Origin of the sequence: Pseudomonas sp. CYM-20-01, assembly GCF_023169845.1 — a bacterium.
In the GTDB taxonomy this organism is placed as follows: Bacteria; Pseudomonadota; Gammaproteobacteria; order Pseudomonadales; family Pseudomonadaceae; genus Aquipseudomonas; species Aquipseudomonas azotoformans.
This window is the reverse complement of record NZ_AP025169.1, coordinates 3,728,386-3,785,065: the sequence shown is the minus strand read 5'-3', so window position 1 is coordinate 3,785,065 and position 56,680 is coordinate 3,728,386. Positions and strand designations below refer to the sequence as shown.

At 61.1% G+C, this 56,680-nt stretch carries 51 protein-coding genes (2 of these 51 running past the window's edge); 21 read left to right on the top strand and 30 right to left on the bottom strand.

The features are described from left to right. The 4 genes from M2497_RS16840 to M2497_RS16825 all read left to right on the top strand — a co-directional run. Positions 1-928 carry the 3' portion of a 2,5-dihydroxypyridine 5,6-dioxygenase gene (locus M2497_RS16840; RefSeq protein WP_248481758.1) on the top strand. Its footprint begins 125 nt before the window's first position, so the window shows 928 of its 1,053 coding nt (coding positions 126-1,053); its start codon lies beyond the left edge, outside the window; its stop codon occupies positions 926-928. A gap of 188 nt (positions 929-1,116) precedes the next feature. Beyond that, entirely contained in the window at positions 1,117-1,551 is a 435-nt protein-coding gene (locus M2497_RS16835; protein WP_179040838.1) for a MarR family winged helix-turn-helix transcriptional regulator, read from the top strand. A gap of 142 nt (positions 1,552-1,693) precedes the next feature. Then, a complete protein-coding gene (locus M2497_RS16830; protein ID WP_248481756.1) occupies positions 1,694-2,176 on the top strand; it encodes a (2Fe-2S)-binding protein in 483 nt (160 codons plus the stop codon). Then, a complete protein-coding gene (locus tag M2497_RS16825) occupies positions 2,176-5,709 on the top strand; it encodes a molybdopterin cofactor-binding domain-containing protein (RefSeq protein ID WP_248481754.1) in 3,534 nt (1,177 codons plus the stop codon). The genes M2497_RS16830 and M2497_RS16825 overlap by 1 nt, the downstream gene beginning before the upstream one ends. Before the next feature lie 120 nt (positions 5,710-5,829). On the opposite strand, the gene M2497_RS16820 is transcribed toward M2497_RS16825, so the two are convergent. Then, positions 5,830-6,477 (bottom strand): TetR/AcrR family transcriptional regulator, encoded by a 648-nt coding sequence (locus M2497_RS16820; protein WP_248481752.1) that lies wholly within the window; start codon positions 6,475-6,477, stop codon positions 5,830-5,832. A 160-nt stretch (positions 6,478-6,637) separates the two neighbouring features. Between M2497_RS16820 and ggt the strand changes: the two genes are divergently transcribed. Beyond that, entirely contained in the window at positions 6,638-8,362 is a 1,725-nt protein-coding gene (ggt, locus tag M2497_RS16815) for a gamma-glutamyltransferase (protein ID WP_248481750.1), read from the top strand. On the opposite strand, the gene M2497_RS16810 is transcribed toward ggt, so the two are convergent. Further along, on the bottom strand, positions 8,356-9,477 hold the full coding sequence (locus tag M2497_RS16810) for an NAD(P)/FAD-dependent oxidoreductase (protein WP_248481748.1): 1,122 nt from the start codon (positions 9,475-9,477) through the stop codon (positions 8,356-8,358). The genes ggt and M2497_RS16810 overlap by 7 nt on opposite strands. A gap of 74 nt (positions 9,478-9,551) precedes the next feature. Here M2497_RS16810 and M2497_RS16805 point away from each other — a divergent pair, with 74 nt between their 5' ends. Then, positions 9,552-9,992 (top strand): MarR family transcriptional regulator, encoded by a 441-nt coding sequence (locus tag M2497_RS16805; protein WP_248481746.1) that lies wholly within the window; start codon positions 9,552-9,554, stop codon positions 9,990-9,992. Here the strand turns inward: M2497_RS16805 and M2497_RS16800 are convergent. The 3 genes from M2497_RS16800 to M2497_RS16790 form a co-directional block, all read right to left on the bottom strand. Next, positions 9,954-10,502 (bottom strand): AAA family ATPase, encoded by a 549-nt coding sequence (locus M2497_RS16800; RefSeq protein WP_248488220.1) that lies wholly within the window; start codon positions 10,500-10,502, stop codon positions 9,954-9,956. The two genes, M2497_RS16805 and M2497_RS16800, sit on opposite strands and share 39 nt — an antisense overlap. Beyond that, positions 10,499-11,062 (bottom strand): nicotinamide riboside transporter PnuC, encoded by a 564-nt coding sequence (pnuC, locus tag M2497_RS16795; RefSeq protein ID WP_248481744.1) that lies wholly within the window; start codon positions 11,060-11,062, stop codon positions 10,499-10,501. The genes M2497_RS16800 and pnuC overlap by 4 nt, the downstream gene beginning before the upstream one ends. Before the next feature lie 227 nt (positions 11,063-11,289). Continuing rightward, positions 11,290-12,924 carry a methyl-accepting chemotaxis protein gene (locus tag M2497_RS16790; RefSeq protein WP_058426145.1) on the bottom strand — a complete coding sequence of 545 codons (1,635 nt, stop codon included), beginning with the start codon at positions 12,922-12,924 and terminating at the stop codon, positions 11,290-11,292. A 219-nt stretch (positions 12,925-13,143) separates the two neighbouring features. Here M2497_RS16790 and M2497_RS16785 point away from each other — a divergent pair, with 219 nt between their 5' ends. Together M2497_RS16785 and M2497_RS16780 are read left to right on the top strand one after the other, a co-directional pair. Next, entirely contained in the window at positions 13,144-13,974 is an 831-nt protein-coding gene (locus M2497_RS16785) for an undecaprenyl-diphosphate phosphatase (RefSeq protein WP_071495794.1), read from the top strand. After that, on the top strand, positions 13,971-14,354 hold the full coding sequence (locus M2497_RS16780; RefSeq protein WP_248481742.1) for a DUF1294 domain-containing protein: 384 nt from the start codon (positions 13,971-13,973) through the stop codon (positions 14,352-14,354). The genes M2497_RS16785 and M2497_RS16780 overlap by 4 nt, the downstream gene beginning before the upstream one ends. On the opposite strand, the gene M2497_RS16775 is transcribed toward M2497_RS16780, so the two are convergent. The 3 genes from M2497_RS16775 to M2497_RS16765 are packed head-to-tail and all read right to left on the bottom strand — an operon-like array spanning position 14,343 to position 17,043. Continuing rightward, positions 14,343-14,699 (bottom strand): MmcQ/YjbR family DNA-binding protein, encoded by a 357-nt coding sequence (locus M2497_RS16775; RefSeq protein WP_058426148.1) that lies wholly within the window; start codon positions 14,697-14,699, stop codon positions 14,343-14,345. The two genes, M2497_RS16780 and M2497_RS16775, sit on opposite strands and share 12 nt — an antisense overlap. Further along, positions 14,696-15,604 carry a LysR substrate-binding domain-containing protein gene (locus tag M2497_RS16770; protein WP_248481740.1) on the bottom strand — a complete coding sequence of 303 codons (909 nt, stop codon included), beginning with the start codon at positions 15,602-15,604 and terminating at the stop codon, positions 14,696-14,698. Before M2497_RS16770 ends, M2497_RS16775 begins: the two co-directional genes overlap by 4 nt. Positions 15,605-15,663: 59 nt before the next feature. Further along, positions 15,664-17,043 carry an NAD-dependent succinate-semialdehyde dehydrogenase gene (locus M2497_RS16765; protein WP_248481738.1) on the bottom strand — a complete coding sequence of 460 codons (1,380 nt, stop codon included), beginning with the start codon at positions 17,041-17,043 and terminating at the stop codon, positions 15,664-15,666. 157 nt (positions 17,044-17,200) lie between these two features. Here M2497_RS16765 and M2497_RS16760 point away from each other — a divergent pair, with 157 nt between their 5' ends. Then, a complete protein-coding gene (locus tag M2497_RS16760) occupies positions 17,201-18,127 on the top strand; it encodes an AraC family transcriptional regulator (protein WP_248481736.1) in 927 nt (308 codons plus the stop codon). Here the strand turns inward: M2497_RS16760 and M2497_RS16755 are convergent. After that, the gene (locus M2497_RS16755; protein ID WP_248481734.1) at positions 18,093-19,283 is read right to left on the bottom strand and encodes an MFS transporter; all 1,191 of its coding nucleotides are present in this window, start codon (positions 19,281-19,283) and stop codon (positions 18,093-18,095) included. The two genes, M2497_RS16760 and M2497_RS16755, sit on opposite strands and share 35 nt — an antisense overlap. Before the next feature lie 231 nt (positions 19,284-19,514). On the opposite strand from M2497_RS16755, the gene M2497_RS16750 reads away from it, so the two are divergent. Continuing rightward, positions 19,515-20,126: an FMN-dependent NADH-azoreductase gene (locus tag M2497_RS16750; protein WP_248481731.1), complete on the top strand. Its 612-nt coding sequence runs from the start codon at positions 19,515-19,517 to the stop codon at positions 20,124-20,126. A 206-nt stretch (positions 20,127-20,332) separates the two neighbouring features. Further along, a complete protein-coding gene (locus M2497_RS16745) occupies positions 20,333-21,370 on the top strand; it encodes a dienelactone hydrolase (RefSeq protein WP_058426151.1) in 1,038 nt (345 codons plus the stop codon). On the opposite strand, the gene M2497_RS16740 is transcribed toward M2497_RS16745, so the two are convergent. From M2497_RS16740 to M2497_RS16730, 3 genes are all read right to left on the bottom strand, one after another. After that, a complete protein-coding gene (locus M2497_RS16740; RefSeq protein WP_248481729.1) occupies positions 21,364-22,539 on the bottom strand; it encodes an MFS transporter in 1,176 nt (391 codons plus the stop codon). The genes M2497_RS16745 and M2497_RS16740 overlap by 7 nt on opposite strands. A gap of 278 nt (positions 22,540-22,817) precedes the next feature. Further along, positions 22,818-24,404, bottom strand: coding sequence for an ABC-F family ATPase (locus M2497_RS16735; protein ID WP_248481728.1), 1,587 nt, complete (start codon positions 24,402-24,404; stop codon positions 22,818-22,820). A gap of 142 nt (positions 24,405-24,546) precedes the next feature. Continuing rightward, positions 24,547-25,785: an MFS transporter gene (locus M2497_RS16730; RefSeq protein ID WP_248488219.1), complete on the bottom strand. Its 1,239-nt coding sequence runs from the start codon at positions 25,783-25,785 to the stop codon at positions 24,547-24,549. A gap of 154 nt (positions 25,786-25,939) precedes the next feature. On the opposite strand from M2497_RS16730, the gene M2497_RS16725 reads away from it, so the two are divergent. Beyond that, positions 25,940-26,752: a class I SAM-dependent methyltransferase gene (locus M2497_RS16725; RefSeq protein ID WP_248481726.1), complete on the top strand. Its 813-nt coding sequence runs from the start codon at positions 25,940-25,942 to the stop codon at positions 26,750-26,752. Between the two features lie 8 nt (positions 26,753-26,760). Here M2497_RS16725 and M2497_RS16720 read toward each other — a convergent pair whose 3' ends face one another. Next, positions 26,761-27,147, bottom strand: a complete 387-nt coding sequence (locus tag M2497_RS16720) for a TIGR03067 domain-containing protein (protein ID WP_248481724.1) — start codon at positions 27,145-27,147, stop codon at positions 26,761-26,763. A 278-nt stretch (positions 27,148-27,425) separates the two neighbouring features. Between M2497_RS16720 and lpxO the strand changes: the two genes are divergently transcribed. Beyond that, on the top strand, positions 27,426-28,325 hold the full coding sequence (gene lpxO, locus M2497_RS16715) for a lipid A hydroxylase LpxO (protein ID WP_248481722.1): 900 nt from the start codon (positions 27,426-27,428) through the stop codon (positions 28,323-28,325). A 16-nt stretch (positions 28,326-28,341) separates the two neighbouring features. Here the strand turns inward: lpxO and ligD are convergent, their stop codons facing one another. Both ligD and M2497_RS16705 read right to left on the bottom strand, forming a co-directional pair. Beyond that, positions 28,342-30,807 carry a DNA ligase D gene (ligD, locus tag M2497_RS16710; protein ID WP_248481720.1) on the bottom strand — a complete coding sequence of 822 codons (2,466 nt, stop codon included), beginning with the start codon at positions 30,805-30,807 and terminating at the stop codon, positions 28,342-28,344. Between the two features lie 3 nt (positions 30,808-30,810). Further along, positions 30,811-31,644 (bottom strand): Ku protein, encoded by an 834-nt coding sequence (locus M2497_RS16705; RefSeq protein WP_248481718.1) that lies wholly within the window; start codon positions 31,642-31,644, stop codon positions 30,811-30,813. Between the two features lie 185 nt (positions 31,645-31,829). On the opposite strand from M2497_RS16705, the gene M2497_RS16700 reads away from it, so the two are divergent. Both M2497_RS16700 and M2497_RS16695 read left to right on the top strand, forming a co-directional pair. After that, a complete protein-coding gene (locus M2497_RS16700; protein ID WP_071495780.1) occupies positions 31,830-32,144 on the top strand; it encodes a hypothetical protein in 315 nt (104 codons plus the stop codon). Positions 32,145-32,156: 12 nt separating this feature from the next. Next, positions 32,157-33,314 carry a PQQ-dependent sugar dehydrogenase gene (locus M2497_RS16695; RefSeq protein ID WP_248481715.1) on the top strand — a complete coding sequence of 386 codons (1,158 nt, stop codon included), beginning with the start codon at positions 32,157-32,159 and terminating at the stop codon, positions 33,312-33,314. A 71-nt stretch (positions 33,315-33,385) separates the two neighbouring features. On the opposite strand, the gene M2497_RS16690 is transcribed toward M2497_RS16695, so the two are convergent. Further along, a complete protein-coding gene (locus M2497_RS16690) occupies positions 33,386-33,865 on the bottom strand; it encodes a nuclear transport factor 2 family protein (protein ID WP_071495778.1) in 480 nt (159 codons plus the stop codon). 52 nt (positions 33,866-33,917) lie between these two features. Further along, on the bottom strand, positions 33,918-34,481 hold the full coding sequence (locus M2497_RS16685; protein WP_248481713.1) for a TetR/AcrR family transcriptional regulator: 564 nt from the start codon (positions 34,479-34,481) through the stop codon (positions 33,918-33,920). 125 nt (positions 34,482-34,606) lie between these two features. Between M2497_RS16685 and pssA the strand changes: the two genes are divergently transcribed. After that, entirely contained in the window at positions 34,607-35,950 is a 1,344-nt protein-coding gene (gene pssA, locus M2497_RS16680) for a CDP-diacylglycerol--serine O-phosphatidyltransferase (RefSeq protein ID WP_248481711.1), read from the top strand. 60 nt (positions 35,951-36,010) lie between these two features. Here the strand turns inward: pssA and efeO (M2497_RS16675) are convergent, their stop codons facing one another. From efeO (M2497_RS16675) to efeU, 4 genes are read right to left on the bottom strand one after another with little or no spacing between them, the layout of a single operon-like run. After that, positions 36,011-36,829, bottom strand: a complete 819-nt coding sequence (efeO, locus tag M2497_RS16675; RefSeq protein ID WP_248481708.1) for an iron uptake system protein EfeO — start codon at positions 36,827-36,829, stop codon at positions 36,011-36,013. A 27-nt stretch (positions 36,830-36,856) separates the two neighbouring features. Further along, positions 36,857-38,161, bottom strand: a complete 1,305-nt coding sequence (gene efeB / locus M2497_RS16670; protein WP_248481706.1) for an iron uptake transporter deferrochelatase/peroxidase subunit — start codon at positions 38,159-38,161, stop codon at positions 36,857-36,859. A 14-nt stretch (positions 38,162-38,175) separates the two neighbouring features. Beyond that, the gene (efeO, locus tag M2497_RS16665; RefSeq protein ID WP_248481704.1) at positions 38,176-39,378 is read right to left on the bottom strand and encodes an iron uptake system protein EfeO; all 1,203 of its coding nucleotides are present in this window, start codon (positions 39,376-39,378) and stop codon (positions 38,176-38,178) included. Positions 39,379-39,388: 10 nt separating this feature from the next. Continuing rightward, on the bottom strand, positions 39,389-40,234 hold the full coding sequence (gene efeU, locus M2497_RS16660; RefSeq protein ID WP_248481702.1) for an iron uptake transporter permease EfeU: 846 nt from the start codon (positions 40,232-40,234) through the stop codon (positions 39,389-39,391). 167 nt (positions 40,235-40,401) lie between these two features. Between efeU and M2497_RS16655 the strand changes: the two genes are divergently transcribed. Both M2497_RS16655 and M2497_RS16650 read left to right on the top strand, forming a co-directional pair. Continuing rightward, the gene (locus M2497_RS16655; protein WP_248481700.1) at positions 40,402-41,424 is read left to right on the top strand and encodes an AraC family transcriptional regulator; all 1,023 of its coding nucleotides are present in this window, start codon (positions 40,402-40,404) and stop codon (positions 41,422-41,424) included. A 281-nt stretch (positions 41,425-41,705) separates the two neighbouring features. Beyond that, positions 41,706-42,089, top strand: coding sequence for a hypothetical protein (locus tag M2497_RS16650; RefSeq protein WP_071495772.1), 384 nt, complete (start codon positions 41,706-41,708; stop codon positions 42,087-42,089). 66 nt (positions 42,090-42,155) lie between these two features. Here M2497_RS16650 and M2497_RS16645 read toward each other — a convergent pair whose 3' ends face one another. Next, the gene (locus tag M2497_RS16645) at positions 42,156-42,683 is read right to left on the bottom strand and encodes a hypothetical protein (protein ID WP_248481698.1); all 528 of its coding nucleotides are present in this window, start codon (positions 42,681-42,683) and stop codon (positions 42,156-42,158) included. A 466-nt stretch (positions 42,684-43,149) separates the two neighbouring features. Here M2497_RS16645 and M2497_RS16640 point away from each other — a divergent pair, with 466 nt between their 5' ends. Then, positions 43,150-43,533, top strand: a complete 384-nt coding sequence (locus M2497_RS16640) for a hypothetical protein (RefSeq protein WP_248481696.1) — start codon at positions 43,150-43,152, stop codon at positions 43,531-43,533. 60 nt (positions 43,534-43,593) lie between these two features. Here M2497_RS16640 and M2497_RS16635 read toward each other — a convergent pair whose 3' ends face one another. Beyond that, positions 43,594-44,121, bottom strand: a complete 528-nt coding sequence (locus M2497_RS16635; protein WP_248481694.1) for a hypothetical protein — start codon at positions 44,119-44,121, stop codon at positions 43,594-43,596. 354 nt (positions 44,122-44,475) lie between these two features. On the opposite strand from M2497_RS16635, the gene M2497_RS16630 reads away from it, so the two are divergent. After that, entirely contained in the window at positions 44,476-44,907 is a 432-nt protein-coding gene (locus tag M2497_RS16630; RefSeq protein ID WP_248481692.1) for a hypothetical protein, read from the top strand. Between the two features lie 60 nt (positions 44,908-44,967). On the opposite strand, the gene M2497_RS16625 is transcribed toward M2497_RS16630, so the two are convergent. From M2497_RS16625 to mexE, 4 genes are all read right to left on the bottom strand, one after another. Beyond that, entirely contained in the window at positions 44,968-45,495 is a 528-nt protein-coding gene (locus M2497_RS16625) for a hypothetical protein (RefSeq protein ID WP_071495847.1), read from the bottom strand. Positions 45,496-45,633: 138 nt separating this feature from the next. Continuing rightward, positions 45,634-47,049: a TolC family protein gene (locus M2497_RS16620; protein WP_248481690.1), complete on the bottom strand. Its 1,416-nt coding sequence runs from the start codon at positions 47,047-47,049 to the stop codon at positions 45,634-45,636. Beyond that, positions 47,046-50,225 (bottom strand): efflux RND transporter permease subunit, encoded by a 3,180-nt coding sequence (locus tag M2497_RS16615; RefSeq protein WP_071488416.1) that lies wholly within the window; start codon positions 50,223-50,225, stop codon positions 47,046-47,048. The genes M2497_RS16620 and M2497_RS16615 overlap by 4 nt, the downstream gene beginning before the upstream one ends. Positions 50,226-50,240: 15 nt before the next feature. Beyond that, complete coding sequence (gene mexE / locus M2497_RS16610) at positions 50,241-51,482, bottom strand: multidrug efflux RND transporter periplasmic adaptor subunit MexE (RefSeq protein ID WP_071495846.1); 1,242 nt, start codon at positions 51,480-51,482, stop codon at positions 50,241-50,243. Between the two features lie 405 nt (positions 51,483-51,887). Between mexE and M2497_RS16605 the strand changes: the two genes are divergently transcribed. Continuing rightward, on the top strand, positions 51,888-53,591 hold the full coding sequence (locus tag M2497_RS16605) for a hypothetical protein (RefSeq protein WP_248481689.1): 1,704 nt from the start codon (positions 51,888-51,890) through the stop codon (positions 53,589-53,591). A gap of 50 nt (positions 53,592-53,641) precedes the next feature. Here M2497_RS16605 and M2497_RS16600 read toward each other — a convergent pair whose 3' ends face one another. From M2497_RS16600 to M2497_RS16590, 3 genes are all read right to left on the bottom strand, one after another. After that, the gene (locus tag M2497_RS16600; protein WP_248481688.1) at positions 53,642-54,169 is read right to left on the bottom strand and encodes a sterol desaturase family protein; all 528 of its coding nucleotides are present in this window, start codon (positions 54,167-54,169) and stop codon (positions 53,642-53,644) included. 98 nt (positions 54,170-54,267) lie between these two features. Then, positions 54,268-55,881, bottom strand: coding sequence for an ABC transporter ATP-binding protein (locus M2497_RS16595; protein WP_248481687.1), 1,614 nt, complete (start codon positions 55,879-55,881; stop codon positions 54,268-54,270). Continuing rightward, positions 55,878-56,680 carry the 3' portion of an ABC transporter permease gene (locus M2497_RS16590; protein WP_248481686.1) on the bottom strand. The gene runs 97 nt beyond the window's last position, so the window shows 803 of its 900 coding nt (coding positions 98-900); its start codon lies off the right edge, out of view; it ends in the stop codon at positions 55,878-55,880. Before M2497_RS16590 ends, M2497_RS16595 begins: the two co-directional genes overlap by 4 nt.

Genomic DNA, 56,680 nt, shown 5'->3' with positions numbered 1-56,680 from the left:
CGCCATGGATGCCGCCCAGCGCCTGGGGGCCAAGGTGTATGCGGTGGAGTTGCCTTCGTTCAACCATCCCAAGGCGATGGGCAACGACATGACCGCCTACTGCGGCGACACCGCGCTCACTGGCAATATCGCCGCGCAGCGCGCCCTTGAAGCGGCGGACCTTATCGTCGACACCATGATGCTGCTGCACTCGCCGGAGCAGGAGCAGATCCTCAAGACCGGCACGCGCATCCTGCTGGCCGTGGAGCCGCCGGAAGTGCTGGCGCGCATGCTGCCCACCGAGGAAGACAAGGTGCGGGTGCTGGCAGCCGAGCAGTTGTTGAAGAAGGCGCGTTCGATCCACGTCAAGTCCCACGCCGGCAGTGATTTCCGTGCTGCCCTGGGGCAATACCCCTCCGTGACCGAGTACGGCTTTGCCGATGAGCCGGGGCGCTGGGACCACTGGCCCAGCGGCTTCCTGTTCTCCTGGCCCAACGAAGAAACCGCCGAGGGCGTGCTGGTTCTGGACATCGGCGACATCCTGCTGCCCTTCAAGACCTATACCCGCGAGAAGATCACCCTGGAAATCGAGAAGGGTTTCATCACGAACATCCACGGGGGATTCGAGGCCGAATACCTGCGTGACTACATGAAGTACTTCGACGACCCCGAGGTGTACGGTATCTCCCATATCGGCTGGGGCCTGCAACCACGGGCACAGTGGACGGCCATGGGCCTGCACGACAAGAACGACGGCATGTGCATGGATGCGCGGGCGTTCTACGGCAATTTCCTGTTCTCCACCGGACCGAACACCGAGGTGGGCGGGACACGCAAGACGCCGTGCCATATGGATATTCCGCTGCGTAATTGCGACGTGTACCTGGATGATGAGGCGGTTGTGATTGCGGGGGATGTGGTTGCCCCAGCAGGCTCCCTGGCCCGCTGATTAACCCATGTGGGAGGGGGCTTGCCCCCGATGGCGGAGGGGCAGCTGGAAATTAGCTTGCTGATACACCGCCATCGGGGGCAAGCCCCCTCCCACATGTAGACTACATTCGAGCATGAGAAACTTGAGTGCATCCAACAACGAAGCCATCATGCTTCCCCATCGCCAGCCATCCACCGAGCCCCGCCGTGCCTGATTCCTACGTCTTTTCTGAACAAGTTGGCCACCTGCTGCGCAAGGCCTACCAGCGCCACCTGGCGATCTTCCAGCAGAATGTCGGCGACTCCCAGCTCACCGCCGTGCAGTTCGTGACGCTGTGTGCACTGCGCGATCACGGTGCAAGCTCGCTGACCGAGTTGGTCAAGGCGACCGCAGTAGACCAGGCGACCATTCGCGGGATCGTCGAGCGACTCAAGGCCAAGGCACTGATCAGCCTGGAACCGGACCCGCAGGACAAACGCAAGGTGGTGGTGGACCTGTCCCCGGCAGGTGCCGAACTGGTTGCCCAGACCGCGCCCCGTGCCGCGCAGATCAGTGAATTGACCATGAGCAATCTCAACCCGGCCGAACGGGTGGCGGTACTGTTCCTGTTGCGCAAGATGATCGACGATCCCCAGGAATAGTCACTGCTGGCACCGATCTTGCTCTAAGTTCGTGTAGTAACCACTTCACCAGTCAAGTGTGTCGCGAGGCCCCAGGTCCGCGATGCTTTTTTTTGACTGTTTCATGTAGTGATTACTTCACCAACTGTTACGGGCGAAGCACATGATCAGCCAGCACATCACAGTAGCGCTTGAGGTCAACGGGCAAACACGCGAAGTCAGCGCTATGGCGGACACACCGCTGTTGCTGGTGCTGCGAAATGACCTGGAACTCAATGGTCCCAAATATGGCTGTGGCCTGGGGGAGTGCGGTGCCTGCACCGTGATCATCGATGGGGTGGCGGCGCGCGCCTGTGTGTTTCCGTTGTCGGGGGCCGTGGGACGCGAGATTGTCACCCTCGAAGGCCTGGGCACGCGCCAGGCGCCGCACCCGGTGCAACAAGCCTTTATCGATGAGCAGGCCGCGCAATGTGGCTACTGTCTCAACGGCATGATCATGACCGCCAAGGCCTTGCTTGACCGTAACCCCAACCCCAGCGAAGCCCAGGTGCGCAACGAGCTGTCGGGCAACCTCTGCCGCTGCGGCACCCATATCGAAATCCTGCGCGCCGTGCTGCGTGCGGCCCGCCTGCTGACCGTGGATTGATGACCATGCCGAACATTCCGCTTTCCCGTGACCAATGGCTGGCCAAGGCCGGCGTCCTGTTGATCGTCGATGAGGTGCTGCCGCCTTCGGGGCCGGTGGCCAAGGGTGGCACGCCTACGGTCAAGCCCAAGGAGCTTGGACTGTTTATTGCGGTCAACGATGACGGCCTGGTGTATGCGTTCAACGGCCATGTGGACCTGGGCACCGGCATCCGTACGTCGCTGGCGCAGATCGTGGCCGAGGAACTGGACCTGGCGATGGACCAGGTGCAGATGGTGCTTGGGGATACCGAGCGCGTGCCTAACCAGGGCGCGACCATTGCCAGCGCTACCTTGCAGATATCAGCGGTCCCCCTGCGCAACGCGGCTGCCGAAGCCCGGCGTTTTCTGTTGGCGCGGGCAGCGGGACGCTGGGGTGTGAGTACCGCCAGCCTGAAAGTGGAGGCTGGCGTTATTCAAGCGCCAGATGGGCGCACCACCACCTATAGTGAACTGGTCAGCGGCCAGCACGACCAGCTGCGCATCAGCGGCGACGCGCCGTTAAAGGCCACTGCGGACTATCGCCTGGTGGGCAAGGGCGCCGCACGGGTGGATATCCCCGGCAAGGCCACTGGCGAACTGACCTACGTGCACGACATGCGCGTACCCGGCATGCTCCATGGACGGGTGATCCGCCCACCGTATGCGGGGCTCGATTGCGGCGATTTTGTCGGCAACAGCCTGTTGAACGTGGATGAGTCCTCCATCGCCGATATTCCCGGCATTGTTGCGGTGGTGGTCATCCGCGATTTTGTCGGCGTGGTCGCGTTGCGTGAAGAGCAGGCGATCAAGGCCGCCAGCACCTTGCAGGTGCACTGGAAGCCCTGGAACCACGCCTTGCCGGACATGAGTGATGTCGAGCAGGCCATCCGCGACAACCCTCGCGTGCGCCGCACCGTGCTTGACCAGGGCCATGTCGATGAAGCCCTGGCGGGTGCCAGCCAACGCATGCCGCGCAGTTACCTGTGGCCGTACCAGATGCACGGCTCGATCGGCCCTTCCTGTGGCGTGGCGGATTACTCGCCGGCCGGCAGCCGGGTGTGGTCGGGCAGCCAGAACCCGCACCTGCTGCGCGCCGACCTGGCGTGGCTGCTGGAGTGTGATGAGGCGCTGATCGATGTGATTCGCATGGAAGCCGCCGGCTGTTATGGACGCAATTGTGCGGATGATGTGTGTGCCGATGCCCTGTTGCTGTCCCGTGCAGTGGGCAAACCGGTGCGCGTGCAATTGACCCGTGAACAGGAACACCTGTGGGAGCCCAAGGGCACTGCGCAGTTGATGGATGTGGATGGCGGCCTCAACGCCGATGGCAGCATTGCCGCCTACGACTTTGAAACCAGTTACCCCTCCAACGGCGCGCCAACCCTGGCGTTGTTGCTGACCGGCCGCGTGGAACCGGTGGCGGCGATGTTCGAGATGGGTGACCGCACCTCGATCCCGCCCTACGACATCGACAACATGCGAGTGAGCATCAACGACATGGCGCCCCTTGTGCGCGCCTCGTGGATGCGCGGTGTGTCGGCGTTGCCCAACACCTTCGCCCACGAATCCTATATCGATGAATTGGCCTTCGCCGCCGGTGTCGACCCGGTGGAGTACCGCCTGCGCTACCTCAAGGACGAGCGTGCCATCGACCTGGTCAAATCCACCGCCGAGCGCGCCAATTGGACGCCGCGCACCGCGCCGATGCAAACCGCCAACGACGATCACCTGCTGCGTGGCCGGGGCTTTGCCTACGCGCGCTACATCCACAGCAAGTTTCCTGGTTTCGGCGCGGCCTGGGCGGCATGGGTCGCGGACGTAGCCATCGACAAGCAGACCGGTGATGTGTCGGTGACCCGCGTGGTGATCGGCCATGACTCGGGGATGATGATCAACCCGGCTGGGGTGCAGCACCAGATCCACGGCAATGTGATCCAGTCCACCAGCCGTGTGCTGAAGGAGCGCGTGACCTTTGAGGAGTCGACGGTGGCGAGCAAGGAGTGGGGCGGCTATCCGATCCTGACCTTCCCTGAGGTACCGCAGATCGACGTGATGATGATGCCGCGCCAGGACCAGCCGCCGATGGGCGCCGGTGAGTCGGCCTCGGTGCCCAGCGCGGCGGCGATTGCCAATGCGATCTACGACGCCACCGGCATTCGGTTTCGTGAGCTGCCGATCACCCCGGAGCGGGTATTGGCGGCGCTGAATGCCGGCACCTTGGGCGAGCCGGCCAAGTCGCCGGAGAAACGGCGCAAATGGTGGTTCGGCGCGTTGTTCGCCACCTTGGGCGCGGTGTTGGCGACGGCCTGGCCCTTCCACAATGAAATCGCCCCGATTGCGCCGCCCAGCGCCGGCACCTGGTCCAAGGCCACCCTGGAACGCGGGCGCTTGCTCGCGGCAGTCGGTGATTGCGCGGTGTGCCATACGGCGCCGGGCGGTGCGACCAATGCCGGTGGGCTGGCGATGGAAACCCCCTTCGGCACGCTGTACAGCAGCAACATCACCCCGGACGTGAAGACCGGCATCGGTGCCTGGTCGTACCCGGCGTTCGAGCGCGCGATGCGCGATGGGATTGGCCGCGACGGGCGCAACCTGTACCCGGCGTTTCCCTACACGGCGTTTCGCAATATCAACGATGCAGACATGCAAGCGCTGTATGCCTACCTGATGTCCCAGGCGCCGGTGAGCCAGGCGCCGACGCCGAATGCCATGCGCTTTCCGTTCAATATCAGGCCGTTGATGGCGGGGTGGAACGCGTTGAACCTGCGGCGCGGAGAAATCACCCCGCAGCCTGAGCGCGGCGAGCAATGGAATCGCGGCAATTACCTGGTCAATGGCCTGGGGCATTGCGCGGCCTGTCATTCACCGCGCAATTGGATGGGGGCGGAGAAGGGCGGCAAGGCGTTCCTGGCCGGGGGCATGGTCGATGGCTGGGAAGCGCCGGCACTGACCGGCCTGTCCAAGGCGCCGACGCCATGGACCGAAGATCAGTTGTTCACCTACTTGAGTACCGGCTATTCCGATGCCCATGGCGTGGCCGCAGGCCCGATGGGGCCGGTGGTGAGTGAGTTGTCGAAACTGCCCAAGGCGGATATTCGCGCCATGGCGGTGTACCTGGCATCGCTCAATGGCGAAGCCGCAGCCGAGGCCCAGGTGGCGGCCGCGGTCAGCGTGCCGAATCCCAATGGCCGACGCGTATTTGAAGGTTCATGCAAGGCCTGCCATGCCGATGGGCTGGGACCGAAGCTGTTTGGGGTGAGCCCGTCGCTGGCGACCAATACCAATGTGCACAGCGACCAGCCGGATAACCTGATCAAGGTGATTCTGCAAGGCATCAGCAACCCGGCGACCAAGGACCTGGGGTATATGCCGGGGTTCAAGGACAGTTTGTCGAACAGCCAGGTGGCGGATCTGGCGGCGTACCTGCGCGGGCAATTTGCGCCGAATGCGCCGCAGTGGAAGGGGTTGGAGCAGAAGGTGGCGCATCTGCGCGCCAACCCCGGCACCCATTGACGCAATGGGGTAAAAAATGTGGGAGGGGGCTTGCCCCCGATGGCGGTGCATCAGCCAGCCTATGTTTAGCTGACCCACCGCTATCGCGGGCAAGCCCCCTCCCACAGTTGGATTCGGTTCTTACAGGGAGGTCGGGGTGACGCCGCGTACCACTAAATCGCTGATAAACCCCAGCCAATCCTGCTGCTGCCCTTTGTTCGCCAGGTCTTCACCGAGGAATGAGCTGAGGGTATGCCGGTTGGAGTTATAGAAGTAGCACAGCGAGGCGATCATCAAGTACACGTGCTTGAGGTCGACATCCTGGCGAAACACCCCCTGGGCCTGGCCGGCTTCGATGATCGGCTTTAATACGCCCACGGCTTCACCGGACAACCTGCGCATCTCGCCGGATTGCTGGGCATGCTTGCCTTGGTGCAGGTTCTCGATGCTCAGGATCGCCACGAATTCCGGGTGCTTGACGTAGTAATTCCAGATAAACGCCACCAGGTCGCGCAGGGCCTGCTCCGGTGAGTCCAGGTCCAGCTTGAGCTTGCTTTCGGCTTTGTTGAACTGCTCATAGATGTGTTCCAGCACGCAGACGAACAGGTGTTCCTTGCTGCCGAAATAGTAATAAAGCATGCGGTCGTTGGAGTCGGCTTCCTTGGAAATGGTGTCGACACGCCCGCCGGAATAACCGTCACGGGTGAACACCTTGACCGCCGCCTGGAGGATGCGCGCGCGGGTCTGGTCGGCCTGTTGGGCGCGGATGCCGGTCTTCTTGATCACCATGTCAGAGCGCCTTGCGGGACAGTCAGGGCGCGAAATATAGCATGGGCGTTTTCAGGTCCGTTCTGTGACCGACAAGTTCTGTAATAAAAACGCCATTGCGCTGGGGATTAAATCCGCAACGGGCTATTTTGGTGCGTCCCAATAACTAGAGTAGCCATGGATGAAATACCAACCTTTCAGCCGTACCTTGATTGCCACAGCCCTGGTGTTGACCGTCAGTGGTGTGCAAGCCGCTTCCCAGGCCCCGGTGGCCGGTGAAAATGGCATGGTGGTGACGGCCCAGCATTTGGCAACTCATGTGGGTGTAGATGTGCTCAAGGCCGGCGGTAATGCGGTCGACGCTGCCGTGGCCGTGGGCTATGCGCTGGCGGTGGTGTACCCGGCGGCGGGCAACCTGGGCGGCGGCGGTTTCATGACCGTGCAACTGGCGGACGGGCGCAAGACCTTCCTCGACTTCCGCGAAAAAGCCCCGTTGGCGGCCACCGCCGACATGTACCTGGACAAGGACGGCAAGGTCATCGACGGCCTCAGCGCCAAGGGCCACCTGGCTGTCGGCGTGCCCGGCACCGTGTCGGGCATGGAGCTGGCGCTGAGCAAGTACGGCACCCTCAAGCGCGCCCAGGTCATCGCCCCGGCGATCAAGCTGGCGGAAAACGGCTTTGCGCTGGAGCAGGGCGACATTGACCTGCTGCACACCGCTACCGGCGAGTTTGAAAAAGACAAGGACATGCGCGGGATTTTCCTGCATAACGGCCAGCCGATGCAGGTCGGCCAGAAGTTGGTGCAGAAGGACCTGGCCAAGACCCTCAAGGAAATCTCGGCCAAGGGCAGCGACGGTTTCTATAAAGGCTGGGTGGCCAAGGCGCTGGTGGATTCCAGCCAGGCCGGCAAGGGCATCATCACCCAGGCAGACCTCGACAAGTACAAGACTCGCGAACTGGCGCCCATCGAGTGCGACTACCGTGGCTATCACGTGGTCTCGGCACCGCCTCCCAGCTCGGGTGGCGTAGTGATCTGCCAGATCATGAACATCCTCGAAGGCTACCCGATGGCTGATCTGGGCTATCACTCGGCCCAAGGCCTGCACTACCAGATCGAAGCCATGCGCCACGCCTACGTGGACCGCAACAGCTACCTCGGCGACCCGGACTTCGTGAAGAACCCGATCGAGCACCTGCTGGACAAAAACTACGCGGCCAAACTGCGCGACGCCATCGAACCGCAGAAGGCCGGTGACTCCCAGGCGATCAAGCCAGGCGTGTCACCCCATGAAGGCAACAACACCACTCACTATTCCATCGTCGACAAGTGGGGCAACGCTGTGTCGGTTACCTACACCCTCAACGACTGGTTCGGTGCGGGCGTGATGGCGAGCAAGACCGGGGTGATCCTAAACGATGAAATGGACGACTTCACCGTCAAGGTCGGCGTGCCGAACATGTACGGCCTGGTCCAGGGTGAAGCCAACGCCATCGCACCGGGCAAGGCGCCGCTGTCGTCGATGAGCCCGACCATCGTGACCAAGGACGGCAAGGCGGTGATGGTGGTGGGTACGCCAGGTGGCAGCCGCATCATTACCGCGACCTTGCTGACCATCCTGAACGTCATCGACTACAAGATGAATATCCAGGAAGCCGTGGACGCGCCGCGTTTCCACCAGCAATGGATGCCGGAAACCACCAACCTCGAGCGGTTTGCAGTGAGCCCGGACACCCAGAAGATCCTCGAAAGCTGGGGCCACAAGTTTGCCGGTCCGCAGGATGCCAACCACTTGGCGGCGATCCTGGTGGGCGCACCGTCGCTGGATGGCAAACCGGTGGGTAACAACCGCTTCTATGGGGCGAATGACCCGCGTCGCAATACGGGGCTGTCGCTGGGCTACTGAGGCGTGAGGTGGTGATGCAGGTGGGCCAGGGACAGCGCCAGGCTGTCGTGGGATAACTGGATGGCGGCGCCTTCGGCGCTGCCCTGGGCCGCCGGTATCACCCGTTCGAACATGTGGTTTTCATAGGCCTGCACTGCGGATGAGCAGTCGGGTGTCTCCAGCAGGTGCTGCGCCAGTTCAGCCGCATCCAGCATCGCCGCGTTCACCCCTTCGCCGCCAAACGGCGACATCAGATGGGCCGCATCGCCGATCAGTGTCAACCCCTGGCGGTGGGACCAGCGATGGCCGACGGGCAGGGCGTAGATCGGTCTCGCCAGTACCGTCTCGTTCGCCGCATCAAACAATGCCAATACCTGCGGGTGCCAGCCATGGAACTGGGCTTTCAGTGCGGGCAGGCTGAGGTGATCGGCTGCCCAGTCGGACGGTACACGGAAGATCGCATAGCCGCGCAAATGCGCGTTGGCGTTGCGCTGCACGATGATCGCCTTGGCTTCTCCGGTAACCTGCAGGGTGCCTCGGCCGACCAGTCCGGCGAGATGCGGGTGCTGACAGTCTGCATCGTCGATGCCGAATTCGATAAAGGTCAATCCGCTGTATTGCGGCTGATAGGTCGACAGCAGCGGGCGTATTTTCGACCAGGCGCCGTCGGCACCCACCACCAGGTCGAAGGGCCCGTGGGTGAGCGCGTCTTGATGCAGCGTCCAACGTTCATCACCGGTCGGGCGAACGTCGGTGACGCTGACACCCCAGCTCACACAGTCTTGCGGCAGTGAATCCAGCAGCGCCTGGCGCAAGGCGGTGCGGTCGACTTCAGGGCGGTCGCCTGCGCCCGGGTTGGGGGCTTCGAACAGCAAGCGCCCATGCTGATCCATCAAGCGCGAGCCTTGGTCTTCGTAACGGGCGATGCGTTTGAACGCGTCCTCCAGGCCGGCACGCTGCAAGGCGAGTTGGCCGGATTCGGCATGCAGGTCAAGCGTGCCACCTTGTGGGCGCTCCAGCGGGCTACGTTCACGTTCAAACACGCTGGCGTTGACGCCATGGCGGTAAAGGATTCGCGCCAAGGTCAACCCGCCGGGGCCGGCGCCGACGATGGCGATGCGCAACGAGGTATGCATGAAGTTGTCCTTGGCGATGTTTACAGGATCCTATACATTTAGTTCATAGGATCCTATGGAAAGTCAACGCCCTCATGAAGATTCAAACGCCTGCTCCAAACCCCATGCAACAGATCAGCATGGCGAACCGGGGGTTCATCCGCCTCTACGAAGGTCGCCTGAGAGCGCTGGGCTTTGCTGTCGCGCAGATTCCGGTGCTGGTGGCGCTCAAGCGCAGCGGGGGGTTGCCCCAGGCCGAACTGGTGCGCATCGCCCGTGTCGAGCAATCGAGCATGGCCCAGTTGCTGGGTCGTATGGAGCGTGACGGCATGATCGAACGGGTGGCTGACCCGGCTGACAAACGCAGCCGCTTGATTACCCTGACCGACGCGGCGCGCGAACGCATGCCCGCCGCCCGCGCGATCATGCTGCAAGGCAGCGCGCAGGCGCTGGAGGGGTTCAGTGAAGAGGAGGAGGCGACCTTGCTGGCGTTGCTGCTAAGGGTGAATGCCAACCTGGAGCGTGCCGGAGAGTAGCTGTTCAACCGCTGCAAATGCGCTGGCGCGGCGCTGTGCCCAATGACCACGAATCACCAGGGCGGGCTGCTGATGGTGCTCGATCCACTCCAGGCCGCCTCGGAAGAACGCTTGGCGATCCGCCAGCTCCGGCTGGCAGCGCTGGCCGTCGGCGGTCCATTCCACATCGTCCGGCGAGAGCAGCAGGTGCAGGTCGTAGTGGCGGGCCAGCAGTTCGCTGTCGAGCCAGGCGGGGTAGTCGCCGAACAGGGTCTGGCTCCAGAGCTTGTTGGTCAGCAAGTGCGTGTCGAGGATCAGCAGTTCGGGCTGCCGGGCGCGGGCGGCGTCTTCCCAGGCCAGTTGGCCTCGGGCAATGGCCGGGATGTCGGCCAGGGTGGTGTCGCGCTGATGGTGATCGATGAAATGGCGTACGTATTCACCGACCATCAACCCGCCGAAATGCGCTTGCAACTCTGCCGCCAGCCAGCTTTTACCGCTGGATTCCGGGCCGGCCAGTACCACCACCTTCATGGGTGCAACGCCGGGTCGGCGCGCCATTCACGCCAGCCTTGCACGGCGATCACGGTGAACAGCGCGTAGAGCGCTGCGGTGAGGTACAGGCCTTTGTAGAGGAACAGCCCGACGAAGATCACATCCACCGCGATCCACAGTGGCCAGCACTGTACGCGCTTCTGCGCCATCCACATCTGTGCCACCAGGCTGAAGCCGGTGAGGGCGGCGTCGAGCCAGGGCTGGGCGGCATCGGTCCAGTGGGCCATGGCCGCACCGAGCAGCAGGCTGCCCACCGCACCCACGGCCAGGCTGGCGATGATCGCCGGCACGCCCAGGCTGGTGACCTGGCGCCCTTGCTTGACCTCGCCGGCGCGGGTCCACTGCCACCACCCGTAGACCTGCAGCGCGGCGTAGACCACCTGCAAGAGCATGTCGGAATAGAGCTTTACGTCGAAGAACACCCAGGTGTACAGCAACACCATCACCAGCCCGATCGGCCAGCACCAGGGGTTTTGCTTGACCGTCAGCCATACCGCGATCACCCCGAGGGCAGCGGCGAACAGTTCAAGCCCGGACATGATGGTTCCTTGGGGGAGTGGGAGAGGGCGGGGATTGTAACCAAAGAAGAATGCTGCGGGCATTATCTCTGTAGTGAGCGGGCTTGCCCCGCGTTGGGCTGCGTAGCAGCCCCATAAATACGGCGCGTACTGCCTGACAGTAAGCGGTGTCTGGTTTTAGGGCTGCTGCGCAGCCCAACGCGGGGCAAGCCCGCTCGCCACAACAAGCCCGCTCGCCACAAGCAGCATCAGATTTTGAATTGGCGCAGCAGGCCGTCGAGCTGTTCACTCAGGCCACGCAACTGTCCACTCGCCACGCTCGATTGCTCCGCCGCCAGCGCGGTGCTGTGGGACAAGCCCGCCGCCTGGGTGACGTTCTGGTTGATGTCTTCCACCACATGGGCCTGTTGCAGCGTCGCGCTGGCAATCGAGGCGTTGAGGCCGTTGAGGTTGCGCAGCGCTTGGCCGATGGCGGTCAGGCTGGCCCCGGCCTGGCCGGCTTGTTCGATGGTCAGTTGCGAGGCGCTGTGGCTGTCGCTGATCACCTTGACCGCGGCTTCCGAGTGGCCTTGCAGGCGCTCGATCATGCCCTGGATCTCGGCGGTGGACTTTTGTGTGCGCTGGGCCAGCAGCCGCACTTCGTCGGCCACCACCGCAAAGCCACGACCTTGTTCGCCGGCGCGGGCTGCCTCGATCGCGGCGTTGAGGGCCAGCAGGTTGGTCTGGTCGGCAATCGAGCGGATCACTTCGAGCACGCTGCCGATCTGGGTGCTTTCGGCGGACAGGGTGCGGATCACCTCCACCGCCTGGCTGATGGTGCCGGAGAGCTGGTCGATCTGCTGCAGGCTGCCGTCGATATTGACCTGGCCTTGCTGCGCCTGGGCCTGGGCGTCGCGCATTTCGCTGGCGGCGTGTTCGGCGTTCTTGGCTACATCCTGCACACCGTAGGTGACTTCGTTGATGGCGGTGGCTACCAGTTCCATCTGCTGGGACTGCTGCTGGCTGCGATCATGGGCCTGGGTCGCATTGGTGCCCAGTTCCTGGGACGACTGGCCCAGGGCGTTGGCGCATTCCTGCAACTGGCTGACCACCTGGCGCAGCTTGGCGGTGAAGCTGTTGAAGTGCCGGGCCAGTTGGGTGACTTCGTCCTGGCCGTGGGTGTCGAGGCTGCGGGTCAGGTCGCTTTCGCCGCTGGCGATGTTGCCCATGGCGTTCACCGCGTCCTGCAACGGCCGCACGATGCTGCGGGCGATCAGCGCTACCAGCAACGCCATGAGCACCGCGATACCCAGGCCGATAAACGAGGCTTTCCACACCTGGCCGCTGAACTCGGCCTGCACATCGTCCACGTACACGCCGGAACCGATGATCCAGCCCCACGGCTCGAACAGTTGGATGTACGAGGTCTTGGCCACCGGCGCTTCCGCACCCGGTTTCGGCCAGCGATAGTTGACGATGCCCGCGCCCTTGGCCTTGGCCAGGCTCACGAATTCGTTGAACACCGCAAAACCGTCGGGGTCGCGGATGGCCGAGAGGTTCTGGCCGTCGAGCTTGGGGTTGGCCGGATGCATGATCATCACGGGCGTGAGGTCGTTGATCCAGAAATAGTCGTCGTGGTCGTAGCGCAAGCCGCGCACGGCACTCAGGGCTTGTTTCTGGGCCGCTTCGCGGGTCATCACGCCGGTGGTTTCGAGGCCGTGATAAAACGTCAGGATCCCGCTGGCGGTCTGGACCACGTGTTGGGTCTGTTGGCGCTTGGCCTGGTAAAGGTCGCCGTGGATCTGCTTGAGCATCAGCAAACCCAGGGCCAGCAGCATCAGCACGGCGACTATCAGGATCAGCCAGAGACGCCGGCTGATCGACATATTGCGCAAACTGTTCATCGTCCTGTCACTCCGTGCTTTTTATAATTGTGGGCGCCGCATCGACTTTTTCGCCTTGTCTGATAGGCTTTCGGCCTGTATTCGGAAAACCTGAATACTGTCTGATTTTTCACAAGATTTTTGCGTGCCGGGGTTGAGAATCAGCCCCGGGTCTTGTCGTCAGTGAACCATTAAAAAGATCAGCAAGGCTTGCCATAGAGCAAGACCTTTGGGGGAAGCATGGATTTTTGGACCGCCATACAGGCATTGATTCTTGGCGTTGTGGAGGGGCTGACCGAGTTCCTGCCGATTTCCAGCACCGGCCACCAGATCATCGTCGCCGACTTGATCGGCTTCGGCGGCGAGCGTTTCGAGGCCTTCAACATCATCATCCAGCTGGGTGCGATCCTCGCCGTGGTCTGGGAGTTTCGCCGCAAGATTCTCGACGTGGTCATCGGTTTGCCAAGCCAGCGCAATGCCCAGCGCTTTACGGTCAACCTGATCATTGCCGTGTTGCCGGCAGTGGTATTGGGGGTGATCTTCGCCGACCTGATCAAGCACTACCTGTTCAACCCGATCACCGTGGCGACCGCCCTGGTGGTCGGCGGCATCATCATGTTGTGGGCCGAGCGGCGCCAGCACCGGACCCACGCCGAGTCCGTTGACGAGATCACCTGGAAAGATGCGATCAAGATCGGCTTCGCCCAGTGCCTGGCCATGATCCCCGGCACTTCGCGCTCCGGTGCGACCATCATTGGCGGCCTGCTGTTCGGCCTGTCGCGCAAGACCGCGACCGAGTTTTCGTTCTTCCTGGCCATGCCGACCATGGTCGGTGCCGCGCTGTACTCGGGCTACAAGTACCGTGACCTGTTCCAGCCGGCGGATTTCCCGGTGTTCGCCATCGGCTTCGTGACCTCGTTCATCTTCGCGATGATTGCGGTCAAGGGCTTGCTCAAGTTCATCGCCAGCCACAGCTACGCGGCATTTGCCTGGTACCGCATCGCGTTCGGCCTGCTGATCCTGGCGACCTGGCAGTTCGGCTGGATCGACTGGACGGCGGTCAAGCCTTGAACATCCAGTATCCGCGCTTGAAGGCGGCGATCTTTATAGTGTTGTGCGCGGCGCCGTTGATAGGGGCCGCCCTGGTCTGGTATCGCGGCGAGACGCTGATCCCGCTGGCGGCCTATGGCGTGGTCAGCGTGGTTGCGTTTTTCCTGTACTGGAGCGACAAGCGCAAAGCACAGACCGATCGCTGGCGCACCCCGGAAAACATCCTGCACGCCGTGGAGCTGGCGGGCGGCTGGCCGGGAGCGTTGATTGCCCAGCAGGTGTTCCGCCACAAGACGCGCAAGGTGTCTTACCAGGTGTTGTTCTGGGTGATCGTGTTGCTGCATGAGGTGTTCTGGCTGGACCAGTTGTTCCTCGGCGGCACTTTGCTCTCAGTCCTCTAGCAGCAACCCGACCTGCGTGCGCTTGGGCAACTTGCTCACCACCAACTGGTGGGAGCGTTGCAACAAGCCACGCAGTTCTTCGGCGCCCAGCGGGTAGGGCGTGTTCATGATGACCCACTGCGCACGCGCCAGGTACGGCGCCGGGTGGATGCCCGGGCGATCCACATGGCCGAGGAACAGCTCCTTGTCGACCTTGAACGCCAGCGAGTCACCGCGCAGGTTTTGCAGGGCGAACATCTTGTTGCCGGCAATCGAGAACACCCGCACTCCACCCCATTTGTAGTCTTCGCGCGCGCCGGGCAGTGCCAGGCAGAACGCCGCGACTTGTGCTTCGGTCATCTTCATAGCAAGCGGTCTCCACAGCCTTTGAAGCCTTCCTCAAGGTAGTCGATCCAGGCGCGGATCGCCGGCAGCACGCCGCGCCGATGCGGGTAGACCGCCTGCAGCCAACCGCCCGGCAACGACCATTCGGGCAGCAGTTGTACCAATCGGCCGTTCGCCAATTCCTCTTCGCAGTACATCATCGGCAGTACGGTAAAGCCCAGGCCCATGATGGCGCTGGCTTTACGCACGATAAAATCGTCGATACCCAGGCGGGCTTCCATCGCCAGGTCGTGGGCGTTGCCCTGGGGGTCGAGAATGCGTTGATGCACCAGGCGGTCCGCCTCCAGCGCGCCGAGAATCGGCAACTGCTTGAGGTCATCCAGGGTCGCAACCTGACGCCCGAGCATCATCGTGGGGCTGGCCACCAGCACGGTCTGGGCCTGGCGCAGGCGTTTGGTCACCAACAGCGGGTCTTCATCGCCGAGTTCGCGCACGCGCAAGGCCACGTCGATGCCTTCGGCCACCAGGTCGACGCGGCGGTTGACCAGGGTCATCTCCAACTGCACCTGAGGGTGGGCGGCAAGAAAACCGGCGACCAGCTCCGGCAGGATGTGCTGGGCCATGCCCACCGGGCAGCTCACCCGCAGTCGCCCACGGGGCTCGCTGGACATGCTGGCCACGGCCTCATCGGCCATTTCCGCCTCCAGCAGCATGGCCTGGCAATGACGCAGGTAGCGCTCGCCAACGGCGGTGAGGGTGAGTTGACGGGTGGTACGTTGCAGCAGGCGTGCGCCGAGGCGCTCTTCCAGCTCGGCGATGCGCCGCGACAGCCGCGACTTGGGAATCCCCAGCAGCCGGCCGGCGGCGGCGAAACCGCCGGCTTCGACGACTTTGGCGAAATAGTAGAGGTCGTTGAGGTCTTGCATGATCAACCTATTGTCCTGTCAATGGGACGCACTATCCGCGCCTGACGAGGGCAAATCCACTACAAATGCGCACCGCCCATCAACACATACTTCACCTGCACGTACTCTTCGATCCCGTAGTGGCTGCCTTCACGGCCATAACCGGACTGCTTGATCCCGCCAAACGGCACGGACGCGGTGCCGACCGATCCTGAGTTGAGAATCACCATGCCAGCCTCCAATTGGCGCGACAGGCGCAACGACCGCCCCAATGCGCTGGTGTAGGCATAGGCGACCAGGCCGAATTCCGTCTGGTTGGCGCGGGCGATCACTTCTGCTTCGTCCTTGAACGAGTAGATGGCGAACACCGGCCCGAAGATCTCCTCGGTGGCCAGGGGGGAGTCGTCCTGCAAGCCGGTCAATATCGTCGGCTCGTAGAACAGGCCGCCCTTGGCGTGGGGTTTGCCGCCCATCAGCACGCTGGCTCCGGCAGCCTTCGCGGCTTCCACCAGGCGCACGACCTTGTCGAAACCCGCTTGATTGACCAACGGGCCGACCACAAAGCCTTCACGCAGGCCCTGGTCCACTTCGATCTCGGCCACGGCGTGCTTCACGCGTGTGATGAAGTCGTCGAGGATGCTGTGCTGCACAAAGATCCGGTTCGGCGAGATGCATACCTGGCCGGAGTTGCGCAGCTTGGCACCGACCAGTCCCTTCACCGCCTCATCCAGGTTGGCGTCCTGAAACACGATAAACGGCGCGTTGCCGCCCAGCTCCAGGGTCATCTTCTTGATGCTCGCCGCGCATTGTGCGACGAGCAATTTGCCAACGCCGGTGGAGCCGGTAAACGAGATCTTGCGGATACGCGGGTCGCCCGTGAGGATCAGGCCGATCGCCTTGGGATCGCCCACTACCACCTCCAGCACGCCTTCCGCGATCCCGGCTTTGCGGGCGTATTCGAGCAATTTGAACGCGGTGAGCGGCGTATCCTCGGCAGGCTTGATCACCATGGTGCAACCGGCGGCCAGGGCCGTGGCGACCTTGCGGGTGATCATCATGAATGGGAAATTCCATGGGGTGATCGCGGCGACCGGGCCGATGGCCTCCTTGGTCACCAGCACAGTCGCGTTGCGGTCATGGGTGGGGATCGTGTCGCCGTACACGCGTTTGGCCTCTTCGGCATACCACTCGATAAAACCCAGGCCGTAGTCGATCTCGCCACGGGCTTCACTGAGGCATTTGCCGTTTTCGCGGCAGAGCAATTCGGCGAAGGCTTCCTTGTCGGCCTTGACCGCGTCGTGCCAGCGGCGCAGGAGGTCGCTGCGCTCCTTGGCCAGCCTGGATGACCAGGCGGGAAAGGCGGCGCAGGCACGGTCGACGGCGGCTTTGACCTGGCTGCTGGTGTTCTGGGCGACGCGGCCGACTTCTTCACCGGTAGCAGGGTTGTAGACGATAAGCATGGGGAGTCTCCGAGGGCTGAAAGTGCTGTTTCAGGCTACGCAGAGACAGTGTTTGAGCGAATATCCATTCCAATGTGCTGATTGCCTATTCCTATGAGGACGTAGCCTGGATGTGGATTGCGCGTTACCGTGGCACTTTGCACAGAGGCCTGGATCCATGGACCGTACAGACAGAATCATCGCGCTGATGGACGCCCTGGCGCCTGTCGAGGGCTATAACCTGAGCGCACTGGACGACGTGCGCTTCCTGCGCTCCAACCGTCCGTTGCAGCGGGTGCCGGTGCTGTACGACCCCGGCATCGTGATTGTCTGCCAGGGGCGCAAGCGCGGATATCTGGGGGATGAGGTCTACCTGTACGACGCCCAGCACTACCTGGTGGTGTCAGTGCCGGTGCCGTTCACCATGGAGACCGACGCCAGTGAAGCCGAGCCGATGCTGGCGGTGTACCTGCGCCTGGACTTCACCCTCGCGGCGGAACTGATGGTGGCGCTGGATGCGTTTCCGGCAATGGTCGACGCCAAGCCGCGCGGCATGTATTCATCGCCCATGGATGACTTGCTCGGTGAGTCGTTGTTGCGCTTCCTGCAAGCCATGCGCACGCCGATGGACGCGCACATCCTCGGCCCGGCGCTGATGCGCGAAATCTACTACCGGATTCTCACGGGCGAGCAGGGCGGTTCGATGCGCGCCGCGTTGAATCGCCAGGGGCAGTTCGGCAAGGTGGCGCGGGCGATTCGCAAGATCCATGGGTGTTATCCCCAGCACCTGGACGTGGAGGCGTTGGCCCGGGAGGCGATGATGAGTGTGCCGAGCTTTCACGCGCATTTCCGCACGGTCACCGACACCTCGCCGATGCAGTACCTCAAGTCCACGCGTCTGCACCAGGCGCGTTTGCTGATGCTGCGCAGCGATATCAGCGCCGCCACGGCGAGTGCCAAGGTCGGCTATGAAAGCGCATCGCAGTTCAGTCGCGAATTTAAGCGCTTCTTCGGGCGCACGCCCCAGGCGGAAATCCAGTGGATGAAACGCACCTATGCGTTGCCGGCGCCTACGTCGGCGTCGATGTACGTCTCGTCCCATTGAGCAGGGTCAGCAGCAGCGCCAACCCGGCGAATGCTGCGCCGGTCAGCGCCTGGCCTTGCCAGCCGTAGTGCGCTGAGGCAAAGGCGCCGCTGGCCGAGCCCAGGGCGCCCCCGATGAAGTAGACCACCATGAAAACGGTGTTCAGGCGGCTGGTGGCGGCCGGTTCCAGGGCCAGCACGCGGGTCTGGTTGGCGAGCTGGTTGATACGGTTGCCGAGGTCGAGGAAGGTCGCCGCGATCAGGATCGGCCACCACCAGCCCTGGGGGCCGAACAGGTAGATCAGCACGAAGGCCGCCAGCACGGTAGTAATACCGAGCCATTCCAGAAAACCGCCGTGGCGCCGAGTCTGCCGGCCGATGGTCGAGGCGCAGAGAATGCCGACGATGGCGGACAACCCGAGCAGGCCTGCCTGGGCGCTGGAGAACCCGTAGGGTGGCGCGGCCAGCAGCGCGGCCATGGAGCCCCAGAACACGTTCAGCGCACCGAAAACCAGTGCAGCCTTGATCGCCGATTGCCGCAGGGTGGGGTACTGCGTCGCCAGGCCCCACAGGGACTTGAGCAAGGCTCCGTACGCCAGTTTGCTGGTGGAGACCGAGGCGGGCATGCGCGTCAGGATTGCCATGAACAGCAGCACATCCAGTGCGGCGGCGAGGGCGAACATGCCGCGCCAGCCCAGCCAGCCGCTGACCACGCCGCTCACAGTACGCGCCAGCAGGCCGCCGGCGGACAGGCCGCTGACCATCAGGCCAAGCACCGCGCCTTTTTGCATGGGGTCACTGAGGTCGGACGCGGCGGGGATGATCACTTGGGCGCTGATACCCGACAGGCCCAGCAGTACGCTGGCCACCAGCAACCCGGCATAGGAGGGGGCGGTGGCCGAGGCCAGCAGGCTGGCAAAGTTCAGGCACAGCACCGCAAGAATCAAGGTGCGACGGCTGATGCGGTCGCCCAGCGGTACAAACAGCAACAGCCCGCAGGCGTAACCCAGCTGGGTGAGCATCGCGATCTGCCCGACATGGGCGGTGGACACCCCAAATGTGTCCGCAATCAGCGGCAGCATGGCCTGGTTGTAATAAATCGTGGCGACCGAAAACCCGCAGCAGATGGCGAGAATCAGGGTCAGGTCCTTGGTCAGGGCTGGGGCGTGTGGCTGCATGGCGGGCTCAGTGGTGATCGCAATGGCGGCGAGAATGCAGCGAAGCTGGCGCCAAATCCAGCGTTGCAGAGGATCGGGCAATAACTCGGCTGGATCAGGCCATGCTGTGCTTGGATTGTCTCACTGGCGGGACAAACAGTCGCGTTTCAACGGTCTAATCCTTTATTCGGATCATCTGTAGGATTAACCTCACTTGATCGCCCCACCGCGATCCTCACTTGGAGATCCCGCATGAAACTGTTGCATATCGATTCCAGCATTCTCGGCGACAACTCGGCGTCCCGTCAGCTCAGTGCGGGCGTGGTCAAGGCCTGGCAAGCGGCTGAAGCGGGTGTGGAAGTGACCTACCGTGATCTGGCCAGCGAAGGCATCAACCACTTTTCCGGCGCAACCCTCGGTGCCTTGGGCACTGCCGCTGAGCTGCGTGATGCCGCGCAGAAGCATGAGGCTGACCTGAGCGCTTCGTCGCTGGCTGAATTCCTCGCTGCCGACGCGGTAGTGGTTGGCGCACCGATGTACAACTTCACCATTCCGACCCAGTTGAAAGCCTGGATCGACCGTATCGCCGTCGCCGGCCAGACCTTCCGCTACAGCGAAGCCGGCCCTGAAGGCCTGTGCGGCAACAAGAAAGTCATCATCGTGTCCACCGCAGGCGGCCTGCACGCCGGCCAGGCATCGGGCGCGGCCCACGAAGGCTACCTGAAGCTGTTGTTTGGCTTCCTCGGCATCACCGATATCGAAATCGTGCGTGCCGAAGGCCTGGCCTACGGTGATGAAGTGCGCAGCAAGTCCCTGAACGACGCCAACGTAGTCATCAACGAACAATTGTTCGCCGCCGCGTAAGGCTTGTGTAAATTCCGCCTTTGCTCGGTTTCATTCTGAAGCCGGGCGCCTAAACTCTGTATTCTGCTCGCCTCAAAACGAACGGAGTACGGAGTTTTTTCGTTTGTGCGCTGTCATTACTTTGGCCCAGGTTGTGCAAGCATGGGTTTAACACCCTGGACTTTTTTCGATATGTCGGTTCTCACGCAGCAAAGGTGGACATCCCCATGATGCGTCTTTGTGCTGTTATGGTTCTTTCCCTGCTCGGCGGCCTGATTTCAGTGCACGCCGCACCCGCGCCGCACCCGCATTGGAGTGTGGGCTTTCACCGCATGACGTTTCTCGATCCGCTGGACCTGCAACCCATGAAGGCGATCGCCTTCTATCCCTCTACCGATCTAGAGCACACCACACAGGTGGGTGCCTATCACGTCGCCGCCACCGAAGATTCCAAGATCGCCATCGGCCGTTTCCCGATGCTGATGCTGTCCCACGGCAACACCGGTACGCCCCTGGCACTGCATGACCTGGCCACGTCACTGGCGCGCAAAGGCTTTGTGGTGGTGGCGGTGCTGCACCCGGGTGACAACTACAAGGATCACAGTCGCCTGGGCACGGTGAGCAACCTGTATGGTCGGCCGATCCAGATTTCCGAAGCGATCACCGCCACCCTCGGCGACCCGATGCTGTCGCCATTCGTCAACGTCGACCAGGTGGGTGTCATTGGTTACTCAGCCGGGGGTGAGACCGCGTTGATCCTGGCCGGCGCCAAGCCGGATTTCGACCGCCTGCGCCGGTATTGCCAGGAGCGTCCGGAAGATCGCGATGCCTGCACCACCAAGGGCGAGCTGGTGGTGGACCGTGACGACCTGCAACCGCAATCCGACCCGCGCATCCATGCCCTGATGTTGATGGCGCCGCTGAGCCTGATGTTTGGCCGCCACACCCTGGCCGATGTGCATGTGCCGGTGCTGCTCTACAGTGGCGACGGCGACAAGTTGGTGGCGGTGGATAAGAACGCGGCTGCACTGGCGCGCAAACTGCCGGAGCCACCGGACTTCAAGCTCTTGGCCGGGGCAGGGCACTTCGTGTTCATGGCACCGTGTGACAGCGATCAGTTGGCAACGATGCCGGCGATTTGCACCGATGCCGACGGGGTCGACCGCGAAGGCATTCACCGCGACCTGATCTCCGAGGCGGGACGGTTCTTCAGTCACACCCTCGGCCAATCCACCCGCGCAGGCTTGCAGACGGCGGATCAGTAAGCGCGGCGCATGAGCAGCAGGGTCACGCCCAGGGCGGTGACCGACAACAGCGCCGCGCAGAAGAAAATCCAGCCGTAGCCGAGGTTGAGCGCCACGGCGCCCATCAACGGCCCGGCAATCGCCAGGGCCAGGTCAAAAAATACCGCATATGCGCTCAGCCCCGCGCCACGGCTGCTGTTGGGCACCTGCTTGATGGCTTCCACACCCAGCGCCGGGTACACCAGCGACAGGCCAAAGCCGGTCAGCCCGGCGCCAATCAATGCTACGCCGGTAGACGGCGCCAGCCACAGCAGGGTCAGGCCGAGGGTTTCGATGGTCATGCAGGCAATGGCTGCGCGGAACCCGCCGAAACGGCTGATGGCAGAGATAAACACCAGTCGCGACAGGATAAAGCACACGCCGAATACCGTGAGGCAGTACGCCGCGCCGGCCCAGCCGCGATTGAGGTAGTACAGGGTGATAAAGGTAGTGAGGGTGCCGTAGCCAATCGAGGCCAGGCACAGGCTGGCGCCAAACGGCGCGATACGTCCGAACACCGCCCAGAACGGCAGCCGTTCACCGCGCACCACTGGCACCGAGGGTTTATTGCGGATCAGCAGCAACCCGAGTGCGGACAATACTGTCAGTGCGATGCCGAGGCTGTTGTAGCCATATTCCGCGACCATCACCACGCCAAGCGGTGCGCCAATGGCGATGGCACCGTAGGAGGCGATGCCATTCCACGAGATCGACCGTGCAGTGTGTTCCGCACCGACGGCGCCCATGCACCAACTGATGGTGCCCACGCCGATCAGGCCTTGGGCGACGCCCAGCAGCAGCCGCGCAACGATCAGGATACCCAGGCTCAACGATGGCAGGCTTGCCACCAGCGTGGCGAAGAACGTCAGTACGCCACTCAGCAGAATCCCGGCCAGGCCCAGCACAATCGCACGCTTGGTGCCGACGTTGTCGGACATGCGCCCGGCCATGGGGCGGCTGAGCAGCGTCGCCAGGTACTGCGAACCGATGGTGATCCCTGCCACCACTGCGCTGAAACCCAGTTGCTCATGCACATAGCCAGGAATTACCGCAATCGGCAGGCCGATGCAGATAAATGCGATGAAGGTGTAGAAGACGATGGAGACGATCTGCAGGGTGATCGATATCGAGCTGGGGGCGGCGGCAGGCATGGGCACTCGTTCGCGGGCGGGCGGTGCGGGCATGATGGCAAGGGCGCGGGGGAAAAGGAAGCTGGCTAACTACTTTGTCTGATGAACAGGCTTTGCGCGGTAAACGATGCCGTTGTGGTGAGCGGGCTTGCCCCGCGTTGGGCTGCGAAGCAGCCCCAATAGAAAACACCGCGTTCTGTCAGACAGAGCGCGGTGTTTTTTTAGGGCCGCTTCGCGCCCCAACGCGGGGCAAGCCCGCTCGCCACAACAAGCCCGCTCACTACAATAAATCGAGTGCTTTAGAACACCACACCCTGGCTGCGCAGGTAATCGTCATAGGTGCCGCTGAAGTCGATCACGCCGTCGGCGCTCAACTCGATGATGCGGGTGGCCAGGGACGAGACGAACTCACGGTCGTGGCTGACGAAGATCAGCGTGCCCGGGTAGTTCTCCAGCGCCAGGTTCAGCGCTTCGATGGATTCCATGTCCAAGTGGTTGGTCGGTTCGTCCATGATCAGTACGTTCGGCTTTTGCAGGATCAGCTTGCCGAACAGCATGCGGCCTTGCTCACCACCGGAAATCACCTTGACCGACTTCTGGATTTCGTCGTTGGAGAACAGCATGCGGCCCAGGGTGCCACGGATCATTTGCTCGCCTTGGGTCCACTGGCCCATCCAGTCGAACAGGGTCACGTCGTCTTCGAAGTCATGCGCATGGTCCTGGGCGTAGTAGCCCAGTTCCGCGGCGTCGGTCCACTTGATGCTGCCGGCGTCCGGGGTCAGTTCGTTGACCAGGGTGCGCAGCAGGGTGGTCTTGCCGATACCGTTCGGGCCGATGATCGCCACGCGCTCGCCGGCTTCGACCTGGAAGCTGAAGTCCTTGAACAGCGGTTTGCCGTCGAAGCCTTTGGCCATTTTTTCGACCATGACGGCCTGGCGGTGCAGCTTCTTGTTCTGCTCGAAGCGGATGAACGGGCTCACCCGGCTCGATGGCTTGACTTCGGCCAGCTGGATCTTGTCGATCGCCTTGGCACGGGAGGTGGCCTGCTTGGCTTTCGAGGCGTTGGCCGAGAAGCGGCTGACGAAGGATTGCAGTTCGGAGATCTGCGCCTTCTTCTTGGCGTTGTCCGACAGCAGTTGCTCGCGGGACTGGGTCGCCACGGTCATGTACTCGTCGTAGTTGCCCGGGAACAGGCGCAGCTCGCCGTAGTCCAGGTCAGCCATGTGGGTGCACACGCTGTTCAGGAAGTGACGGTCGTGAGAGATGATGATCATCAGGCTGGAGCGCTGGGTCAGGATGTTTTCCAGCCAGCGGATGGTGTTGATGTCCAGGTGGTTGGTCGGTTCGTCGAGCAACAGCACTTCAGGGTCGGAGAACAGCGCCTGGGCCAGCAATACGCGCAGTTTCCAGCCTGGAGACACTTCGCTCATCGGGCCGAAATGCTGTTCCAGCGGAATACCCAGGCCCAGCAGCAGTTCACCGGCGCGGGATTCGGCGGTGTAGCCGTCCATCTCGGCGAACTCGGTTTCCAGCTCGGCCACGGCCATGCCGTCTTCTTCGCTCATTTCCGGCAGCGAGTAGATGCGGTCGCGCTCGGCCTTGACCTTCCACAGCTCTTCATGGCCCATGATCACGGTGTCGAGCACGGTGAATTCTTCGTAGGCGAACTGGTCCTGGCGCAGTTTACCCAGGCGTACGTTCGGCTCCAGCATGACCTGGCCGCCGGACGGGTCGAGGTCGCCGCCGAGGATTTTCATGAAGGTCGACTTGCCGCAACCGTTGGCACCGATCAAACCATAACGGTTGCCAGCGCCGAACTTGACCGAGACATTCTCGAAGAGCGGCTTGGCGCCGAACTGCATGGTGATGTTAGCTGTGGAGATCAATTACTTTACCTATCAATGGGTTGCGAGCGTGTCGGCAGGAGCCTTCAGGCATGCGTCAACAGCGACATCAAGGCGCGAAACCCGGTCGCTGAGCAGAAAATGGGGGATGTGTGTTGGAATTTGGCGCGCATTGTCGCATATGTCAGGCGACAGTTGTATGTCCGGCGAAGGAAGGTTTCGCCAGGGTCTCCGGCATTGCCAGCCATAACAACGCCAAGGCCAGCGCTGCGACCCCGGCCAGGGTCAGGAATGCCGCGTTGTACCCGGCCTGTTGCACCACGAAACCCGCCAGGCTGCTGCTCAGTGCCGCGCCCAGACCAAACACGGTGGAAAGGGCGCCCAGGCTGACGTTGAAGCGGCCGGTGCCCTGGGTCAGGTCCTTGACGATCACCGGGAACAGCGCGCCGAAGATTCCCGCGCCAATGCCGTCGAGCATTTGCACGGCCACCAGCCAATAAGGGTCGCTGGACAAGGTGTAGAGCACGCCGCGCAGCGGCAGGATCATGAAACCGGCCATCAGCAGCGGTTTGCGCCCCCACAGGTCAGCCTTGAGCCCGACCAGCCAGGCTATCGGCACCATCACCAACTGGGCGGCGACGATGCACGCCGAGGTCAGTGGCGTGGCCATCTGCAGGTTGATCTGCGACAGCTTCTGGCTGACCAGCGGCAGCATGGCGGCGTTGGCCAGGTGAAACAGCGCGCAGCAGATGGCAAACAGTAGCAGCGGGCGATTCGCCAGCAGCACTTTCATGCCGGACGGTTGTTCATGGTCGGTGTGATGTGCCGGGTCGAAGCCGCGGGCCACTTCATGGTCGATGGCCTCGGCGGACACACAGCTGATCGCAATGATGCTGGCGAGTGCCATGAACGCCATCAGGTAAAACACCACCACTGGACCAAACAAGTAGGCCAGGCCGCCGGCCAACAGGGCGGCCACGGCATTGCCGGCGTGGTTGAAGGTTTCGTTGCGTCCGGTGCGGCGGGTGAACGCGCGCGGCCCGGTGATCCCCAGGGAGATCGCGGAAATCGCCGGTGCAAACACCGAGGCGGCGACGGCACTGGCGGCCTGGGTCAATGCCACCAGGCTGAACGAGCTGACAAAGGGCAGCAGCAGGCAACTGGCGGTTACCACAATAGCGGCCAGCGCGATCACCGCGCGCTTGCTGCGGGTGCGGTCGATCAATGCGCCCGCCGGGCCTTGGGTGATCAATGCGGCGATACCTGCCAGGGTCATGACCACGCCAATACTGGCCGGGTCCCATTGGTGCACGGCCAGCAGGTAAATGGCCAGATAGGGTCCGAGGCCGTCGCGTACATCCGCCAGGAAGAAATTCAGGCTGTCGAGGGACAAGGTGTTACGCAGGTCGGAATGTTTGGCCACGGCGAGCACTTCGCAAGCGGTGTTCAAGGACTGAACACGCATTGCGTTAGTGACCCGCAGGCGTTGCGTTAAGTTTCGTGCGTTAGCCGGGTTTTATTCCGTGGGTACATGGCTTATTTTCTGAGCCCCTCTGTATGGATTATCTGGAGACGCAATGGACATGCCCTCAGCTCAACAGGCGATTGCCTGCAACAAAGACGCCTGGGATCAATCGGCCGGCCTGCACAAGACCACCGACACCTGGAAAGCGTTGCTCAACAGCGTCGGCCAAGCTGACTTTTCCTGCCTGGATCCTACGATTACCGGGCTGCTGCAAGACGTTGGCGTGGCCGGCAAAGATGTGGTGCAACTGTGCTGCAACAATGGCCGCGAAAGCCTGTCGCTGTTTGGCCTGGGCGCACGTTCGGTGGTGGGCGTGGACCAATCCCCGGCGTTCCTCCAGCAGGCCTGGGAGCTGGCCGATGTCTCGCCGCACAACCCTGAGTTTATCGAGAGTGACATCCATCATCTGCCGCAGGCGTTACACGGGCGCTTTGACATCGCCCTGGTGACAATTGGGGTGCTGGGCTGGATGCCGGACGTGGCGCTGTTCATGCAGCAGGTCGCCCTCACCCTGAAACCCGGCGGCACCTTGGTCATGTATGAAACCCACCCGTTTCTGGAGGTGTTCGATCCACGGGCGCCAAACCCGTTCCTGCCGGCCAGTTCCTACTTCCAGCACGAACCCTTCGTACTGCAGGAGTCGATTGTCTATGAGGGGCAGGGCGAGGTGGCCGGGCCGACGTCCTATTGGTATGTGCACACCCTGGGCGATGTGGTCAGTGCCGCGATTGGCGCCCAGTTGCAGATCGTTCACCTGCAGGAGTATCCCCACTCCAACCGCGAAGAACTCTACGACCAATACGAGCACCAGCCCGCACAATTACCGATGTGCTTTACCTTGACCGCTACCAAGCGTCTCGACTGAGGCGTCTTTCAGTCGCGGCGCACGAACGTGCGCATGGTTTGCCCAGGGCCTGTGCTGAACGTGGTTGGCCTGGGCATACCTTCGTCGGCGGCAATGAACACAAATTCATCACCGTCGAGGCGATAACTGGCGGGCAAGTGTTTGCCTGCGTCATCTCCCATGGAGTCGATCCAGGTAATGCGCTTGGGCACGGTGCTGCTGTCGAGGAAAAAACGTCCTGCCAGCAATACCTCGCCGCTGACCGTTTTCACTTCGAAGCTGTCGCCGTTGATCGTGGTGATTGCGCCAGGGGCCGTGTGCGCGTCGATGGGGTTGAGCACGCCGCTGTCTTCGAGTGAGGTTTGCTCCCACGCACCTTGCAGCGCTTGAAAGTCCGGATCCAAAAGGGATGACATACAAATTCCTTTTTGTTGAAGGGGAAATCGTCGATGGCGATGCCTTTTATCATTTGAAGCTGGATTACGCAGCACATTCGCAAGACAGCTTTTCACAATTCTTAGTTAACTTTTGGTTACAACCTGTGGCTAAATAACTGCAAAGGGCCACGCGCCGGGTGGTCACTCAGCCGGTCGTGCCGATTGTGTGAATTGTGATTTCAGGTGCTGCTATCCATCCTCGTCCGTTGTGGGCACGCAGGAGCAGCCTGTTCTCTTCTGACTTGTGACGAAATCCCTTGAAACTCATCATTGTTGTTCTCTACGTTGCCTCGATTGCGTATGTACACTTACGTGGCCGGGTGCGGCATAAGCTGGGCCGCCAACTCAGCGATCATTCGACCTTCCTGGCGCCGATCAACTGCTTTCTCTATCTCTTCTCTAAACTACCCAGCCGACCCTACCTGTCGCCCAACGATTTCCCTGACCTGAGCCCGCTCCAGGAACATTGGGAAGAGATCCGCGAGGAAGGCCAGAACCTGCTGCGCGCCGGCGAAATCAAGCGCTCGGAGCAGTACAACGACGTGGGTTTCAACTCGTTCTTCAAGTCGGGCTGGAAGCGTTTCTACCTGAAGTGGTATGGCGACAGCCACCCGTCGGCGATGAAGCTATGCCCGCGTACTACCGAACTGGTGCAGAGTATCGGTTCGATCAAGGCCGCGATGTTCGCCGAACTGCCGCCGGGCTCCAAGCTGGTGCGCCACCGCGACCCGTATGCCGGCTCGTATCGCTATCACCTGGGCCTGGACACGCCGAACGACCCGGGCTGCTACATCAACGTGGACGGCGAGAACTACTACTGGCGTGATGGCGAGCCGGTGATGTTTGACGAGACCTACATCCACTTCGCCGAAAACACCACGCAGCAGAACCGCATCATTCTGTTCTGCGATATCGAGCGCCCGATGAAATACCGTTGGGCCGCGGCGTTCAATCGCTGGTTCAGCCGCAACGTGATGGCGGCCGCGGGCTCGCCCAACGATGCCGGCGACAAGACCGGCGGCCTCAACCGCGCCTTCACCCGGCTGTACAAGATTCGCTTGCGCGGTAAAGAGCTGAAAAAGCGCAACCGTACGCGTTACTACCTGGAAAAATGGGCGATCTTCGCAACCCTGGCGGCGATCTTCCTGCTCATCTGAGTGTTTCGGGCGCCATTCACTCCAGTGGATGAGCGCCCAGTTTGTCCCACATCTTCTTGCTGATTTTCTGTCGATTGGCATAGCCGTCCCAGGGATCGCCCTTCAAGCCATCCAGGCGCTGCTGCAGGTTGGCGACCGTCCATTGCTGTGCACTGCGCAACCCCTTCAATTCCTCACGACTGACCGGCACCGACACCGGTAATCCCGGCCGTGCCCGCACAGAGTAGGCGGCCACGGTGCTGGCGCCCCGCGCATTACGCAGGTAGTCGATGAAGATCTTGCCGACCCGGTTTTTCGGTCCTGACGTCGCGGTGAAGCGTTCAGGCAGTTGCTCGGTCATGAATTGGGCAATCGCTTTGGCGAACGCCTTGACGGTGTCCCAGTTGTCTCGGCGCGCCAGCGGCACGACCAGGTGCAGGCCTTTGCCACCACTGGTTTTGACGAAGGCTTGCAAGCCCAGCTCGTCCAAGACCGAGAGGGTGAGCTGCGCCGCTTCCAGCATGGTTTTCCAGGGCAGCGCCGGATCAGGGTCGAGGTCGAGTACAAACAGGTCCGGGGTTTCGATCTTGTCGGCGGTGGCGCCCCAGGTATGAAACTCCACGGTGCCCATCTGCACCGCCCCGAGCAACGCTTTGGCACTGTCGACTTCCATCAGGCGCGCGTGGCCAGGGTCGAGCGCCTGATCCAGCTGCTTGATGTTGGGAATGGCCAGGCGCTCCGAATGTTTCTGGAAGAACTGCTCTCCCTCGATGCCTTCAGGCGCCCTCAGCAGTGACACGGGACGGTGGCGCAGGAACGGCAGGAGCCACTCGCTGATGCCGTTGTAGAACTGCGCCAGTTGCTCTTTCTGCGTGCCGCTCTGCTGGTCGATCACGCGGTCTGGGTGGGTGATTTTTACGCTGCCGGTGTTTTTTTTGGCAGGCTTCATGGATTTGCTCGTGCGCGGTTGCTCATGAATGATCTGCGCGGCCGGCTTGTCGCTGCGCATTGCGACGAACGCCGCCTGGCGCACCACGCCTTCACGGGTCCATTCGGCAAACTGCACTTCACCGACTAAGGTCGGCTCCACCCAGTGCACGCCACGGGCCTGGGCACTGGTCAGCGGTTTCCCCAGCGGCGATGACGTGCGCTCCAATGGCGTGAGTTGCGCATGGATCGCCTTCAGTGATGCTTGATCAAACCCGGTGCCCACGCGTCCGGCATACACCAATCCCGACGCGTCATTGACCGCCAGCAACAGCGCACCGAAACCACTGCGCGAACCCTGCGGCCGGGTGTAGCCGACGATCACGAATTCCTGGCGCAGGCGGCATTTGAGCTTGATCCAATCGGCGTTGCGACTGGACACATAAGGGCTGCCCAGGCGCTTGCCGATCACGCCCTCAAGGGCCAGGTCACAGGCGCTTTCAAAAATGTCCCGGTGATGGGCGGTAAAGGCTTCGGAGAATCGTAATAGCTTGCTTCTGCTGCCAGCCAACGCAGTCTTTAGCGCCGCACGCCGATCCTCGACGGGGGCCTCGCGCTGATCCTGGCCATCCAGGAATGGCGCATCGAACAGGTAGTAGACAATGTCCAGGCTGCGCCCGATATCGAAGGCGTTTTGCAGCGCCTGGAAGTCCGGCAGGCCGTCGCCGTTCAGGCTGACTACTTCGCCGTCGAGCCAGCTGTCGTTGAGCTTCAAAGCTTGCAAGGCCTTGGTCTGGCGCGGCAGGCGGTCGGTCCAGTCGTGGCCGTTGCGCGTGAACAGCCGCACCTCGCCGTCGCGGATGCGCGCGAGCATGCGGTAACCGTCGAACTTGATTTCGTACTGCCAATCGCCCTCGGGCGCGCGATCCACCAGGGTGGCCAATTGCGGGGTGAAATGCTCGGGAAGGGTCGCCTTGGTTTTTCGGGGTTTTGCGCGAGGCTTGGGTTTACCCACCGAGGCGGCGCTGAGCACGCTGTCCGGCTGGGCCTGGACAATATCGTAGTCTTCGGCGGGGCGTGCCTGTGGATCCTGTTCCTTGATCAGCAGCCATTGTTGCTTATCGCCGCTGCCCTTCAGGCGTGTGCGTACCAGTGCCCAATCGCCGGCCAGCTTTTCGCCGACCAGGGTGAACTTTAGCTTGCCGGCGGCGTAGGCTTTGCGCGGATCGTCATGGGGTTGCCACACGCCACGGTCCCACACGATAACGTCACCCGCGCCGTACTGGCCTGCCGGGATACTGCCTTCGAAGCTGCCGTAGTCGAGGGGGTGATCTTCGACATGCACAGCCAGGCGCTTCTGTGCAGGGTCCAGGCTCGGGCCTTTGGGCACTGCCCAACTGAGCAGCACACCATCCAGCTCCAGGCGAAAGTCATAGTGCAGGTTGCGCGCGGCATGTTTCTGGATCACGAAGGACAGCGCCGACGCCTTGCGTTTACCTGCGGGCGCACTGCCTGCCGGTTCACCCGTAATGCCGAAATCGCGCTTGCGGTTGTATTCGCTGAGGGGCTTGGGCATGACTTATGAGGCCTTGGTGGATTTCTTCGCGGCGGGCTTCTTGGCGGGTTTGCCGGCCAGGCTGCGCTTGAGCAGTTCGGTCAGGTCGATCACGTCGGCGGACTTGCGCTCTTCACTGTCTTGGCGGGTTTCCACATCTTCGATCTTGCCGGCCTTGGCCTTCTTGGCCACCAGCGCCATGATTTTTTCCTGGAAGCTGTCGCGGTAATCATCGGGTTGCCAGTCGGCGCTCATGTCGTCGACCAGGCGCTTGGCCATGTCCAGCTCACCCTTGGCCAGGGTAGGTTTAGTCACGTCGCTGCCCAGTTCCAGTTCGTCCAGGCTGCGCACTTCGGCCGGCCAGCGCAGCATCACCAATACCAGCGCCGACTCCAATGGCATGAGTGCCGCCAGGTGCTGCTTGGTGTGCAGGACCACGTTGGCCAGCGCGACTTTTTTGGTCTTGCTCAGCGTTTCCCGCAGCAGCGCGTAGACCTTGCCACCGCGCTTGTCCGGTGCCAGGAAGTAGGGCGTGTCGATGTTCTGCAGCGGGATCTGGTCACTGGCGACAAACGCGATGATCTCAATGGTCTGGGTCGACTTGGGGTGGGCCGAACGGATTTCCTCTTCGCTGAGCACCACGTAGCGGCCTTTCTTGAAGGCGACTCCCTTGACGATATTGTCTTTAGTGACTTCCTTGCCGGTGGTCTTGTTGATGCGCTTGTAGCCGACCCGGTCCATGCTGCGCTTGTCCAGCCAGTCGAAGTCAACGCCCTGCGATGACGTGGCCGAGACCAGCGACACCGGGATATGCACCAGGCCAAAGCTGATGGCGCCTTTCCAGATGGCTCGTGGCATAACTGCGATTCCTTGAGTAGAGGCTGTGTGCGGATGACTCGGCGCCGGTGTGGAAAGTTTCCCCAGGCGGATGCGCGGACAGATCGTGTTACACCTGATGAGAAAGTATTTAGTGTCGAAAGCCGAACCCTGGGCGTAGCGTGTTATCGAAAGCACGTACTCCTCACTCCCGAGAGGCTTTGTCAATGAACACTTGTATGCGTCACGTTGCAGCGCTGCTGTTGGGCCTGGCCCTGGTTCCCGTGGTCCAGGCGCAAAACCTGCCCGGCAGCAACAACGCCAACAACGGCCCGATCCACCGGGCCAACCCCAACAGCATGCAGGGCACCCAGCCCAACGCGCCGGCCATTCGCGGGATTCAGACCGGGCCGACCACCCGCACGCCGACCCTGGAAAACGGCGGCATTGGCAACAGCTATCCCAAGCGCGACGCCGCCCCCAGCCGCCCGGCCACCGAAACCAAAGCCCCCACTTATGATGCCAACGGCAATCGCCGGTAAGGATTCCGTCTTATGTTTCTACGCAAAACCCTGCTAGCCGCGCTGTGCGCAACCTCGCTGTTGCCGTTGACGGCCACTTTTGCAGCTGATGCCCAGCAGTTCCCCAGCGAACAAGGCAGTCTCTCCGTCACGCCGATCGCCAAAGGCCTGGACCACCCCTGGGCCGTGGCCTTTCTGCCGGATAAACAAGGTTTCCTGGTCACCGAGCGGCCTGGTCACCTGCGCTTTGTCAGCCCCGACGGCAAACTTTCCGCGCCCCTGACCGGCGTGCCTGAAGTGTGGGCCAAAGGGCAGGGCGGTTTACTCGACGTGGTGCTGTCGCCGGACTTCAAGCAGGACCGCATGGTCTACCTTTCCTACGCCGAAGGTGGTGGCAAAGGCGGAACCGCCGGTACTGCGGTAGGGCGTGGACGTCTGGCGGCTGACCTGAGTGGCTTGACTGACTTTAAAGTGATCTTGCGCCAGGAGCCGAAGCTGTCCACCGGCAACCACTTTGGTTCACGCCTGGCGTTCGACCGCGACGGTTATCTGTTCGTGACTCTGGGCGAAAACAACGACCGCCCGACTGCCCAGGACCTGGACAAATTGCAGGGCAAGGTGGTGCGCATCTACCCCGACGGCCGCGTGCCGGATGACAACCCCTTCGTCGGCCAGCCCGGCGTGCGCCCGGAGATCTGGTCCTACGGCCAGCGCAACCCCCAGGGCCTGGCGTTGAACCCCTGGAGTGGCACGATCTGGGAGAACGAACATGGGCCACGCGGGGGTGATGAGATCAATATCATCGAGCGCGGCAAGAATTACGGCTGGCCGTTGGCGACCCACGGCATCAATTACTCCCTGACACCGATTCCCGAAGCCAAAGGCAAGACCGCAGAAGGCACCGTGCCGCCCCATCATGTGTGGGAAAAATCACCGGGTATCAGCGGCATGGCATTCTACGATGCAGACCGCTTCAAATCTTGGCAGCACAACGTGTTCATCGGCGCGCTGGCCAGCCAGGAGCTGATCCGCTTGCAGTTCGACGGTGACAAGGTGATTCACGAGGAGCGTTTGCTGGGCGGTTTGAAAGCGCGGATTCGCGATGTACGGCAGGGGCCGGATGGCTTTTTGTATGTGCTGACGGATGAGGATAATGGCGTGCTATACCGAGTCGGCCTCAATCAGGACTGAAGCCGACGACAACCTGTAGGCGCCCGGCTTGCCGGCGATGGCGATTTGAGCAACGCCATCGCCGGCAAGGTTTACAGGCCCAGGTCAGACAGCCCCGGATGATCATCCGGGCGCCGTCCCAGCGGCCAGTGGAATTTGCGCTCGCTTTCCTTGATCGGCATGTCGTTGATGCAGGCAAAACGATTGGCCATCAGGCCGTTCTCGTCGAATTCCCAGTTCTCGTTTCCATAGGAACGGAACCAGTTGCCCGAATCGTCGTGCCACTCATAGGCATACCGCACGGCAATGCGATTGTCGGTAAACGCCCACAGCTCCTTGATCAGCCGATAATCCAGCTCCTTGGCCCATTTACGGGTCAGGAAGCCCTTGGCTTCTTCGCGGTTATGGGCGAACTCGGCGCGGTTACGCCACTGCGTGTCGAGGGTGTAGGCCAGGGACACTCGATGTGGGTCGCGAGAGTTCCAGCCGTCTTCGGCCAAACGCACTTTTTCGATGGCCGATGCGCGGGTAAACGGCGGCAGGGGCGGACGTGTTTCTGCAGTCGATGACATGGGGCAGTTCCTCAAACAATCAGGGTGGGTTGAAAGTTGCGCCGTTGTGCGATCAAAGTCCCAACAAGGTTTGCGCCATGCATTGCGCATTATCGGCAGCTGTTGAATCGCCCATCACCAGGGCAACGGTAATGGCGCCATCGACCAGGATCAGCAGGTGCGCGGCCTGCCGTTCAGGGTCGGGGGTGCCATGTGCTTGACACAGTTCGAGCAGGTACTCGAACAGTTTCTGTTTGTGGGCCTTGGCCAACTGGCGCACCGGGTCCTGCGGGTCGCCGGTTTCGCCGCTGGTGTTGATGAAGGCACAGCCACGGAAATCGGCGGAGCCAAACCAGGTTTTCAGTGCATCGAACACCGCCAGCAGGCGCTCGCCGGTGCCTTCGCTGCGTTCCACCTCTGTGCGCAGCCACAGCATCCAGCGCTCGTCGCGCCGCTGCAGGGCGGCAATCACCAAGTCGTCTTTATTGGCGAAGTAGCGGTAGATGCTTTTTCGCGAGACGCCGGCGGTTTTCACCAGGAAGTCCATGCCGGTGGCGGCGATGCCGTGGCGATAGATCAACTTTTCGGTGACGTCGAGGATGATGTCGCGGGTTTCATTATGGGTCATTTCGTTCATGTTGCGAACAGTAGAACGATCGTTCTTCTTGGTCAATTAAAATTTTTCCATGCGCCACGGCAAGACCTGAGGCCCCCCATGGTGTAAGCTCGGGGCCTCTTCGGATTCGACCCATTGCGAGCCTTATGCCGTCGTTCTTCAAACGCTCCCTGTTGCCCAAACTGCGCGGTTTTCCCCTCACTCCTGATGCGATTGACGTGCTGTGCGGCGCCGCTGCCTATCGCCGCTGCCTGCTGGAGAAAATCCCCCAGGCCACCCGGCGCATCTACATCGTCGCGCTGTACTTGCAGCAGGACGAGGCGGGGCAGGAGATCTACGACGCCCTGCACGCCGCCAAGGCAGCGCGACCGGAGTTGGACATCGTGGTGGTGGTCGACTGGCTGCGCGCCCAGCGTGGCTTGATCGGCGCCGGCAAGCAGCCGGGCAACAGTGCCTGGTACCAGGCCATGACCCAGGGCCACAGCAGTGAAGTGCCGGTGTATGGCGTGCCGGTGCAAACCCGCGAGTTGTTCGGCGTGCTGCACCTCAAGGGCTTTGTGATCGACGATACGGTGCTGTACAGCGGCGCGAGCCTGAACAACGTGTACCTGCACAAGTTCGACAAATACCGCTACGACCGCTACCACCTGATCCACAGCCAACCGCTCGCCGACTCCATGCAGCATCTGGTGGAGCACGGCCTGGTGGCCTCCAAGGCGGTGCATCGCCTCGACCTGCCCAACCCGCCCAGCACCCGCAGCCTGCGCAACGACATTGGCGACCTGCGCAGCCGTCTCAAGCACGCGACATACGACACCACCACCGGGCAATTGCCCAACGGCCATCTGTCGGTCAGCCCGCTGCTGGGCGTGGGCAAGAACAATCCGTTGAGCCGGGTGATCCTGGAGCTGATCGCCAGCGCCCAGCATCAACTGACCATCTGCACTCCGTACTTCAACCTGCCGCTGCCAGTGACCCGCGAAATCAACCGCGCCCTGGCGCGTGGGGTAAAGATCGACATCATTGTCGGCGACAAGACCGCCAACGACTTCTACATCCCGCCCAGCGAACCGTTCAAGGTGATCGCCGCGCTGCCGTACCTGTACGAGATCAGCCTGCGCCGTTTCGCCAAGCGCCATCAGCGCGACATCGACCACGGCCAGTTGAACCTGCACCTGTGGCACCACGACGACAACACCTACCACCTCAAGGGCATGTGGGTCGACCAGCGCTACACCTTGCTCACCGGCAACAACCTCAACCCGCGCGCGTTCCGCCTCGACCTGGAAAACGCCTTGCTGATCGATGATCCCAAGAGCGAGTGGCTGGAGCCAAGGCGTACCGAGCTGGCACAGATTTTCCAGCACACCACGCGTATCGAACGGTACCAGGACTTGCAGACGCTGCCTGATTATCCCGAGGCGGTCGGCAAGTTCCTGCGCCGGGTCAGCCGGGTACGAATCGAGCGGTTGTTGTATCGGATCCTGTAAAACCCGCAGGCAAAAAAAGACCCAGCCCCTTCAACAGGGCTGGGTCTTTTTTTGTGCTGCTTAGTTCAGGCCCAGCTTACCCCGCAAGGTGGACAGGTCTTCCGCCAGGGTATTGACCGGACCCACCAGGGCCTTGCGGTCGTTTTCCTTGACCTTGTCATAGGTTTCGAAACCGCCATCCTTGGTCTTGTACTTGGCGAGGATCTTGTCCACGCTGGCGAAATTCTTGTCGACCTTGGCCAGGAAGGCCTTGTCTTGCTTCTCGATCTGCCCACGGAACAGGTCGACGATTTTCTTCGCGCCGTCGATGTTGCCCTGGAAGTCATACAGGTCGGTGTGGCTGTAGCGGTCTTCTTCGCCGGAGATCTTGGTGGCGGCGACTTCTTCCAGCAGCGCTGCGGCACCGCCTACGACTTTCTCGGGCGGGAAGGTCAGGCCGTCGACGCGGGTCTTGAGGTCGTTGACGTCGGTGTTGAGCTTGGCGGTCAGCGCTTCCAGGCCCTTGGTGGTGTTCTGCGAGAACAGCGCGTATTCGATACGGTGGAAGCCGGTGAAGTCTTCGGCGGTCACGCCTTTTTCGTGGTCGTCGACGCGGGAGTCGATGGACGCATCGAGGTCGCTGAACAGCTCGGCGATGGGCTCGATGGACTCATAGTGCACGCGGGTCGGCGCATAGAGCTTCTTGGCGGTGGCCAGGTCGCCCTTGTTGATGGCGTCGGTGAACGCCTGGGTCTGGGTGACCAGCTCACCGATTTCCTCGGTGACGTAGATCTTGTAGTCCGACACCGGCCCTACCAGGTCCAGCGGCGCGGTGGCGGCGAAGGCTGCCAGCGGCGAAAGGGTCAGCAACAACGACAACGCAATAGTCGACTTCTTCATGGGACGGTATCCGCTCTGAGTGTGTTTTTAGGTATTGGCAGTGGTTTGAGGGTGCGTTGCAGCAAGCAGCGTGCGCCCGATGAAATCCTGGGCCCCGGTGACGCCTGGCAAGGTGAAGAAATACCCGCCGCCGACCGGCTTGAGGTATTCCTCCAGCGGCTCGCCGTTGAGCCGGGTTTGCACGCTGATAAAGCCTTTCTCCAGGTCAGCCTGGTAGCAGATGAACAACAGCCCCATGTCCAGCTGACCGTTCTTGTTGACGCCGTTGGAGTAGTTGAACGGCCGACGCAGGATCAGGTTGGCCTGGGTCTGCGGGGTGCGCGGGTTGGCCAGGCGGATGTGGGCATCGAGCTTGGTCAGTTTGCCTTCCGGGTCCTTGCTGTAGTCGGGCACTTGGGTTTCGTTGTGGCCATCCATGGGCGCACCGGTGGGCTTGACCCGGCCGATGATGCTTTCCTGCTCCTGCAACGGAGTGCGGTCCCAGCGTTCGACGAAGTTGCGGATGATGCGCACGGCCTGATAGCTGCCGTTGGCGGCCCAGGCCGGTTCGTCGCTGCCGGGCTGCACCCACACAATCTGATTCATGGCCTTGGCGTCGTTGGAGTTCGGGTTGGCCGAACCGTCACGGAAGCCGAGGAAGTTACGCGCGCTCTGGGCCGGCTCGCCGGGCTTGGCAGGCGCCTGGGGCGGTACGCTGCCTTCCTGCTTCCAGCGCACCAGCAGCAGGTCGGGCAGGTTTTTCACGATGTCGCGCAAGGCGTGGATATTGGTGTCCGGGGTGTTGGAGCTGAATTGCAGGCTCAGGTCGCCGTGGCATTTCGCCGGCTCCAGCGCATCGTTGGGGAACCCGACCATGCGGCTCAGGCGCTTGGGTTTGACTGCCGTGAGGCCAAAGCGCTCATCGAACAGCGATTCGCCGACGGACACGGTGATGGTGAGGTTGTCCGGGGTGACCACCGGGCCGAGGATGCCGGAGTCGGTGGGCGGCAGTTTCGGGTCCACCTGCGGCACGGTGCCGCCGGTCATGAGAAAGGCGATGCGTTCGTTCAGCGTACGGAACAGACGCTCCAGGTCGTCACGGTCGCTGGCTAGTACGTCGAACGCAACAATCATGCCGCAGGCCGGGCGTGGGGTGACGATACCGCTCTGGTGTTTGCCGAAGAAATCGTGGTGGTCCTGGGTCTTGTCACTGCGCGGCGCGGTGGTGACTTGCTCGGCCGCAGCGGCCATGGCCGGGCAGGTCAGGGCGCTGCCGGCAATCGCGGCACCGGTGGCGGCCATGCCCAGCAGGACACGGCGACGCTGAAGGTTGGTGTGTTCTGAATCACTCATGTGTGCGGTCGTCTTCACTGCAGGCCGGAAAGGCCAAGGGCGGGGTCGATTCCATCGAGTGCAACGGCCAGAGCCTTGGCCTTGCCGGCGATCTGCTTACGCTGATCGGCGGTTACGGTGTCGTAGGTGGCGTAGCCCTTGTCGACCTTGAAGCCTTGCAGTTCGGCATCAAAGGCGGCGAGGGCGCTGTCGATTCCAGGCAACAGGTCGGCGGCGGATTTGGTCAGCAGCGGGCGCATCAACTCGACCACCTTGTGGGCGGCCTCCAGGTTGGCGGCGAAACCATTCAGGTCGACGTGGCTGTAGCGTTCTTCTTCACCGCTGATGGCGCGTACATCGGCCAGGCTGTTGAGGTTGCGCACCACGATGCTGACCAACTGCTCCGGCGGCAGGGACTGGGCCAGCAATTGTTGTTTGAGGGCGCTGACGTCGGTCAGCAGGCGCTGGGCAACCGGCGCCAGGCCGTCAAGGCTGCGTTGCTGGAACAGACTGTATTCCAGGCGGTGGAAGCCGCTGAAGGCCGGGTCCTGTTCGCGTTTTTCAAAATAGTCGGCACGGGCGTTGATCGCGTTGTCCAGTTGCGCGAGGCGTTGCGATGCCGGGGCCAGGCGTTGGTAAGCCTCCCGGGCCGGTACGTAGAGCGCTTGGGCCTGGGCCAGGTCGCCATGGTCGATGGCCTGTTGCAACGCGCTGACCGCCTTGACCAGTGCGCTGCCTTGGCCGCTCAAGTACACGCGGAATTCCGACAATGGGCCAATGAACGCCACCATCGACGGTTTGGCCTTGGCCTGGGCGTCGGACTCGGCAGTCGGTGTTACGTGCAAGGTGCCACGCGGATTGCTCAGCAGGCCACAGGTGATCGCGTAGTCACCGGGCAACAGGTTGGCGTTGATCACCTGGCTCAGGCCGGGAGCGATGTTTTCCCGTTCTTCGACCACCAGCACGCCGTCGAGGATTTCCCATTCCACCGCACGATCGGAGCGGTTGATGATGCGGAAGCTCGCGCGGCCGGCGGGGACCGTCAACTCATTCGGCTCGCAGGCGTGACCATGAATGGTCACGGCGATTTCATTGTGGTTGGCCTGGCGCTTGCTGGCGGCCAGCTGTGAGGCGTAATAGAACAGGCCACCGGCGGCGATCATCACGACCACCGAGCCCGCCACAGCCCAGCGCAGGGCGCGAGGTGGCGAAGGCGGTTGAGGGGTTGGGTTGGACAAGAGACGGTCCTTACTGACTGGAAGCGGAAGAGGGGGTGATGGCCTGCTTGGGTGGCGCGGCGGGCAGGAAGAACATCACCAGCGCCACCACCAGGTAAATCAGGTAGGCGCCGAGGGTGCTGACGGTGGGCGCTTCCTGATAGCCGAACATGCCGGCGAGAACCGAACCCAGCGGGCTGTCCATGGGCAGGGCGGCGCTGAAGTCGAAGAGCACGGTTTGCAGGTGATTCCACACGCCCGCTTCGTGCAGGGCCTGTACCGAATTGGCGAGGATGCCGGCGGCCACCACCAGGATGAACAAGCCGGTCCAGCGGAAAAACGCACCGAGGTTCAGGCGCATGCTGCCGGTGTAGATCAGGAAACCGACGATGATCGCCAGGATCAGGCCGAGCAGGGCGCCAATCGGTGCGCCGGGGCCTTCGCTCTGCTGGAACACCGCCAGCAGGAAAAACACGGTTTCCAGGCCTTCACGGGCCACGGCGAAAAACACCATGAGGATCAGCGCAGTGACTTGGTGTTTGGACCCGGCCAACGCGTGATCGAGGGATTCATGCAGGGAGTGCTTGATGGAACGCGCCACTTTACGCATCCAGAACACCATGGAACTGAGGATGCCCACGGCGACCAGGCCAACGATGCCTTCGAACAGCTCCTGCTGCTTTTGCGGGAACTCGGCGCTGACCAGCTCCAGCCCACCACCTACCAGCAGGGCCAGTGCGGCGGCGAGAAACACGCCGATCCACACCGCAGGCATCCACTGGCCACGGCCGGTCTGTTGCAGGTAACTGGCGATAATGCCGACGATCAATGCGGCTTCAATGCCTTCGCGCAGCATGATGAGAAAAGGAACGAGCATTCGGCACCGCGTCACAACTAGATAGGAGGCTAAGTTGTAACATAATGATACTCATTACTAAACAGGCAATCTTGACAATAGCTGAACCCTACCTGAACGGTGGTGGCAAAACGCATCCCACCTTATGATGCGTGCCATTATTTGCGCCGCCGGATGCCCGTTTCGCCATGTCGGAAAAAGACACAATCTCCCTCCACCTCGTGCGCGAAGCCTTGCTGCAAAGCTGCGCGCCCGGCGCGGCCAGTGCCGAAGTGCTGCATAAAGCCGGGATTGACCCGGCACTGCTGGCCGAGCCCAACGCGCGGGTCTCGGCCACTACCTACGCACGCCTGTGGCGCCTGCTGGCGCGACGCATGGATGATGAGTTCTTCGGCATGGACCCGCGCAAGCTCAAGTCCGGCAGCCTGGCGTTTCTCTGCCGCGCCGCGATGGCGCAACCCACCCTGGGCACCGGGCTGGAAACCGGCTTGGGGTTTCTGTCGCTGATGCTGGAGCGCCTGCCCGCCGAGTTGGTGCGTCAACAAAGCCTGGCGGAGATCGTATTGCTGGAGCTCGAGTCCGAACCCAATCGGGCCTTCACATACTTTACCTATTGGATGATCGTGCACGGTGTGGCCTGTTGGCTGGCCGGGCGGCGGATCCCAATCCTGGCGATTGAGCTGCGCTGCTCAAAACCGGATTTCTGTGATGACTACCAGGTGATGTTCTCCGACAACCTGCGTTTCAACCGACCCCGCACCCGCATGATCTTCTCCGCCGACTGCCTGGACCTGCCGATCAAGCGCAGCCCGGAGGAGCTCAAGCGCTTCCTGGCCCACGCGCCGGCCAACATCCTGGTCAAATACCGCGACCCCGCCAGCCTCGCCACCCGCATCAAGCACGACCTGCGCCAGATGCCTCCTGACACCTGGCCGGAAACTGACGGCCTCGCCGCCAGCCTGTGCATTTCCGCCTCGACCCTGCGCCGGCGGCTGGCGGAAGAAGGGCAGACCTATCAGGGGCTCAAGGACAGTGTGCGCAAGGAGTTGGCGATTGTGTGGTTGGCGGAGCCGCAGATCAGCTTTGCCGAAATTGCCGAGCGACTAGGCTTTGCCGATGCAAGTTCGTTTTATAAGGCGTTTCGTAAATGGGTGGGGTCGAACCCGGGGCATTATCGAAGTTTGATTCTGAATGAAACAAACAAGCGGTAACGGTGTGGATGTGCGGGATTAGGAAATAACTTACCCGCTTCTTCTTTCGGATGACAGAACGGTCCTTCGCTATTTTAGGAAGTGCTCGGCTTGCCGCCATTTCTTCTTCGTGCATAGTTATCCTCACGGTACCTGAATACGCCTATTGGAAGATTCGATTAATGTGCTGCGCTTACCCGCGACGGCGGGTGTGCGCTGCTGAATCGAGGGCAGCCTATGCGCAAATAAAAACAGAACGATTACATGAACACCAACAATCTTAATGGCTTGAGGTGGAAATCATGAAAAGTAGTTTTGCGTTGGTTTTTGCGGGATTGATGTTGATGTCGGCGCAGGCGTCGGCGTTGTGTACCTATATTACGGAGAGCTACGGCGGCACTATTCCGCCGAAAACGGCGATACCTGCCAAAGGGCCTTTTGAGATCACCTCCGTTAATGGCTGTTTGAACGCCAGTATTGATGCCATCGTAACAGCCACCGGTGCAGGGAACACCCCGGAGATCTATATCGAAGGCGAGGTGGGAGGCGGATCATGGCGACGGTTGACGTTCAGCATCGGCAGCAACGCTTCTTGGGTTGGTCCGTTCGGTAAGTACAGGGTGGTGGTGTATAACGACGATTCGGTACCAAAAGTCTACTCGGGAAGTGTCAGGTACGGTCGCTGAAACCGAACCTATGCAGTGTGCCGGAAGTTATCCGGCACACTGCATCCTGTGGGAAAAATTCAGAAATCATGCACGCTCGTCAATTGATAAATCATCATTTGAAGAATTTGCGAAATAGGCCAATGCGGCGAGCGCGTGATTCGCTGCCACCAGTCCTCTCATAAAATCTGAAGCACCCTCCTGATGTGCTACATATGGATTGCTTTTGAAAAAGTCTATATATCCCTCCAGCTGCTCGTTAAATAACGCGACGGCATTGAATTTGACATGGGTCTCTGCAGGAAGTCCGTTTGCATCAAACGCTCCGTTTCCTACGACGAACAGCCAATAAGCGCGGGAATCAATAATGCCTTTGTCGTAGAGTTCGCTACCTACTTTTTTCAGGTCGTTACTGCTGATCGACGTCATGTCGTGGCCCTTCAGAAAACTCTTCAATTCACTGATTTGCTCCTGCTGCCAAAACTTCAGTGTCTCTGCCGCTTCTGCTTCTTCAGTCTTAGTGAATGCGTTCACGACTTGTTCAGGATTTTTGATGGTGTAACCAGGGGTTGCCATTGAGTTCTGCACTTGACCTGTCGCTGATAAGGTAACCATAAAAAGCCTCAAATAGTTGGGGTTACATCTGGTTGTCGACAAGTTGGTGAGTTTCTTAAGTGCTGAAAATGTTTCGTATTGGGTTGGGGTTATCGCCAGTGTTGAGCGGTTGTGTGGGATTGTGCAGGCGGGGCATGGTATTAGGAATGTTCGCATGCGGGACTACTTTTATATCTGACAGAACTGTCTGGCGTTGTTTTAAATAAGTCCTGAACCGCCTGGTTTGTCTCAAGGGACTACAGAAAGGTCCTTCGCTATTTTAGGAAGTGCTCGCCTTGCCGCTGTTTATTCTTCGTGCATAGTTATCCTCACGGTACCTGAATACGCCTATTGGACGATTCGATTAATGTGCTGCGCTTACCCGCGACGGCGGGTGTGCGCTGCTGAATCGAGGGCAGCCTATGAGTAAATAAAAACAGAACAGGTAGATGAGTGCCCAAAATTTTAATGCCTTGAGGTGAAAATCATGAAAAGTAGTTTAGCGTTGGTTTTTGCGGGATTAATGCTGATGTCGGCGCAGGCGTCGGCGTTGTGTACCTATATTACTGACAGCTATGGCGGTATTATCCCGCCGGAAATGACCGTCACAGCAAAAGGGCCATTTGAAATCACCCCTTCGAACGGCTGCTTGAATGCCAACATTGAGGCGATGGTAACGCCCACAGGAACTGGCAAAACGCCCGAGATCTTTATTGAAGGCGATGTGGGTGGCGGATCATGGCAGCGGTTGACCTACAGTATCGGTAGTAACGCGTTTTGGGTGGGGCCGTTTGGCACCTATCGAGTGCGGGTATATAACGACGGTCCAGTACCGAAAGTCTATTCAGGCACGGTCAGATACGGTCGCTGAAACCGAAGGGATGCAGCGTGCCAAGTGATCTTCGGCACACTGCATCCGTCAACTCTGAAATCAGACGCGCTCGTCCACCGACAATTTATCGTTTGAAGAATTGGCAAAGTAGGACAGGGCAGCGAGCGCATGATTAGCGGTTACCAGCCCTTTCATAAAATCCGATGCCCCTTCCTGACGCGCTATGTAGGGATTGCTTTTGAACAAGTCAATATACCCCTCCAACTTTTCGTTGAATAAGGCAATTGCATTGAATTTAACATGGGTGTCTGCTGGGAAACCGTACGCATCAACTGCTCCGCTCCCTTCCACAAATAGCCAAAAAGCACGTGAATCAATGAGACCTTTACGATAAAGCTGGCTTCCGATTTTCTTGAGGTCGTCACTGCTGATCGATGTCATGTCATAGTCCTTCAGGGCGTTCTTCAACTCGCTGATGTCCTCCTGCTGCACAAGTTTTAAAGTTTCTGTAGCCTCCGCTTCTTCGGTGATGGTGAATTGATTGACAACTTGCCCAGGGTTTTTGATGGGGTGGGCTGGAGTGGCCATTGAATTCGGTACTTGGCTTGTCGTTGGTAAAGTGACCATGAACAGTCCTCTGTTAATCGGGCCTACATCTGGTTGTCGACAAGTTGGTGAGTTTCTTAAGTGCTGAAATTGTTACGTTTGAGGTTGGCGTTATCGCCAGATTTAGGCGGTGGCGTGGGCTTCTGCCGGCAGGGCGTGATATTAGGAATTTTCACGCGTTGGACTACTTCGAGATCTGACAGAACGGTCTTTCATGTTTTTGGGAAGTGGCCGGCTTTCCTCTTGCGATCATTCAGGCATAGTTAATAGCACGCAGCCTACTGAAGGGTTCGATCTATGTGCAGCATGTCACCGTGACGACCGGTGCGTACTGCCAAATCGAGGGCGATATATGAAAAAACAAAAAGATTGCTGATGAGTGTTCGCAAAAACTTAATAGGATTAACACTTGAGGTGAAAATCATGAAAAGTTTTCTCGCATTACCTTATTTAGTGCTGATGTTGATGTCTGCTCAGGCGTCGGCTTTGTGTTTGACTCTTACGGATAGCTACAGCGGAATAATTCAGCCTGACTCCAGGGCGGTAGCACTGGGTCCGTTCACCATCTCGGGAGCTAACGGCTGCTCGAACGCAAATATCGACGCAATGGTATCTGCAGCAGGCGGAGGTAGACCGCCTCAGATATACATCGAGCAGCAGGTGGGAGGGGCTTGGAAAACCGTGGCCGGTAACCCTTTGTCAGCCTACGCCTCATGGCTCGGGTCATTGGGGACCTATCGGGTGATATTGGATAACCCCGAAGCGGTCTCCAAGTCGTATTGGGGAACGGTCAGATTTGGCCGGTAATGCCCTGATAGAACCGGGTGCCAAGGGTTCGGTTGGCACCCGGTGTCGAAAGAACCCGCTTCAAGCACGTTCCTCTATAGAAAGATCACTTCGGGAGGAGTTAACAAAAAACGCCAGCGCATTGATAGCGTGATTGGCGGCAAACATCCCTTGAATGTATTCAGGGATGCCTTGCGAGCGCTGCACGTCAGGACGCCCCTCAACAAATGACAGGTAATCCTCAAGGACTTCATCGAACAAAGCGATTGCGTTGTACTTTACATCGGTTTCAGCGGGCTGGCCGTTTTCATCAAAGGCGCCGAGGCCTGTTATGAACATACGAAAGCCCTGGCCATCAATGACGCCACTTTCATAAAGCCGCCTTCCAACGACTTTTAGCTCATTGGTGGTAATAGACGTCATATCGTAATCTTTCAAAAACGCTTTCAGATCATCAATCGACTGTTGATTACCCAGTTTCAACGTGTCCGACGCTTTCGACGCGTCTGTTATCGTGAATTTATTCACCACCTGTTCCGGGTGCTTTATCTGAAACGGATTAGACGCCTTCGTGTGCCTCATTTGCTCCGCAGTCAACAAAACGGCCATAGTGAAATTCTCCATCAGCCGAAAGCTACATCTTTGTATCGACCTTCCTTGAACCCACTTTAAAAAAAAGCCCCGTGACCGAATGGACCACGGGGCAAAAAATTGGCTGGATGCGACCAACCAAAGGAGCTCTTTACCTCACTTGGCGCTGGCGACCACCGTGTCCGGCTGCCAGCCACCGCCCAACGCTTTGTAGATCGCGACGATGCCGCGATACAGGTCCACTTCGGCCTGGGCCTGGGAGTCTTCGGCGGCCAGGCGCTCACGTTGCGCGTCCAGCAGCACCAGGAAGTCCACGGTGCCTTCGCGGTAGCGGATCGCGGCCAGGTCGGCGGCGGCACGGCTGGATTCGCTTTGGCGGATCAGCGAAACCAGGCGTTGCTGACGCTTGCCGTAGTCACTGAAGGCGTTCTCGGACTCTTCCAACGCCAGCAGCACTTGCTGCTCGTAGGTCGCCAGGGCGCCATCGGCTTCGGCGTCTGCGCCGCGCAAACGCGCTCGCACGCTGCCCAGATCGAACGCGGCCCAGGTGATGCTCGGGCCGAGGGCCCAGGCATTGGCGGCGGACGAACCGATCTGCGAACCCCGCCCGGCGGTAAAGCCGAGAAAACCGCTGAGGCTGACCCGTGGGAACAGGTCGGCCTTGGCCACGCCGATACGCGCGGTGGCGGCGGCCAGTTTGCGTTCGGCGCTGAGGATGTCCGGGCGACGTTGCAGCAGTTGCCCCGGATCACCAATCGGCAAGGCCTTGGCAATTGCCGGCAAGTCTTTGGGGCTCAGGTCGACGGTAAGCTTGTCGGGGCGCTGGCCGAGGAGGGTAGCGATGCGGTTACGCTCGCGCACTTGTTCGGCTTGCAGTTGCGGCACGCTGGCTTCAACCGCTGCGAGGCGTGCGTCGGCACGCTCCACATCGAGTTGATCGCCCACACCGGCATCGCGCAGGCTGACGGTGATGGTGCGCGATTCCTGCTGGTTCTTCAGGTTGTCCAGGGCGATGCGTTCACGCAGTTGCGCGCCACGCAATTGGCCGTAGGCGTCCACCAGTTCGGCGATCATTGTCACTTGCAGCTGGTACAAGTCCGCCTCGGCAGCCTGCTGGTCAGCGTCAGTGGCTTCCAGATTGCGCTGGATGCGACCGAACAGGTCCAGTTCCCAGGCCATGTCCAGGCCTAGGTCGTAACGCTCGGTCTTGACCCGGCTGGTGGTCTGGCCCGGAATCTGGCCTTTGCCCTGGTCACTGCTGGCCCGGCTGGTGATGGTCGGCATCGCGTCGTTGCTGGCGTCATCACGGATCGCCCGCGCCGCCCGCAGGCGGGCAAAGGCGACGCGCAGGTCACGGTTGCCTTGCAGCGATTGCGTCACCAACTGGTTGAGGGTCGGGTCGTCGAACTGCTGCCACCAGATGCCTTCGAACTTGGCATGGTCATATTGCTTGGCATCGGCAGCGGCCGTGATGTTGGCCGCCTCCGGGGTCTGGGTCTTGTAGTCCGGGCCTACGGCACAGGCGCTCAGCGCCAGTACCAGCAAGCTCGGCAGGAATACTTTCACATTCATTGCTGTGTCTCCAGCTTCAAGGCCTTGGCCGCTTTGCGTGCCTCGCTGCGCTCCACCGAGCGACGGATCAGTACGTAGAACACTGGCGTCAGCAACAGACCGAAGAAGGTCACACCGATCATCCCGGAGAACACCGCCACGCCCATGGCATGCCGCATCTCGGCACCGGCGCCGCTGGACAGCACCAGTGGCACCACACCCATGATGAAGGCGAACGAAGTCATCAGGATCGGCCGCAGACGCAGACGGCAGGCTTCCAGTACCGCAGCGAGCGGGTCGAGGCCTTCTGCCTGTTTGTCCTTGGCGAACTCGACGATGAGGATCGCGTTCTTGCACGCCAGGCCCACCAGTACGATCAAGCCGATCTGGGTGAAGATATTGTTGTCACCGCCCGAGATAATCACCCCGGTAATCGCCGACAGCAGGGTCATCGGTACGATCAGGATCACCGCCAATGGCAGGCTCCAGCTTTCGTATTGGGCGGCCAGTACCAGGAACGCCAGCAGTACGCAGAGCGGGAACACGAACAGCGCAGTGTTGCCCGAGAGGATTTGCTGATACGTCAGGTCGGTCCACTCGTAGGTCATGCCGTTGGGCAGTTCGTCTTTCAGCAGTTTCTCGATCGCCGCCTGAGCCTGGCCCGAGCTGTAGCCCGGAGCAGCGTTGCCGTTGATTTCAGCAGTGATAAAGCCGTTGTAGTGCATCACGCGGTCCGGGCCCGAGGTGTCGCTGACCTTGATGAAGGTCGCCAGCGGGATCATCTCGCCTTTGTTGTTGCGCACTTTCAGCTGACCGATCTGGTCTTCATCCAGGCGGAACTGTTGCTCGGCCTGCACGTTGACCTGGTAGGTCCGGCCAAAGCGGTTGAAGTCGTTGGCATACAACGAACCCAGGTAGATCTGCAGGGTATCGAAGATGTCGCTGATCGCCACGCCGTGGGTCTTGGCCTTTTCACGGTCGATGGCGGCATCGACCTGGGGCACGTTGACCGTGTAGCTGGTGAACAGGCCGAACAGTTCCGGCGTGGTACGGCTCTTGGTGATGATGTTCTGCACTTCTTTGTACAGCTCGTCGTACCCCAGGTTGCCCCGGTCTTCGATCTGCAGGCGGAAGCCGCCGATCGTACCCAGGCCCTGTACCGGCGGCGGTGGGAAGATCGCCATGTAGGCTTCCTGGATGCTGCTGTACTTGCCGTTCAAGGCACCGGCAATCGCGCCGGCGGACATGCTCGGGTCTTTACGCTCGTCGAACGGTTTCAAGGTCACGAACACGATGCCGCTGTTCGGGCTGTTGGTGAAACCGTTGATCGACAGGCCCGGGAACGCCACGGCGGCTTCCACACCTGGTTGTTTCAGGGCGATGTCGGACATGCGCTTGATCACGTCTTCGGTGCGGTCCAGGCTCGCCGCGTCCGGCAATTGAGCGAAGGCTACCAGGTATTGCTTGTCCTGGGCCGGTACGAAACCGGTCGGCGTGTGGGCAAAGCCCAGCCAGGTCAGGACCATCAGGCCGGCGTACAGGAACAGCGCAATACCACTGCCACGGATCACCCGGCGCACGGTGCCGACGTAACCATGGCTGGCCTTGTCGAAGAAGCGGTTGAACGGTTTGAACAACCAGCCACCCAGCAGCTTGTCGAGGAACTTGGAGAAGCCATCCTTCGGCGCGTTGTGGCTTTTGAGCAGCACCGCCGCCAGGGCAGGGGACAAGGTTAGGGAGTTGAAGGCCGAAATCACCGTCGAGATCGCAATGGTCAAGGCGAACTGCTTGTAGAACTGCCCGGTCAAGCCGCTGATGAACGCAGCTGGCACGAACACCGCACACAGCACCAACGCGGTGGCGATGATCGGGCCGGTCACTTCGCTCATGGCTTTTTCAGTGGCCGGGAAGGGGTCCAGGCCCAGCTCGATGTTCCGTTCGACGTTTTCCACCACCACGATGGCGTCATCCACCACGATACCGATGGCCAATACCAGGCCGAACAACGACAGCGCGTTGAGCGAGAAACCGAACAGGTGCATTACCGCAAACGTACCGATCAACGATACCGGCACCGCCACCAACGGAATGATCGAGGCGCGCCAGGTCTGCAGGAACAGGATCACCACCAGCACAACCAGGATCAGCGCTTCGAACAGGGTGTGTACCACCGCTTCGATGGAGCCGCGCACGAAGATGGTCGGGTCATAGACGATGCTGTAGTCCATGCCTTGCGGGAAGCTCTTTTTCAGCTCTTCCATCTTGCCGCGCACTTCGTTGGAGATCTCGATGGCGTTGGAGCCAGGGCGCTGGAAGATCGGGATGGCCACGGCCGGCTGGTTGTTGAGCAACGAGCGCAGGGCGTATTGGCTGGAACCCAGCTCCACCCGAGCGATGTCTTTCAAGCGTGTGATTTCACCGTTGGCGCCGGAGCGAATGATGATGTTCTCGAACTCTTCCTCGGTCACCAGGCGACCCTGGGTGTTCACCGACAACTGGAACGCGGTGGCGGTCGGGGCGGGTTGCGCACCCAGTGCACCGGCGGCCACTTGACGGTTCTGCTCGCGGATCGCGGTCACCACATCAGTGGCGGTCAGGTTGCGCGAAGCGGTTTTGTTCGGGTCCAGCCATACGCGCAGGGAGTAGTCGCCCATGCCGAACAGCTGCACATCACCCACACCGCCGAGGCGCGCCAACTCATCCTTCACGTTGAGCAAGGCGTAGTTGGACAGGTAGAGCATGTCGTAGCGCTGATCCGGGGAGGTCAAGTGCACCACCATGGTCAGGTCGGGGGAGGCCTTGTCCACGGTAATACCGATGCGCGTCACTTCTTCAGGCAGTTTCGGCTGAGTCCGGGTCACACGGTTTTGCACTTGCACCTGCGCGTTGTCCAGGTCGGTGCCCAGGGCGAAGGTGATGGTCAGGGTCAGCTTGCCGTCGGCGGTCGACTGCGAGGACATGTACAGCATGTTCTCGACGCCGGTGATCGCCTGCTCCAGAGGAGCGGCCACGGTTTCACCGATGACCTTGGGGTTGGCGCCCGGGAAGTTGGCGCGCACCACCACGGTCGGCGGCACCACTTCCGGGTATTCACTGATCGGCAATTGGAACAGCGAGATCGCACCGGCGATCAGGATCAGCAGCGAGAGCACCGCTGCGAAGATCGGCCGCGAAATGAAGAACTTGGAAAAATTCATCTTGAGTCGTTTCCCTTAACCGCGTGGAGCCGCGACGGCTGCGAGCTTGGGCGCGGTTTTTTCCGGCGCCACTTGCTCCAGGTTGCTGGCTTCAAGCGCTTGTCGTTGTTGGGCCAAGGCGGCGAGGGTTTCCTTGCTGGCCATCGGAATGGTTTCCGGGGCGACCGGCGACCCTGGGCGCACGCGCTGCAGGCCCTTGACGATAATGGTGTCGTCCTTGTTCAGGCCGCTGCGCACGATGCGCAAACCTTCGATCTTCGGCCCCAGTTCCACCGAGCGGTAGGCCGGCTTGTCGCCTTCCATCACCAGCACGAACTTCTTGCCCAGGTCGGTGCCGACGGCTTCGTCGTTGATCAGCACGGCAGAGTAGGTGCCGCTGCCGACCAGCTTCAGCCGGGCGTACAGGCCAGGGGTGTATTCGCCCTTGCTGTTATCGAACACGGCGCGGCCACGGATGGTACCGGTGGCCGGGTTGACCTGGTTGTCGACAAAGTTCATCTGGCCCAGGTGCGGGTTGCCGGTCTCGTTGGACAGGCCCAGGTAAACCGGGGTGGTCGCACCACGACGGCCTTGGCGGGCCAGTTCGGTGTACTTGAGGAACACGCGCTCATCGGCGTCGAAGTAGGCGTAGACCTTGTCGGTGGACACCACGCTGGTCAGTGCGGTGACATCGGCGGTGACCAGGTTGCCGGCGGTGATTTCGGCACGGCTGACGCGGCCGCTGATCGGCGACGTCACGCGGGTGAAGCTCAGGTTCAGCTTGGCCAGGTCCAACTGCGCCTGGATCCCGGCGACGGCGGCGCGGGCTTCCTGGGCGGCGGTGGTGCGCGAGTCGGCCAGTTCGGCGGAGATCGCATTGCTCTGGCGCAAGCGTTCGCCACGTTGCGCTTCGTTATCGCTGCGGGTCGCGGCGGCACGGGTTTGTTGCAGTTGGGCTTCAAGGCGACGCACTTCGGCCTGGAACGGACGCGGGTCGATCTGGAACAGCAGGTCGCCTTTCTTCACCAAGGCACCTTCGGTGAAGGCCACCTGGTCGATCTGGCCGGACACGCGCGGACGGATCTGCACGGTTTCCGGGGCTTCCAGGCGACCGGTGAATTCATCCCACTCGTTGACCGGTTGTTCCAGCACCTTGGCCACGCTGACTTTGGCAGCTGGCATGGCGGCCGCTTGTTCCGGGCTCTTGCCGCACGCGCTCATCACCACCACGGCCAAAATCGCCAGGGGGAAGCGCAAATGTTTGAGTGACTGTTCCATGAGGTGCATCCGCCAATGTATTTGAGATGGGCGGATCATGCGCGGCGCTGTGCTATGTCACGAATCGAATGAAGCAAAGGTAACTATCATTCGGAATGATATAAGCGCGAGATTAGCCCTCTAGCATGGGGGTTTCGTTAGGGGGCTATCAATAGGCGTGATGACAATTGTCTTTTGCAGGCCGTGCAACTCACCGGCGTAGCGTTTTGAGTGCGTCCAACTGTGTTGATCAAGCGGATTGCGGCCCAATTGTCGAGCCATGATGCGCAGGTGGTCTCAGGGTGGTATTGGACGCTGGAGGGCAGGGTGCTTGTGATGCAGTGTGCGACCACGGCAGAATTCAGCGGCTGCGCCATCGCAAGACCGCGCATTCATTGTTGTTGCAATCTGACCAGGAAGTCGTTGATGACCACGTTCCAGAACCATGACTGTCATACCGTTGCAACGCTCGGCGGCGAGTTGGCAGCCTTTCTTTCCAAGACCCTCGGTGACATTTGCGAACGGATGACCCGGACTCGCGCACAGATCAGTGAGATCGATGCTCTGGAACTGCGTGATGGTGACGCAGAACGAGATGCGGCGTTGTTGAAGACCCGGTTGCGCATGGAGGACAGCCAGCGTCGTTACAATGCGCACAAAAAAGAGGGCTACGGACTGGGATGGGTGCTGAGCCCCTTCGATACCGGAGAGGCCAATAGCCAATTCAAAAACGCCGTGGCCAGGCATGCAGCGGTCACCCGTGACTATGATGAGCCCAACGCCAAGGTGCAGCGTGACAGCGATATAGCTTCACACAATCAGTTCGTCACCGATAAGCGCAAAGAACAAGCTGAGCTGAAGGTCAAGCTGCAGAAACTCACTCACGTTCATCAAGAACTGAATGGTTTTCTCCACGAGGCGAACGAAGCCTTGGCTGCCGCGTGCGGTCAAGGTTGGTTGGCAGCCGATTTCGCCATGCACCTCGCCGGGATGGACAGGGCGATACGTCAAGGCAATGTGTCGCTGGCTCGCGGGCATCTGACGCAATTAGTCTTTCAGAAACGCCCGGATGACGCCCTCTACTCCCGTTTGCACAACCAGGCCCTGGAGCTGCGCAAGCACGCCTATTCCGCCCATTACGGGGTGCCTGTCACGGGCTGTTTCGCCGATATCGTTGACGCCTCCGTCCAGTTGGCAGCCGCCAATCTGACGGCAGATTGTGCAAGTCAATTGCTAGGCGACCTGCACGGCTCGGATCAATGGCAATTGTTGACCACGTTGGTCGCGTCGCCTCAAAACCTGCGCATTGATGTGCTGTGGTCCATCTATTGGGGGATGTTCCGCTGCCAACAGAAAATGGCGGATGTGCTCAACCGTACGGTGTCAACCGAAGACCCCCTGAATGGCCGGTTCAGTCAGTGTGTTGAAGATGGGCTTTCGGAGTGGGCGTCCAGCCATATTCCGCTATTCGGCTATCCTGTGTCCCAGTCTTATCTGGGTATGTTGCAGTTGGCCAATACTGAAGAAGAAACCCGTGTGGGCGCCGATATCGGCGTGATTATCGCCCTGAATATTGGTGGGCTGGTCTGTCGCAAAGCAGTGTTGTTGCAAGCCAAGCGCGCAAAAGACTGGGAGGCTGACGTAGGCAGCAAGAAGGGCCAATTACCCAAGCTTTCCAAGTTGCCACGCGGCGGGTATTACCTGTTCTATCACGAATCGCCCCAACTGCGGTTGGACTCGCCGGTTCCAACAGTGAGTTCAGCGCAGGCGCTGCAGCAGTTGATACTCGATGCAAACAGAAACCCGAATGCGACCAAGCTTAAGCTGGATGTTCGCAGCACGGGTTGGGACTGGGCCAGCTTCATCAGCTTTGGTCTGTGTGATGCAGCCTCCGGCATTGGAGAGCCCTTTGACACCGTTGATGACGCCATGCGGATTCTAGGCAGTGGCGAGACCGGAGAGCTTCCTCGGCACCTGTTACTGCTGGCGATTGAAGACGAGCCCTTCACGCTTGAACTGACGAAGCGCTTGCGTAATCAATACCAGCGGGCGGAGCCCCAACAGGACAGATCAATGAGCAAAACCTCAAAAAAGGACTACGGCAGGGAGGGCGCTGACTTCGAGCTGTGATGGTTCGAGCAGGCCATGGCGAAGGGGCTGCCAGGTCGATCACCAAATCTTTAATCATAGCGGCTGAGCGTTTCAGCCCGAACGTAGGTGCCAAACACGTGATCCCATAACGGTGAAGAGACACCAAAGTTCTTCTCGATACCTTGGCGGTGGTGCAGCTCATGATTGGCCACCAGGCCTGGAATGAAGCGATACGCCCAATGCTCGGGGCGATGCATCACGTAATGTACCGAGATGTAATAGAAGTACCCGCTCACGGCGCCAACAAATGCCGACGTCAATCCGGTGAACCAGGCCAGCAGCAACAGCGCGGCAAAGGTCGAGCTAGTTTTCCAGCTCGACACACCGATATAGGCCAGCACGTCGACGTGGTGGGTCCAGTGCTCACGGCGATACAGCGAGTGAAACAGGAAGCGGTGCGCCGAGTACTCCACCAGTGACCAGGCCAACAGGCCTGCGAGTGCCAGTCCCGGATCAAAAGGTGCGAGGTACAGGGCAAGGAGGATGAAGAGGGGGACGGTGAAGAAGTCGAGGTAATAAGCGACTGACGACATCAGCCATTTATTGGAAGCAGCCATGCGCGGAATATCCCTGTAGTGCCCGACGGTCGGGGGCGCGATTCTCGGGGATCGCGCCGTCGCCGACAACTGTTTCGCGCGGCACTGCGACACAGGTCTCACGCTGCGCTTGCAATGACCTGCCGGCCAGGGATAGCCGCAATCAATTCCCGCGTGTACTCACTGACCGGCCGATGGAAGATCTGCTCCACCGAGCCCTGTTCAATCACCCGGCCGTTGCGCAACACCAGCGCCTCATGGGCGAAGTTGGCCACCACCGACAAGTCGTGGGACACCAGCACATAGGCAATGCCCATCTCCCGTTGCAGCTCTTCCAGCAGCTCAAGGATGCGCGCCTGCACCGACACATCGAGCGCGCTGACCGGCTCGTCGAGTAACAACAAGTCAGGTTGCAACGCCAGCGCCCTGGCGATGGCGACGCGTTGGCACTGACCGCCAGACAACTCTCGCGGCAAACGATCCAGGTAGCTGACCGGCAAATGCACGCGGCTGATCAACTGCCGCGCCGCGTGCTCCAGCGCGGCGCCCTTGAGCCGCCCGAAGGACACCAGCGGTTCGACGATGCTGTCGAACACGGTAAAGCGTGGGTCCAGGGCGGCAAACGGATTCTGCTGCACCAGTTGCAGGCGTTGGCGCAGCGGGCGGAAGTCGCGCCAGCTCAGGTGGGTGACGTCCTGTTGTTCGAACCAGACCTGGCCCTGGGTCGGTTTTTCCAGGCCGAGGGCGATGCGCAGCGCGGTGCTCTTGCCCGAGCCGGACTCACCGACGATGGCCAGGGTCTGGCCGGGATACACCTGCAGGCTGAGATCCTCAAGGGCCACGAACGTTGATTCTTCACCCTTGACCCTGGGCAGTACAAACGTCTTGCCGACGTTTTTCAGGCTCAGGATCGGTTGTTGTGTCGAATCCATGCACGGCAAGGGCTCACGCCGTCTGGCGAACGCCGGCGCGGCGGCAATCAGCGCGCGGGTGTAGTCGTGTTGCGGCGCGCCGAGGATCTGGCCTGGCGCGCCTTGTTCGACCACTTCACCGTGTTGAATCACCAGGACCCGGTCGGCGCGGTCGGCGGCCACACCCAGGTCATGGGTGATGATCAGCAGCGAAATCCCGCGCTCGCTGACCAAGCGCTGCAAGTGGTCGAGGATCTTGCGCTGCACCGTCACATCCAGGGCGCTGGTGGGTTCGTCGGCGATGATCAAGCGCGGGTTGCCCGCCAGGGCGATGGCGATCAGCACACGCTGGCGCATGCCGCCGGAGAGTTCATGGGGGTACTGGCGGGCGCGCAGTACAGGCTTGTCGATGCCCACCTGTTGCAGCAGTTCGACAATGTCGGCATCGACGCCGGGGTAGCGTTTGCCCTTGGCCAGGATCAGCGCCTCGGCGATCTGCTGGCCCACGCGCAGGGTCGGGTTGAGGCTGACCATCGGGTCCTGGGGCACCAGGCCGATGGTGCGGCCGCGCAATGCACGCTTTTGGCGCTCACTGGCGTGGGTCAGGTCGTGGCCGTCTACCCACAGCTGGCCGGCGGTGACCTGCGCACTGTCCGGTAACAGACCGAGGATAGCGTTGGCCAGGGTCGATTTACCGGAGCCGGACTCACCGACAATCGCCACGGTCTCGCCCTGGGCGATGCTCAGTGACAGGCGATTGACCGCCGTGTTGCCGTGCCGATAGCTGACGCTGAGTTGGCGTACATCCACTAAAGCGCTCATCGCTGGATCTCCTCGAAGGTGCGGGCGATATGGTTGAGGCTGAACACCACGGCCACCAGGAACAGGCCGGGCAGCAGGGAAACCCAGGGAGCGGTGATCAGGAAGTGTCGCCCGTTGGCGATCAAGGTGCCCCATTCCGCAGCCGGTGGTGCGGCGCCGAAACCGAGGAAGCTCAGCCCGGCGGTGGCCAGGATCGCGGCGCCGAAGTCCAGGGTCGCCAGCACGGCCACCGGCCCCCATGCATTGGGCAGGATGTGCCGCAGCAAGGTGCGCCCCCAGCTGGCACCGCCCAGGCGCGCGGCCTCGACGTAGGGCAGGGTCTTGACCCGCAGCACCTCGGCGCGGGTGGTGCGGGCAAACCCCGGAATAATGCCAATGCCCACGGCAATCGCCACCGGCACCGTGCCGAAGCCGATGGCCGTGACAATCGCCAGGGCCAGCAGCAGGCCGGGCAGGGCCAGCAGTACATCGACAAAGCGCATGATCACCGCGTCGATGCGCCCCCCGGCAAAACCCGACAGGATGCCCAGGCCCAGCCCGCCCAAGAGGGCGATGCCCACCGCAAGAAACGCTGCCAGGACCGATAGGCTGGCGCCATGGACCACCCGCGTATAGAGGTCGCGGCCCAGCTCATCGGTACCAAACCAGTGGATCAGGTTGGGCGCGCGCAGCTTGTCGACGGGCGAGGTGGCGTAAGGATCGAAGCTGCTCAACACGTGCGGCGCCACAGCCGCCACCAAGGCAAACACCACCACCAGCAGCGCCAGGCTGAACCCCGGTCGGCGTAACAGTGGCAACA

Coding starts and splice junctions, on each gene's coding strand:
- M2497_RS16630 (WP_248481692.1), top strand. CDS start 44,476: ATGAGTGTTCGCAAAAACTTAATAGGATTAACACTTGAGGTGAAAATC.
- M2497_RS16705 (WP_248481718.1), bottom strand. CDS start 31,644: ATGCCACGAGCCATCTGGAAAGGCGCCATCAGCTTTGGCCTGGTGCAT.
- M2497_RS16620 (WP_248481690.1), bottom strand. CDS start 47,049: ATGAATGTGAAAGTATTCCTGCCGAGCTTGCTGGTACTGGCGCTGAGC.
- M2497_RS16800 (WP_248488220.1), bottom strand. CDS start 10,502: ATGAAGGTGGTGGTACTGGCCGGCCCGGAATCCAGCGGTAAAAGCTGG.
- M2497_RS16625 (WP_071495847.1), bottom strand. CDS start 45,495: ATGGCCGTTTTGTTGACTGCGGAGCAAATGAGGCACACGAAGGCGTCT.
- M2497_RS16825 (WP_248481754.1), top strand. CDS start 2,176: ATGACCATGCCGAACATTCCGCTTTCCCGTGACCAATGGCTGGCCAAG.
- M2497_RS16690 (WP_071495778.1), bottom strand. CDS start 33,865: ATGTCATCGACTGCAGAAACACGTCCGCCCCTGCCGCCGTTTACCCGC.
- M2497_RS16810 (WP_248481748.1), bottom strand. CDS start 9,477: ATGCATACCTCGTTGCGCATCGCCATCGTCGGCGCCGGCCCCGGCGGG.
- efeO (WP_248481708.1), bottom strand. CDS start 36,829: ATGAAGAAGTCGACTATTGCGTTGTCGTTGTTGCTGACCCTTTCGCCG.
- M2497_RS16695 (WP_248481715.1), top strand. CDS start 32,157: ATGTTTCTACGCAAAACCCTGCTAGCCGCGCTGTGCGCAACCTCGCTG.
- pssA (WP_248481711.1), top strand. CDS start 34,607: ATGCCGTCGTTCTTCAAACGCTCCCTGTTGCCCAAACTGCGCGGTTTT.
- M2497_RS16700 (WP_071495780.1), top strand. CDS start 31,830: ATGAACACTTGTATGCGTCACGTTGCAGCGCTGCTGTTGGGCCTGGCC.
- M2497_RS16830 (WP_248481756.1), top strand. CDS start 1,694: ATGATCAGCCAGCACATCACAGTAGCGCTTGAGGTCAACGGGCAAACA.
- M2497_RS16725 (WP_248481726.1), top strand. CDS start 25,940: ATGGACATGCCCTCAGCTCAACAGGCGATTGCCTGCAACAAAGACGCC.
- efeU (WP_248481702.1), bottom strand. CDS start 40,234: ATGCTCGTTCCTTTTCTCATCATGCTGCGCGAAGGCATTGAAGCCGCA.
- M2497_RS16750 (WP_248481731.1), top strand. CDS start 19,515: ATGAAACTGTTGCATATCGATTCCAGCATTCTCGGCGACAACTCGGCG.
- M2497_RS16595 (WP_248481687.1), bottom strand. CDS start 55,881: ATGAGCGCTTTAGTGGATGTACGCCAACTCAGCGTCAGCTATCGGCAC.
- M2497_RS16785 (WP_071495794.1), top strand. CDS start 13,144: ATGGATTTTTGGACCGCCATACAGGCATTGATTCTTGGCGTTGTGGAG.
- M2497_RS16770 (WP_248481740.1), bottom strand. CDS start 15,604: ATGCAAGACCTCAACGACCTCTACTATTTCGCCAAAGTCGTCGAAGCC.
- ligD (WP_248481720.1), bottom strand. CDS start 30,807: ATGCCCAAGCCCCTCAGCGAATACAACCGCAAGCGCGATTTCGGCATT.
- efeB (WP_248481706.1), bottom strand. CDS start 38,161: ATGAGTGATTCAGAACACACCAACCTTCAGCGTCGCCGTGTCCTGCTG.
- M2497_RS16740 (WP_248481729.1), bottom strand. CDS start 22,539: ATGCCTGCCGCCGCCCCCAGCTCGATATCGATCACCCTGCAGATCGTC.
- M2497_RS16745 (WP_058426151.1), top strand. CDS start 20,333: ATGATGCGTCTTTGTGCTGTTATGGTTCTTTCCCTGCTCGGCGGCCTG.
- M2497_RS16775 (WP_058426148.1), bottom strand. CDS start 14,699: ATGAAGATGACCGAAGCACAAGTCGCGGCGTTCTGCCTGGCACTGCCC.
- M2497_RS16755 (WP_248481734.1), bottom strand. CDS start 19,283: ATGCAGCCACACGCCCCAGCCCTGACCAAGGACCTGACCCTGATTCTC.
- M2497_RS16805 (WP_248481746.1), top strand. CDS start 9,552: ATGAAGATTCAAACGCCTGCTCCAAACCCCATGCAACAGATCAGCATG.
- M2497_RS16615 (WP_071488416.1), bottom strand. CDS start 50,225: ATGAATTTTTCCAAGTTCTTCATTTCGCGGCCGATCTTCGCAGCGGTG.
- M2497_RS16765 (WP_248481738.1), bottom strand. CDS start 17,043: ATGCTTATCGTCTACAACCCTGCTACCGGTGAAGAAGTCGGCCGCGTC.
- M2497_RS16720 (WP_248481724.1), bottom strand. CDS start 27,147: ATGTCATCCCTTTTGGATCCGGACTTTCAAGCGCTGCAAGGTGCGTGG.
- M2497_RS16600 (WP_248481688.1), bottom strand. CDS start 54,169: ATGGCTGCTTCCAATAAATGGCTGATGTCGTCAGTCGCTTATTACCTC.
- M2497_RS16790 (WP_058426145.1), bottom strand. CDS start 12,924: ATGAACAGTTTGCGCAATATGTCGATCAGCCGGCGTCTCTGGCTGATC.
- M2497_RS16605 (WP_248481689.1), top strand. CDS start 51,888: ATGACCACGTTCCAGAACCATGACTGTCATACCGTTGCAACGCTCGGC.
- pnuC (WP_248481744.1), bottom strand. CDS start 11,062: ATGTCCGGGCTTGAACTGTTCGCCGCTGCCCTCGGGGTGATCGCGGTA.
- M2497_RS16820 (WP_248481752.1), bottom strand. CDS start 6,477: ATGGTGATCAAGAAGACCGGCATCCGCGCCCAACAGGCCGACCAGACC.
- M2497_RS16655 (WP_248481700.1), top strand. CDS start 40,402: ATGTCGGAAAAAGACACAATCTCCCTCCACCTCGTGCGCGAAGCCTTG.
- M2497_RS16760 (WP_248481736.1), top strand. CDS start 17,201: ATGGACCGTACAGACAGAATCATCGCGCTGATGGACGCCCTGGCGCCT.
- M2497_RS16650 (WP_071495772.1), top strand. CDS start 41,706: ATGAAAAGTAGTTTTGCGTTGGTTTTTGCGGGATTGATGTTGATGTCG.
- mexE (WP_071495846.1), bottom strand. CDS start 51,482: ATGGAACAGTCACTCAAACATTTGCGCTTCCCCCTGGCGATTTTGGCC.
- ggt (WP_248481750.1), top strand. CDS start 6,638: ATGAAATACCAACCTTTCAGCCGTACCTTGATTGCCACAGCCCTGGTG.
- M2497_RS16685 (WP_248481713.1), bottom strand. CDS start 34,481: ATGAACGAAATGACCCATAATGAAACCCGCGACATCATCCTCGACGTC.
- M2497_RS16640 (WP_248481696.1), top strand. CDS start 43,150: ATGAAAAGTAGTTTAGCGTTGGTTTTTGCGGGATTAATGCTGATGTCG.
- M2497_RS16645 (WP_248481698.1), bottom strand. CDS start 42,683: ATGGTTACCTTATCAGCGACAGGTCAAGTGCAGAACTCAATGGCAACC.
- M2497_RS16635 (WP_248481694.1), bottom strand. CDS start 44,121: ATGGTCACTTTACCAACGACAAGCCAAGTACCGAATTCAATGGCCACT.